44 protein-coding genes are annotated in these 41564 nt (G+C 46.5%); 39 read left to right on the top strand and 5 right to left on the bottom strand.

The annotated features are described in order from the left end of the window. The first annotated feature begins 14 nt into the window (after positions 1 to 14). The gene (obgE, locus tag K8R76_08360) at positions 15 to 1004 is read left to right on the top strand and encodes a GTPase ObgE (protein MCD4848188.1); all 990 of its coding nucleotides are present in this window, start codon (positions 15 to 17) and stop codon (positions 1002 to 1004) included. Continuing rightward, positions 1001 to 2032, top strand: coding sequence for a DNA-processing protein DprA (gene dprA / locus K8R76_08355; GenBank protein MCD4848187.1), 1032 nt, complete (start codon positions 1001 to 1003; stop codon positions 2030 to 2032). Before obgE ends, dprA begins: the two co-directional genes overlap by 4 nt. Before the next feature lie 25 nt (positions 2033 to 2057). On the opposite strand, the gene K8R76_08350 is transcribed toward dprA, so the two are convergent. Together K8R76_08350 and K8R76_08345 are read right to left on the bottom strand one after the other, a co-directional pair. After that, positions 2058 to 3389, bottom strand: a complete 1332-nt coding sequence (locus K8R76_08350) for an AAA family ATPase (protein ID MCD4848186.1) — start codon at positions 3387 to 3389, stop codon at positions 2058 to 2060. Between the two features lie 111 nt (positions 3390 to 3500). After that, positions 3501 to 3938 carry a shikimate kinase gene (locus tag K8R76_08345; GenBank protein MCD4848185.1) on the bottom strand — a complete coding sequence of 146 codons (438 nt, stop codon included), beginning with the start codon at positions 3936 to 3938 and terminating at the stop codon, positions 3501 to 3503. A gap of 239 nt (positions 3939 to 4177) precedes the next feature. Between K8R76_08345 and K8R76_08340 the strand changes: the two genes are divergently transcribed. From K8R76_08340 to K8R76_08255, 18 genes are all read left to right on the top strand, one after another. Further along, positions 4178 to 4708, top strand: coding sequence for an HU family DNA-binding protein (locus K8R76_08340; protein MCD4848184.1), 531 nt, complete (start codon positions 4178 to 4180; stop codon positions 4706 to 4708). Then, entirely contained in the window at positions 4708 to 6882 is a 2175-nt protein-coding gene (locus K8R76_08335; protein MCD4848183.1) for a DNA translocase FtsK, read from the top strand. Before K8R76_08340 ends, K8R76_08335 begins: the two co-directional genes overlap by 1 nt. Continuing rightward, the gene (locus tag K8R76_08330) at positions 6866 to 7507 is read left to right on the top strand and encodes a hypothetical protein (protein MCD4848182.1); all 642 of its coding nucleotides are present in this window, start codon (positions 6866 to 6868) and stop codon (positions 7505 to 7507) included. The genes K8R76_08335 and K8R76_08330 overlap by 17 nt, the downstream gene beginning before the upstream one ends. A 42-nt stretch (positions 7508 to 7549) precedes the next feature. Beyond that, positions 7550 to 8140: an outer-membrane lipoprotein carrier protein LolA gene (locus K8R76_08325; protein MCD4848181.1), complete on the top strand. Its 591-nt coding sequence runs from the start codon at positions 7550 to 7552 to the stop codon at positions 8138 to 8140. Positions 8141 to 8142: 2 nt separating this feature from the next. Next, positions 8143 to 8970, top strand: a complete 828-nt coding sequence (locus K8R76_08320) for a hypothetical protein (GenBank protein MCD4848180.1) — start codon at positions 8143 to 8145, stop codon at positions 8968 to 8970. After that, positions 8916 to 9380 (top strand): hypothetical protein, encoded by a 465-nt coding sequence (locus K8R76_08315; GenBank protein MCD4848179.1) that lies wholly within the window; start codon positions 8916 to 8918, stop codon positions 9378 to 9380. Before K8R76_08320 ends, K8R76_08315 begins: the two co-directional genes overlap by 55 nt. A gap of 116 nt (positions 9381 to 9496) precedes the next feature. Continuing rightward, the gene (locus tag K8R76_08310) at positions 9497 to 10090 is read left to right on the top strand and encodes a hypothetical protein (protein ID MCD4848178.1); all 594 of its coding nucleotides are present in this window, start codon (positions 9497 to 9499) and stop codon (positions 10088 to 10090) included. A 203-nt stretch (positions 10091 to 10293) separates the two neighbouring features. Continuing rightward, positions 10294 to 11334: a hypothetical protein gene (locus K8R76_08305; GenBank protein MCD4848177.1), complete on the top strand. Its 1041-nt coding sequence runs from the start codon at positions 10294 to 10296 to the stop codon at positions 11332 to 11334. Between the two features lie 13 nt (positions 11335 to 11347). Continuing rightward, the gene (bamD, locus tag K8R76_08300) at positions 11348 to 12088 is read left to right on the top strand and encodes an outer membrane protein assembly factor BamD (protein MCD4848176.1); all 741 of its coding nucleotides are present in this window, start codon (positions 11348 to 11350) and stop codon (positions 12086 to 12088) included. Position 12089: 1 nt separating this feature from the next. Next, a complete protein-coding gene (gene nadD / locus K8R76_08295; GenBank protein ID MCD4848175.1) occupies positions 12090 to 12671 on the top strand; it encodes a nicotinate-nucleotide adenylyltransferase in 582 nt (193 codons plus the stop codon). Beyond that, the gene (locus K8R76_08290; GenBank protein ID MCD4848174.1) at positions 12649 to 13779 is read left to right on the top strand and encodes a PilT/PilU family type 4a pilus ATPase; all 1131 of its coding nucleotides are present in this window, start codon (positions 12649 to 12651) and stop codon (positions 13777 to 13779) included. The genes nadD and K8R76_08290 overlap by 23 nt, the downstream gene beginning before the upstream one ends. After that, entirely contained in the window at positions 13776 to 14120 is a 345-nt protein-coding gene (locus K8R76_08285) for a hypothetical protein (GenBank protein ID MCD4848173.1), read from the top strand. The genes K8R76_08290 and K8R76_08285 overlap by 4 nt, the downstream gene beginning before the upstream one ends. Before the next feature lie 24 nt (positions 14121 to 14144). Continuing rightward, positions 14145 to 14891 carry a slipin family protein gene (locus tag K8R76_08280; protein ID MCD4848172.1) on the top strand — a complete coding sequence of 249 codons (747 nt, stop codon included), beginning with the start codon at positions 14145 to 14147 and terminating at the stop codon, positions 14889 to 14891. A 3-nt stretch (positions 14892 to 14894) separates the two neighbouring features. Beyond that, positions 14895 to 15761 (top strand): 4-hydroxy-tetrahydrodipicolinate synthase, encoded by an 867-nt coding sequence (gene dapA / locus K8R76_08275; GenBank protein MCD4848171.1) that lies wholly within the window; start codon positions 14895 to 14897, stop codon positions 15759 to 15761. Next, positions 15761 to 16492, top strand: coding sequence for a 4-hydroxy-tetrahydrodipicolinate reductase (gene dapB / locus K8R76_08270; GenBank protein ID MCD4848170.1), 732 nt, complete (start codon positions 15761 to 15763; stop codon positions 16490 to 16492). The genes dapA and dapB overlap by 1 nt, the downstream gene beginning before the upstream one ends. Next, positions 16489 to 17304 (top strand): AmmeMemoRadiSam system protein B, encoded by an 816-nt coding sequence (gene amrB, locus K8R76_08265; protein MCD4848169.1) that lies wholly within the window; start codon positions 16489 to 16491, stop codon positions 17302 to 17304. The genes dapB and amrB overlap by 4 nt, the downstream gene beginning before the upstream one ends. Further along, the gene (gene amrA, locus K8R76_08260) at positions 17301 to 17858 is read left to right on the top strand and encodes an AmmeMemoRadiSam system protein A (GenBank protein MCD4848168.1); all 558 of its coding nucleotides are present in this window, start codon (positions 17301 to 17303) and stop codon (positions 17856 to 17858) included. Before amrB ends, amrA begins: the two co-directional genes overlap by 4 nt. Then, the gene (locus tag K8R76_08255; GenBank protein MCD4848167.1) at positions 17855 to 18406 is read left to right on the top strand and encodes a hypothetical protein; all 552 of its coding nucleotides are present in this window, start codon (positions 17855 to 17857) and stop codon (positions 18404 to 18406) included. The genes amrA and K8R76_08255 overlap by 4 nt, the downstream gene beginning before the upstream one ends. Before the next feature lie 83 nt (positions 18407 to 18489). Here the strand turns inward: K8R76_08255 and K8R76_08250 are convergent, their stop codons facing one another. Then, on the bottom strand, positions 18490 to 19809 hold the full coding sequence (locus K8R76_08250) for a diguanylate cyclase (protein MCD4848166.1): 1320 nt from the start codon (positions 19807 to 19809) through the stop codon (positions 18490 to 18492). Positions 19810 to 19895: 86 nt separating this feature from the next. Then, complete coding sequence (tyrS, locus tag K8R76_08245) at positions 19896 to 21125, bottom strand: tyrosine--tRNA ligase (GenBank protein ID MCD4848165.1); 1230 nt, start codon at positions 21123 to 21125, stop codon at positions 19896 to 19898. A gap of 95 nt (positions 21126 to 21220) precedes the next feature. Here tyrS and upp point away from each other — a divergent pair, with 95 nt between their 5' ends. The 14 genes from upp (at position 21221) to K8R76_08175 (ending at position 35613) form a co-directional block, all read left to right on the top strand. Then, positions 21221 to 21838 carry a uracil phosphoribosyltransferase gene (gene upp, locus K8R76_08240; GenBank protein MCD4848164.1) on the top strand — a complete coding sequence of 206 codons (618 nt, stop codon included), beginning with the start codon at positions 21221 to 21223 and terminating at the stop codon, positions 21836 to 21838. Positions 21839 to 21865: 27 nt separating this feature from the next. Next, entirely contained in the window at positions 21866 to 23056 is a 1191-nt protein-coding gene (locus tag K8R76_08235) for an AAA family ATPase (protein MCD4848163.1), read from the top strand. A gap of 21 nt (positions 23057 to 23077) precedes the next feature. After that, a complete protein-coding gene (locus K8R76_08230) occupies positions 23078 to 24487 on the top strand; it encodes a M23 family metallopeptidase (protein MCD4848162.1) in 1410 nt (469 codons plus the stop codon). Beyond that, positions 24487 to 27915: a transcription-repair coupling factor gene (gene mfd, locus K8R76_08225; GenBank protein ID MCD4848161.1), complete on the top strand. Its 3429-nt coding sequence runs from the start codon at positions 24487 to 24489 to the stop codon at positions 27913 to 27915. Before K8R76_08230 ends, mfd begins: the two co-directional genes overlap by 1 nt. 226 nt (positions 27916 to 28141) lie before the next feature. After that, positions 28142 to 28960 carry a peptidylprolyl isomerase gene (locus tag K8R76_08220; GenBank protein ID MCD4848160.1) on the top strand — a complete coding sequence of 273 codons (819 nt, stop codon included), beginning with the start codon at positions 28142 to 28144 and terminating at the stop codon, positions 28958 to 28960. Positions 28961 to 29003: 43 nt separating this feature from the next. Then, the gene (locus tag K8R76_08215) at positions 29004 to 29849 is read left to right on the top strand and encodes a peptidylprolyl isomerase (GenBank protein ID MCD4848159.1); all 846 of its coding nucleotides are present in this window, start codon (positions 29004 to 29006) and stop codon (positions 29847 to 29849) included. Next, complete coding sequence (locus K8R76_08210) at positions 29846 to 31105, top strand: peptidylprolyl isomerase (GenBank protein ID MCD4848158.1); 1260 nt, start codon at positions 29846 to 29848, stop codon at positions 31103 to 31105. Before K8R76_08215 ends, K8R76_08210 begins: the two co-directional genes overlap by 4 nt. After that, positions 31095 to 31355: an RNA-binding S4 domain-containing protein gene (locus K8R76_08205; protein ID MCD4848157.1), complete on the top strand. Its 261-nt coding sequence runs from the start codon at positions 31095 to 31097 to the stop codon at positions 31353 to 31355. The genes K8R76_08210 and K8R76_08205 overlap by 11 nt, the downstream gene beginning before the upstream one ends. Before the next feature lie 2 nt (positions 31356 to 31357). Next, positions 31358 to 32038, top strand: a complete 681-nt coding sequence (locus K8R76_08200) for an ATP-binding cassette domain-containing protein (GenBank protein MCD4848156.1) — start codon at positions 31358 to 31360, stop codon at positions 32036 to 32038. Continuing rightward, complete coding sequence (locus K8R76_08195) at positions 32035 to 32910, top strand: permease-like cell division protein FtsX (GenBank protein MCD4848155.1); 876 nt, start codon at positions 32035 to 32037, stop codon at positions 32908 to 32910. Before K8R76_08200 ends, K8R76_08195 begins: the two co-directional genes overlap by 4 nt. A gap of 189 nt (positions 32911 to 33099) precedes the next feature. Next, the gene (gene yajC, locus K8R76_08190) at positions 33100 to 33372 is read left to right on the top strand and encodes a preprotein translocase subunit YajC (GenBank protein ID MCD4848154.1); all 273 of its coding nucleotides are present in this window, start codon (positions 33100 to 33102) and stop codon (positions 33370 to 33372) included. Between the two features lie 99 nt (positions 33373 to 33471). Then, the gene (def, locus tag K8R76_08185; GenBank protein MCD4848153.1) at positions 33472 to 34002 is read left to right on the top strand and encodes a peptide deformylase; all 531 of its coding nucleotides are present in this window, start codon (positions 33472 to 33474) and stop codon (positions 34000 to 34002) included. Further along, positions 34002 to 34925: a methionyl-tRNA formyltransferase gene (gene fmt / locus K8R76_08180; GenBank protein MCD4848152.1), complete on the top strand. Its 924-nt coding sequence runs from the start codon at positions 34002 to 34004 to the stop codon at positions 34923 to 34925. The genes def and fmt overlap by 1 nt, the downstream gene beginning before the upstream one ends. Continuing rightward, positions 34909 to 35613, top strand: a complete 705-nt coding sequence (locus K8R76_08175; GenBank protein MCD4848151.1) for a DUF116 domain-containing protein — start codon at positions 34909 to 34911, stop codon at positions 35611 to 35613. The genes fmt and K8R76_08175 overlap by 17 nt, the downstream gene beginning before the upstream one ends. 9 nt (positions 35614 to 35622) lie before the next feature. On the opposite strand, the gene pepF is transcribed toward K8R76_08175, so the two are convergent. After that, complete coding sequence (gene pepF / locus K8R76_08170) at positions 35623 to 37434, bottom strand: oligoendopeptidase F (GenBank protein MCD4848150.1); 1812 nt, start codon at positions 37432 to 37434, stop codon at positions 35623 to 35625. Positions 37435 to 37639: 205 nt separating this feature from the next. Between pepF and K8R76_08165 the strand changes: the two genes are divergently transcribed. The 5 genes from K8R76_08165 to K8R76_08145 form a co-directional block, all read left to right on the top strand. Beyond that, positions 37640 to 38041: a hypothetical protein gene (locus K8R76_08165; GenBank protein MCD4848149.1), complete on the top strand. Its 402-nt coding sequence runs from the start codon at positions 37640 to 37642 to the stop codon at positions 38039 to 38041. 39 nt (positions 38042 to 38080) lie between these two features. Then, positions 38081 to 38407 carry a hypothetical protein gene (locus tag K8R76_08160; GenBank protein MCD4848148.1) on the top strand — a complete coding sequence of 109 codons (327 nt, stop codon included), beginning with the start codon at positions 38081 to 38083 and terminating at the stop codon, positions 38405 to 38407. 90 nt (positions 38408 to 38497) lie between these two features. Continuing rightward, entirely contained in the window at positions 38498 to 39889 is a 1392-nt protein-coding gene (locus K8R76_08155; GenBank protein ID MCD4848147.1) for an aminotransferase class V-fold PLP-dependent enzyme, read from the top strand. 10 nt (positions 39890 to 39899) lie between these two features. Next, entirely contained in the window at positions 39900 to 41117 is a 1218-nt protein-coding gene (locus tag K8R76_08150; GenBank protein ID MCD4848146.1) for a TlpA family protein disulfide reductase, read from the top strand. A gap of 57 nt (positions 41118 to 41174) precedes the next feature. Continuing rightward, positions 41175 to 41564 (top strand): GNAT family N-acetyltransferase (locus K8R76_08145; protein MCD4848145.1); only part of this gene is annotated, 390 nt, incomplete at its 3' end.

Below are 41564 nucleotides of genomic sequence, written 5' to 3'. Positions count from 1 at the left end.
TGCGTAAGCGATTTATTGATCTTGTAACTATTGAGGTTTATGGCGGTAAGGGTGGGGACGGTATTGTATCCTTTCGACGGGAAGCGTACGTGCCCAGAGGCGGGCCCAACGGTGGTGACGGCGGTGCGGGCGGAAGCGTTGAGCTTGTTGTTGATCCAAAGCTTACAACTCTGGTTGATTTCAGGAACGGCGCGATATTCAGGGCTGAGAAGGGCAGATCGGGCGGTTCGAATAACAAGACCGGACGGAGGGGGAAGGACACGCTCCTGAAAATCCCTCCGGGTACTGCTGTTTTTGACGCGGAAACAGGAGAGCTGCTTTGCGATCTGACGGAGAATGGCCAGATACAGGTTATTGCGTTCGGTGGAGACCCAGGAAGAGGTAACTCCTCGTTTGCAACTTCCAGGGTGCAGGCTCCAAGAAAAGCTACAAAAGGTCAACCCGGTCAGTTTCGAAGAATCAGGCTTGAGCTGAGCCTGATTGCCGATGCCGGACTTGTTGGCGTTCCCAATGCCGGGAAATCCACAATTCTGTCCACGATAAGTGCCGCAAGACCGAAGATCGCAGGATACCCCTTTACGACAATTCATCCGGCTCTGGGCATGATAAAGATGGCTCGGGGATTCAGTTTTGTTCTTGCTGATCTTCCGGGGCTTATTGAGGGCGCAAGCGAAGGAATGGGGCTTGGACTTCAGTTTCTCAGGCATGTGGAGAGAAACAGAATACTTATTTACGTAGTCGGTGCTGGACTTGAACTGTCTCCTGCAGATCAGTACAGAACTGTCAGAGATGAAATTCTTGCCTACAAACCTGATCTGGAAGAACTTGATGAGATTGTAGTACTGTCAAAGGCTGACCTGATCACTGATGATGAGGTAGCTGTCATACTTGAGACTCTTCCGGGAAATACTCTTGTTATAAGCGCGGTTACCGGAAGGGGAATGGATGAGTTCCTTATCAGGGTATCAGGATCGATTCGATGCCTGAGGGAAGCAGAACAATGAAGCAGGCCGTTTGGCTTTCATGCTGGAGTAAAGTACACAGAGATGATTTGAGAAAGCTTCTTCAAAAGATGGTGCCGGATAAGGCGCTTGAGATACTCGACAGAGAGATTCCTTCGGGCAGGCCTGATGAGGAAGAAATGAATCGTATGGCAGCCCTGTCAACATCAAAGTCTATTCAGGCTGTGATCTTCGGTGAAGAAGGATATCCATCAATACTTAAAAGCATTCCCGACCCTCCTGTAGTCCTGTTTTACAGGGGTGATCTTCAGAAATATCTGAGTATTCCCTCGGTGGCTGTTATAGGTTCGAGGAGGTGTACAACCTATGGAAGAAGAGTTGCCAGAAGGCTTGCACGGGATTTTGTGTACAACGGAGTGGGGGTTGTCAGCGGTCTGGCTCGCGGCATCGACGCAGAGGCGCACAGAGGAGCGCTGGATGCTGGTGGAAAGACCATGGCTGTTCTTGGAAGCGGGCTTGATGTCTGCTATCCACCGGAACATGAAAGGCTTGCTATGAAAATCATCGGGAGCGGTGTTCTTGTCAGTGAGTATCCCCCTGGCACGCAACCCGCAAGATTCAGATTTCCGGAAAGGAACAGACTCATCAGCGGGTTTTCACAGGGAGTTGTAGTCGTTGAAGCAGGCAGAAGAAGCGGGACGATGATTACGGTTAATACAGCTCTTGACCAGGGGCGGGAGGTGTTTGCCGTTCCTGGTGAAATAACGAGAGCCCTGTCCATGGGTACGAATATGCTTCTTCGCGATGGAGCGGGAGTGGTGATTACCGCCAGGGATGTTCTGGAACCTCTGGGAATAGCAAAAAATGCGGCTGAACGTGAACATACATTTAAATCTGACAGCGGGATAACTCGTAAAATTCTGGAGCTTCTATCGGAGGAAGCTCTTCATTTCGATAAATTACTGAGGCTCACAGAAACTGAAACTCCGTTGCTGCAGTCAGAACTTCTGAAGCTGGAAATAGCCGGAGTAATCAGGCAGCATCCCGGCAAGATATTCTCCCTGGTTTAAAGATACAGTTATATATGCTATGCGGTCAGTTGATTAGATCAGATAGCTTAAAAGCAGCGTAGAGGGGGAGGAGCAGTACCTTTTTACTTGCAGAGAAGTTCCAGGCTCCAAGTTTTACAGATATTTCAGGATCATACTTTTCCCTGAAAACGGAAAGAGATCTTGATCTGGTGTTTCTGCCTGACTTGACCTCGACCGGTATTGGACCAGAGGTTCCATCAAGCAGGAATTCGATTTCTGAATTTCTCTCCGTCCAGCAGTGCAGCCTTTTAAAACCGTTGGCAACCAGCTCCTGCGCAACAGCGTTCTCAGCAACCCATCCTTTGTAAAAACCGGGGTTGAACACACGGCTCTCATTCAGGGGAATTCCAGCCATGTACCTGAGAATAGCTGTATCATGAACAAAAAGCTTGAAGAGCGACTGTTTTTCCCATACAGATACGGGGGACTCTCCCCGGTTAACCACAGGTACCCTGTTCACCATTCTTGCCTTTTCAAGCCATGCAATTGGACCTGCAATATCTCTGTAGCTTTTTCTGCCTGGAATAACGCCTTTGAATCTGAACCTTTTTGCATTTCCGTCGAATTCCCGCCCAAGTTGCGAAGGCAGACTTTTCCAGACCTGTTCTATGTGGAGAGAGTTTGCCTTCCCCGAATGTTTGGCAATATCTGAAATCCAGCCTTCGACCAGATGTTCCTGTACAGCACGAACAGCATTGTATGCAGTCCATTCTCCCCTTGGAATGTTATCAGTATAAACCTTCACAGTTTCCGGCATTCCACCTACAGCAAGGTACTTACCGTATAACTGCCATATCCTGTTGTGTACAAGATCAGAGAATGGCTTCAGAGGGTGGGCTTCCTGCAGCAGATCATTGGCTCGATCCTCTCCGATGGCAGAGAGAAATTCCCTGAAATCAAGCGGATCAACATTTACCATATCAATTTTACCCACAGGAAAAGATTCCTGTGAAAGGTGTACTCCGATAAGTGAACCCGCCGCGGCAATGAAAACTCCCGGCATTAATTCGCAGAAGTACTTGAGCGCTGTGAGTGCCTTTGGACAAGCTTGAATTTCGTCAAGAATGAGCAACTCACTGTTTATATCAATAGTTTTCCCTGATACAAATTCCAGCTCTGACAGCAGGGATTTCGGATTCAGATCGCCTGATGAGAATACTGCATGAGCTGCTCTGTTCATTTTCAGATCAAAATAGTGTGAGGCTGGAAAGAATGGGGCGAAGAGCTTCTTAAGAAGGTAGGTCTTTCCGGATTGTCTGACGCCTCTGAGAAGGAGAGGTTTCCTGTTAGAATTCTCTCTCCACTGTAATAACGCTTGTTCTGTCTTCCGTCTCATGGCTGTAATATGTGCGTGGCATCAACTATTGTCAAGCATAAAGATGCCGATGTTACAACTTATTGCAACCAAAAAGTAGAAGGATAATCAACTTATTACATCTTAAACTTATTACTGACTGTCACTGTTTAATACTGCGATTCTGGTTGCTACTTCCACAGGTGTCAGGTGTGTGGTATCAATCCGGTTCGGAAGCGAATCATAGTGCTGCTTTCTTACTGAAAGAAGTTTGAGCAGCGAGGCTTCATTAAAAGCGAGTGGTCGCTTTCCATTCTGTTGTTCTCTTCTCTTTTGAAGAGTTTCAGCAGATGCGGTAAGAGTGAAAATAATTCCCCGTTCTTTGATTGAAAGGAGATTTGACTCCTGAAGAAGGCAGCCGCCTCCGAGAGCGAGAATCATTCTATCATTCTTTTTGAGTAAACGCTTCAGGCAGTCTGATTCCAGCTCTCTGAATCTTTCTTCACCTGCTGTTCTGAAAATCTCGGAAATACGCATTCCTGCGAAGGATTCAATAGCGGTATCCAGATCGAAAAACGGTAATTCAAGCATTGATGCCAGGATACTTCCAGTTGAAGACTTGCCCGAAAAGGGAGGACCTGCGATAAAGACTGAAACAGATTGAATGTCAAATTTGTTCATGGATTTATGATAACACATTTAAACCGGTTGCGGGAGAGAAACATTTGTCTTTTGAATGGCATTCGATATGCGGTACCAGCTTGACGGATAACATTAAAGAGTGTATTGAGTTCAACGTCTGTTAACAAGGTGAGATAGCTGGGAGTATCATGACTAAAGAAGAGCTTGCATGTGAAGTGGCTGAAAGAACAGGTATAAGTCGAAAAGATACGCGGACTGTACTTACAGCGCTGTTGGAGACTATCACTGAGCGCCTGTGTACCGGGGAGACAATTTACCTTCGAGGGTTCGGCTGTTTCGAATCAAAGGAAGGCAGAAAAAGGAGGGCACGCGATCCCCAGGGTGATGGCATAATTGAGATTCCCCCTCGAATAAGACCTGTATTCAGACCATATAATGATCTGAAGCAGTCCATACAGGCAAAGCTTGGTAAAAAGATTAAGATTGATTTTCTCTGCCTTACCGCAAAGAACGCGATGAAGGTTTCCGTTGTAGGGAAATTCAATAACTGGAATGAAAACAGAAATCCGATGCAGAGACTTCCTGACGGCAGCTGGGTATCAGAGATGGATATAGTCTCAGGACAGACTTTTAAATACAAGTACTGGATAGACGGAAAACTTGAGAGTGACCCGGCATTTCCCATTGACTCAAATGGCAGCACCATGAGGCAGATATAATGGCGACAAGAAGACGGCAATCAGCAAGAAGAAGAACTTCAAAGCGAAAAGAAAATCGTCTGCGTAATATCTTTGTTGTTCTTTTTTTCTCCCTTGGTGTTTCTCTCGCGATTATACTTGCGATACCCGCAACTTCCATTACTGATAAGATTCGCGGGTTTCTCCTTGGAAATCTGGGTTATCTTTCTATCCTGCTTCCACTGTTTCTTTTTCAGTCCGGAGCCTGGCTGCTTGATCTGAGGATGAAAAAAGCTGGATTCAGAATTCTATCAGGAATAGCTGTCATCGGATATTTCTTCACGGCTGTTTTAGACCTGGTGATAAGTCGCCTGTCCGGTGGTTTTCATGATATTCCAGGAGGCAGTATTGCCGGCGGGCTCGGTGATATCCTTATCCCGCTCATCGGAGCTCCGATAACATTTCTGATTCTATTCACAGCATTTGTAGCATCTCTTGTAGCTTTCACAGGCTGGGATATCGGCAGAGATTTCCAGTCTATCGCAGACGGTCTGTTAAGATTACTCGACGGCATGAGGCAGAAGAAAAAAAAGGTGAGGAGTACTCGATCAACTGATGAATCCGAATCTTCTACATCAAACGTATGGTCAAGAGAGCAAAGTGAAGAAGAGGTTACGGAACTTCCATTCATGAAGGAAGATATCCCTGTAGATCCTTCCCGTTATCAAAAACCCGTACCTGTTTCCAGAAAACCAGGAACCAAAATGAGGATAGATAAGCATGATTTGTCCAGTTTTGTCATTCCTCCCATTTCCTGTCTTGACATGCCTGATGAGCGTTTGAGGAAGAGAACCTCACCTCAGATGATAAAGGAACAGGGCGATCTCCTTGTTGAAAAGCTGGACGATTTCGGGATTGAATGCCGTATTGAGAACAGTTATCCAGGTCCTGTAATTACACGATTTGAAGTTACTCCCGGCCCCGGAATCAAGGTGAACAGATTCGTATCTCTTTCTGATGATCTTGCACTTGCCCTGAAAGCCAGAAGGATACGCATCCTTGCCCCTATTCCAGGCAGGGGAGCAGTCGGGATTGAAGTTCCAAACCCGACTCCAGAAACAGTATATCTCAGAGAAATAATGGACAAAGTATCACACGAGAAGCTTCCTATCGCACTTGGCAAAGGAATAGAGGGAAAGCCTTACGTTGGTGATATAACCAACATGCCTCATCTTCTAATAGCGGGAGCTACAGGTTCGGGAAAGAGTGTCTGTATGCACTCGATAATCACGACCCTTCTTCTAACCAGGACTCCGTCGGAAGTCAGATTTGCGATGATAGACCCGAAGATGCTCGAGCTTTCGATTTACGAAGGCATTCCGCACCTGTGGGCACCCGTAATTCTGGAAACAGACAAGGCAACATTGCTGCTGGACGCACTTGTATCAGAGATGGAAACCCGATACAAAAGACTCTCCAGAATTGGAGTGCGATCCATTACTGAGTTTAATGCAAAAATTTCACCTGAGTCTGAAGATGAACGTATTCCATTTATTGTTGTATTCATTGATGAGCTGGCCGATCTCATGTTTACCGTATCAAGGGAAGTGGAACCGGCCATTGCAAGGCTTGCTCATATGGCCAGAGCTGTAGGTATTCATATGGTTCTTGCAACACAGCGACCTTCAGTTGATGTTATCACAGGTGTGATAAAGGCGAACTTCCCGTCGCGGATCGCGTTTAACGTTCAATCAAAAACTGATTCACGTACGATTCTGGATATGAATGGTGCGGAAAAGCTTCTTGGCAACGGTGATATGCTGTTTCTTCCAACAGCAACACCTGAACCGATTAGAATCCATGGTTCGTTTATCACAACTGAAGAAATCAGAACAATCGTAGAACATTTAAGAGATCAGCCTGAAATTCCATTTGAATTCGAGCTGCCTGATGATATTGGCGGGAACCTTATGGATCCATGTGCGATAAAGATTGATGACCCACTTTTTGAAAAAGCAAAACAGGTTGTTGTTCACACTCAGCAGGGTTCAGTATCCATTATTCAGAGAAGGCTGAGAGTTGGATATTCTCGTGCAGCCAGCCTGATCGATATGCTGGAGCAGTCGGGTGTTGTGGGTCCGTTTCAGGGCAGCAAAGCAAGAGACGTCCTTATAACTCCGGACGAGCTGGAGGGAACCGGTGAAAGCGATGAATAGAGTATTATTTGTTTTACTTGCCATTCTTCTTGTGATTGCCACCTCCTGTGGTCAGGGAAATGAGAGCGTTGATCGGTCCGGTCTGGTCCTTGGTGACGATGATGCGTCAATCTTCGCAAGAGCATCCCAGCAGTATTTCAGAGGAAGCCTTTCCAGTTCCAGAGAGAACTTCAACAGCCTCATTTACCGTTTTCCCGATTCACCTCTTAATCATGATGCACAGCTTGCAGTACGAAGAATTGATTTTGAACTGTCCGGGAATCCGGATCTTTCTATGCCTGTGAATCAGAATCATAATGAATTGACACCATTTCCAAATGTTGCTCTTGTCAGCTCTCCCGCTGTATCAGCGAGTGTTGTTCAGCTGGAAGCGCTTTTGATTTCTGCAGGTGCTTCACCTGTTATCGTTGAGGATTACGGTGCACCGGATGTAACACTTGTTCTTTACCCGGAGGGTTATCTTCTTCAGGCAAATATTGTATCTGATTCATTGTCCTCCTGGCTTTCATCGCACTCTTCAGTACCGATTCAGCCAGGTGGGGATATTGTCAAGACTGTTGCGCCTCATCATCAGGGAGTTGTAATCGTTATCGGAACGGATGCAATTGTTGATGCTTCATTTTAATTGAATCTCTGTTGCTCCGGTTTTCGAAAGGATTGACCAGGTATGCTGTATATTGCGCTATTATCTTCGATTATCGCTGTCTCACCGCTGGATCCATTGCTTGAGAAGATGCAGAATTCCGTTTTCATGACCGGTTTCTTTTCTCAGACGGATATCTGGGCATTAACTCTTGAGGAGGAAATATCTTCCGGAACGATGTACATCGCTCATCCGGATCTGTTTCTTCTGAAGTACACCGATCCACAGGGCGCTGGAACAGGATACGATGGATCAAGTTTCTATACGATTGAACCTGATATAAGGCAGATGATAATTTATCCGGGACGGGAACCGGGGAGTTTTCTTCACATGATAGAAAAATGTGCTGATTCATCTGCTGCTGTAACAATTGAATATAACAATGACAGCCTGCTTGTGTTTCTGGAGGGAGATTTCGGCGAGGGTTTAATCAGGATGGAAGTTGGATTTACATCATCGGACAGTCTGCCGTTCCTGTTCGGAACAACCGATGTAAACGGCAACAGCACATTATATAACATGTGGAATATTGAGATTGAAAGCGGTTTTCCCGAGGGTATTTTTGATATGGATGTTCCTGATGGTTATACAGTTATCAATCCGGGGGAGATATAGAGTTGCCCTCTGTTTTTCTGCTTACTCTCGGATGTCCGAAGAATGAAGCTGACTCCGACTCATTTGCCGGTTGCTTCTCTGCTGGAGGCTGGGAGATAGCTGATAACTCTGAAAAAGCGGATCTTCTCCTTCTTAACACATGCGCATTCATTCAGCCTGCTGTTGAAGAATCGCTTGAAGCGATAGCTGAGGCTGTGGAGTGGAAAAACTGTAAGCCAGGCAGAAAACTCATCCTTGCGGGTTGTCTGCCCGGCAGGTACAGTAACGATAGCTCCGGCGGACTGGAAGATTTCGATTTGATTACGGGTCCCGGTGATACAGCTGAGCTCAGGAAGTATCTCTCCGTTTCCGCTTCCTCCGGGCCGGTTCCGGTTGAAAGTATTTATCACAGATATCTGAAAATTTCCGAGGGGTGCTCAAATAATTGTGCGTATTGCACAATTCCCCTTATCAGAGGGCGCCGGGAGGACAGGAGTTTTGAGGACATACTGCTGGATGCCGGATACCTTACGGAACAGGGCGCTCTGGGGATACCGGAAGCTGGAAAAGCAGCAGAGGCTCCGTCTCACAGCTTGTCACCCATCTGGCCTCAACGTATCCGGATATATGGTTCAGACTCTATTACATTCACCCGGCGCATTTCCCGGATGAATTTCCGGTTATGGTCGAGAAGTACACCAATATCATGCCATATATTGATATGCCCATTCAGCATGTTTCCAATACTGTTCTGGAACGGATGGGCCGTCCTTATACGGAAAAATATCTCAGAAATATGTTTGAGAGCTTCGATAAATCGAATACAGAGCTTTCCGTTAGAACGACTGTAATTGTAGGGTATCCGGGGGAGACCGATGCTGATTTTGACAGGCTCATTGGTTTTCTGTCTGACTACGATTGTCTCAGAACGATCTCGGCATTTCCATACTGGCCTGAGGAGGGAACAATGGAATATTCCAGAACAACTGCCGCTGATCTGCCTGGGCCGAATACTGTACAGTCAAGGTTGATGGGGATAGGTGATGTATCGGATCAGCTTTATACTAGCTGGGCAGAAAGAATTGAGGGGAGAGTAATAGACGTTCTTGCTGATACAGCGGAACTTGGACACGGACGGCTGGATGCGCCTGTCGTGGATGGAGCTTGCAGCTTTGACAGGATTGTCGAACCAGGACAGATAATCAGCTGCCGCGTAAGTGAATGTTTTGGATCGGAGATGCTTGTTGAAGTGCTTCGGTAAAACCGGGAGTGGCGCTGAGATTGCTCCGGTTTTATCTTTACTCCTAGTTTTATTACCTGAAGTCAGCGAAGCCGGCTTCTGGTATGGTTTTCAACTGAGAATATGAAGGAACTGAAATGAATACAATTCTGCTGACAATTGTACTTGCTCTTACTCCGTCAAATATGGAACTGGCTGAAGAGGCGCTTGTAATATCAAGTGAAGCTCTTTCGGACATCCTGGAATCTTACAATGTACAAAATATTATAATCGAAATTCTTGGTGAGCATGAAGGAGGATGGTTCCTGGAGCAGACACTTGCTTCAGTGCTCTGTGAGAATGATATCTCGATCATCAGCTCAGTTTCCGATTCATCATTCCGTTCTTTCGATCGGCTGATGGTTCGACCAATGGAGATCGTTGTTGAATATGGAGATGTCAGCAGACCCTGGTTGATTGGAAGCAAACGCGTTGAGAGGATTGCCAGATGCGAACTTTCAGCGACTCTGGTCGATTCAAACGGTAAGATTGTTACAACCGCCAGAACGAATGGTACAGCAGACGATGTTGTTTCATGGTCTGATGTTTCTACCCTCAGCGGATCTTCGGAATGGGAATGGCTGTCCAGGGAACTGCCTGAAGATTCAGGTTCTTCCATTCTTGAACCTCTGATTGTATCCGGTGTGGTCGCCAGCCTTGTATATCTGTTCTATTCCAGCAGAGCAGACTAGGAGCATATCCGACAATGAAGCATCGGCATAAAACCCACACAGCTGGCTATAATACCCGGATATTATCGTCAAATACTTCCAGTATTCTCCTCAAATCTCCGAGCATTCTATCTCATCTGCGAGGCTCTTCTGCTCAATGCACATTATCGGACAAGCTCCTAGAAAAGCAAATTGATTTCATTTGAAATTACAGAGAAATCCTGATGATAATATCAGGACGATACACGATCCGCTTTAACTTGCGATTTACTCCCATGATACGTTTCAAGACAGCTCTTATCACAACTGCTGTTTTGCTTTCAGCGTCATTTGCATGCGATAATAATTCAGGTAGTGACAGTCTGAATGAAGCAAGACTTCTAAGACAATCAGGACGTTATGTACAATCTGTAATGCTTTTTGAAGAACTGGTGGCACAGGGAGACAACCAGCCCGGATTACTGCTGGAGTTTGCAGAAACAGCTGTTCTTGCAGCTCAGGCGGAAAGAAGCTCCCTTTACAGACAGAAAGCCAGAGAAGCCGTTCTTATTCTCTCTGAGCATCCCGGTGATATCGATCCGAGAGAGATCGGAGAACTATGGAGAAGACTGGCCTGGGAGATGGCACGAAATGCGGATTCTCTTCAGGCCTTTCAGTGTTTTGAATATGCGCTGGATTACAATATCCAGGAAATATTCGAAGAGGAATGGCTGTTTCGCGGCGTTTATGCAGGTGATCACCTGGAAATGCTGTCTGATATTCCGGACAGCGTTATAGGTTTCTCCTCCGGTGACAGTCTTTTATCAATCGCAGCTGAAATTTACCTTGTCGAACTTGAAAGAATATCACGCTCCAGAACAGATCTCAGAGAAGATATACTGAAGGCCAGGGCGGCTTTGCTGCCTTATACATCCAGGATCAGTGAAGAGCTCGATGTGTTGACGGAACTTGACAGGCTCGGAGGGATACAACCGGAAGAAAGACAGAGAAGAATACATCTTCTCCTGGATTCGGCGGAAGAGGATATTAGATTGGATAGAAGTATTCTTGCCCGTGAGAAATTGCTTGAGGTCTGGAATTCCAATTTCTCCGGAGAAAGGATTCAGGCGGCATATATGCTGGGTCTGATGGAAGAGGAAAACAGCAGTATAGAAAGCGCGCTCCAATGGTACAGAAGAGCATGCAGTGTCTCACCGGGATCATCTTCACTGGCAGCAAGCCTTGCTGCCGCAAGAAGAGATTCGTTAACCTATGGAATTGAATGAACGGGATATTCGAATGATAAAATATTATGCCTTTGCATTACTTATTCTGATTGCTGTAACATCCTGCGGAAAATCCTACAATACCAGAGGTTTGGATCATGAACAGCTGGAGCAGCTTGCTGATGCCGCATTCCTTGATGAGGATTTCAATAATGCTGCCGGAATGTATACGGAACTGATGTTCGGATACCCCGGAGCGGCAAATACCGATCTATATCTTTACAGACTCGGTATGTCCGAGGCTGCCTTGAGGTTCTGGGCAGATGCCCTGTTCTATTTCAACCGCGTCCAGTCGGAGTACTCCCGGAGTTCACTGGCTGATGACTGTTCATTTCAATCAGCTCGTATCTGGTGGTTACAGAGGCATAACTACAAGAAGGATCTGACTCCCATCATGAACTCCAGAACTCAGTTGATCTCTTTCTTCGAGAAGTATCCCGGATCCACTCTGATCGAGGAAGCTACGGCACTCAGCGACAGTATCAACAATGTCCTTTCGATGAGAGCTCTTTTTGTGGGTCAATTCTATGCCAGAAGAAATAAGTACGATGCGTCTCTTCTATACCTTCGCGAAGCTCTGAATGATTATGGTGATACTGAATGCAAAGCCGAGATTCTAATGGCTATTGGAGGCGTCTACATTAAAAGGGGAAACGAATATTCAGCAAGGAGATTTTTTCAGAGGGCGCTTGACGAGTGCGAATTGAATGAAGATCAGTTAATCGAACTGCAGAACATTCTGGAAGAACTATAAGATGACCGGGCTTCTGGGGGGGACGTTCGATCCTCCTCATTTTGGCCATCTGGTTCTTGCTCTTGAGGCATATCACAGATTTCATTTGGAAAATGTTCTTCTCGTTCCCTCCAGATTTCCTCCGCATAAGCCAGGATTTAGAGTAACTCCATTCCATCACCGTTTCGAAATGACGAAGATTGCCCTGAAGGATTCTCCTGAGCTGTCCGCTGCTGATCTTGAACCTCATGATAAGCCGTCCTGGACTGTAAATCTGCTGGAGAACCTTGCGGATGAAGGGCTGGATATCTGTTTTATCATGGGTATGGACAGCCTTGAGGAAATGCATACCTGGAAAGATCCCGAACGTATTTCTGAAAGAGCGAAACTGGTTGTGGGAACAAGACCGGGATATGAAATATCATCTGTTGACCCCAAAATCAGATCGATGATCGAGACCTTTCCTGTTCCCGGATTGTTCATATCTTCAAGCGATCTCAGAGATAGATTTGCCAGAGGATTGAATACACGCTATCTTGTACCTGACAGCGTACAGAAATACATTGGGGAGAATGAACTTTATGCCGGACGAAAAGGCGGTTGACAGGCTTCTGAACGCGGTACTCGAGAAGGATGTCAGCGATATTCATTTCAAAGTCGGAAGCATCCCGATTATAAGAAAAGCTGGAATGATCATTCATGTGGCTGAATTCAAGCCCATGAAGACGGAGCATGTTCAAAAAATTGTTGATGAACTTGTATCTGAATATCAGGCTGAACGTCTTGCCCGTGGCGAAGAGGTTGATCTGGGTTATTCGCTCCCGGGGAAAGCCAGGTTCAGGGTGAATATCTATAATCAGCGCGGAACACCAGCTGTCGTTATGCGAAGGATACCTTATGAGATTCCGGATATTGATGAGCTCGGTCTTCCTGAAGTAGTCAAGAAGATTGCTATGGAACCCCGTGGTCTGGTTCTTGTTACAGGTGTAACAGGCAGCGGGAAATCAACGTCAATAGCAGCCATGATTAATTATATCAATCAGAATCGTTCGGTTCATATCGTAACCATAGAGGATCCTATAGAATTTCTGCACAGAGACATAAACTCCACAATATGCCAGCGTGAAGTCGGAATAGATACACAGAGCTGGAGTTCCGGACTTCGCGCTGTTTTCAGGCAGGATCCGGATGTAATTCTGATTGGCGAGATGAGAGACCCTGAAACAATAGCGACCGCTTTAACAGGTGCGGAAACCGGGCACCTTGTTCTGAGTACACTGCACACAACCGATACGATGGAAACGATATCCCGTATTATCGATGTATTTCCCTCCTCTCAGCAGCATCTTGTAAGGCTTCAGCTTGGTCAGCTTATCAGCGGAATCATATCTCAGCGGCTTCTACCCGGTAAGCAGAATGATGAAGATGAAGAAGGTGAAAACACGTCGAGAGTACTTGCGGCGGAAGTGCTTGTCAGATCTTCCACTGTTACTGAATGTATAATCCATCCTGACAAGACATATCTTCTGACTGAAACGATAGAGAAAAGCTTTTCACAATATGGTATGCAGACATTTGATATGGCCCTCTACCAGCTTATTGTGAATGATAAAATAGACAAGGAAACTGCTCTTGCCTCGGCATCCAATCCGACAAAACTGGATCTGAGGCTCAAGGGCATTGAAACCGCTTCGGATTGGAAGATGGAATGATGATGAATACAGATCTGTTTGGTATTTCTATTGATATTATCCCTCTTGTGATTACTGCCGGTGCCATTCTACTCGTTCTGGCTCTGATACAGCTTTATCTCGGTCTCAGGGCACAGAGCAGACCGAAGGTGACAGGGGAGATTTCCATGATAGGCGAAACCGGAATTATCAGGAAAACATCGGGATTCAGGCAGCGATCAATTGTAGAAATCAGGGGTGAACTCTGGTGGTGTTTACAGCCGAATGGTGATGATAGGATTGAAAAGGGAGCGACTGTAGAGATCGTCGGGATTGAAGAGGATTCAATGATCCTTGAAGTGAAGCGTATTAAAAGTCAATAAGAACAAATTGAGGAAGGAGTTCTAATGGAATTCTTAATTGTCATTGCTGTTATACTTTTCTTTTTTCTTCTTTCAGCGCTGAAAGTACTCAAGGAATATCAAAGGGGTGTGGTATTCAGACTTGGAAAGGTCATAGGGCTTAAAGGACCCGGTTTGATAATAGTCTGGCCGCTTATAGATACTATCCGTCGTGTTGATCTGAGGGTTATCGCGATGGATGTTCCTCCACAGGATGTTATTACGCAGGATAATGTATCTGTGAGAGTGAACGCAGTGGTCTACTTCAGGGTTATCGACCCGAAGAAAGCTATTCTCGAAGTTGAAAACTACATTTATGCCACAAGTCAGCTGGCTCAGACTACTCTCAGAAGTGTTCTTGGTGAGGCAACTCTTGATGAGCTTCTTTCGCAGAGGGATGAGATCAACGGCAAGCTGCAGAATATACTTGACAGGATGACCGACCCATGGGGAATCAAGGTCAGTACGGTCGAAGTCAAGCATGTTGATCTCCCCGAGGAGATGCAGAGGGTTATGGCCAAGCAGGCTGAAGCTGAAAGAGACAGAAGAGCCAAGATCATAAGGGCAGAAGCCGAGTTCCAGGCTTCACAGAAGCTTGCCGATGCTGCGGATATCATCAGTGCTCATCCTGTAGCTCTTCAGCTCCGATATCTGCAGACTCTGTCAGAGATCGCCGTTGAGAACAACTCGACTACCATATTCCCGCTGCCTATAGAGCTTCTCAAGCCCTTTCTGAAGCAACTCGGTGACTAGCCGATGTTCAGCGGAGCGATTACAGCACTGGTAACACCGTTCAGAAAAGGCGCAATTGATACGGTTTCCTTGAGCGATCTGGTTAACTGGCAGATCGACCAGGGGATAGACGGATTGCTTGCGTGCGGATGTACCGGTGAAGCTGCAACTCTCAGTACTGAGGAACATCATCTGGTGGTCCGGACAGTCCTGGAGGCTGCTGAAGGCCGCGTTCCGGTGATTGCAGGAACAGGTACGAATGATACTGAATCTTCGGTCAGACTCTCGCGCGAGACCGCAGATCTGGGAGTGGATGCTGTTCTGCTAATCACTCCATATTACAACAAGCCGACTCCCGAGGGGCAGATAGAACACTATACTCTGGTTGCGGATGCGGTTGACTGTCCTGTAATACTCTACAACGTGCCTGGAAGAACAGGCACGAATATGCTGCCAGAGGCAATAGCTCTACTGTCGGAACATCCGAGAATTGTTGCGATCAAAGATGCAGCCGGTTCTGCTGAGAGGGTAACCGCGATTCTGAATCTATGCGATATAACCGTGCTGAGTGGTGATGATCCCATAGCAATGGCTCAGGTTGCTCTTGGAGCCGCAGGAGTTATTTCCGTAGTATCCAATATTGCGCCTGCGGCCATGTCTGAACTTATCTCTACTGCGGCTTCAGGGAATCTGCAGGAAGCAAGAAAAATTCAATCCAGACTGTACCCCGTGATAAAGGCGATGTTCCTTCAGACAAATCCAATGCCCGTGAAGAAATCACTTGCTTTGATGGGCAGGATTCAGAACGAGCTCCGGTTGCCGCTGGTCTCCATGAAAGAAGAATATGTTCCGGAACTGAGAAGAATACTGGAACAGGCTGATCTGATCTGATGAAAATCTGTGTATTCGGCAGTGAAGGGAGAATGGGGCGACTTGTCAGAGAAGAGGCAGGCTCCTCCATAATAGCGTGCTATGACATAACCACTCCGGGAAACTCTGTTGATGGAAAGCTTCCTCCTGAAGTCGATACGGTCATAGATTTTACCCTTCCATCCGCCTGGGAAGACCTTGATAAACTGCTTCAAGGCAACACTGCGGGGCTCGTGTCAGGAACTACCGGGCTGGGAAATGCCGAGATGGAACTGCTTCGAAAGTGGTCTTCGGTTAGACCCGTTTTCTTTTCATCCAATATGAGTATGGGGATATTTGTTCTTGGCAGACTTCTGCAGACCGCAGCCTCCATGCTTGCCGATGATTTCGACCTTGAGATTGTTGAATTTCACCACAGCGGGAAGATCGACAGTCCCAGCGGAACAGCTCTTACTTTGCTGAATATCTGGGAGAAGAACGGCGGCGGAAAGAAGATCACCTATGGCAGATCCGGACCTGCAGGGCCAAGAAGCCCGGATGAAACAGGCATTCATTCCGTCAGAGGTGGTGATATAGTCGGAGATCACCAGCTCTATCTGCTTGGAGACGGAGAGAAACTTCTTCTGTCTCATTCAGCTACTGGACGGAGAACGTTCGCCATCGGAGCGCTGAAAGCGGCAGATTTTATTTTTGGAAAACCTCCAGGACTTTACTCAATGGAGGACATGATGAGCAAAAGAGATGAAAAATGATACGGAATCCGGTGGTAGCAGGTATGTTCTACCCGTCAGACGGAGAACATCTGAGTTCGATGATCGCCGATTTCATGTCGTTCTCAGGCAGAAAACCTGACAGCTTAATAACCGGTCTTGTGAGCCCTCATGCAGGATATGTTTACTCCGGTGCAGTGGCTGGAGCCGCATTTGCTTCTGCTCCGGCTGGCGTGAGTACAGTTATTATACTGGCGCCATCGCACGGATATCCGGTTCATGGTGCGTCGGTTTACGAAGGAGAGGGATACTTAACACCGCTTGGTGTCGCAATGATTGACAGTGAAATAACTGCCGATCTGCTGGACTCCGGCCTTTCCTTCCAGGCTCCTGCTCACAGAGGAGAGCATTCAGCAGAAGTTCAGATTCCTTTCATCCAGACAAAGTGGCCTGACGCATCCATCGTTGTTATTCTTCAGGGCTCTGTGTTCAATGGCCATTCGCGAACTCTTGCCGAGAATCTCCACGATGTTCTGAAGAACAGAGAGGATATTCTGATAGTGGCTTCAAGTGACCTTTCACATTACCATCCTTATGACGAAGCGAAGCGAATGGATAGAAAGGTGATCGACGCATTTGTCAGTGGAGATCCGATTAATCTGAATGGTGTTCTTTCAAGCGGAATCGAGGCATGCGGAGGCGGCCCCATGCTTACGCTAATGAATTACTCCATAATTGCCGGTTCTGTTAAATTCGGTGAAATCATGTGGGATACATCCGCGACAGCCAGCGGAGATAGAAACTCCGTTGTAGGATATTTTGCCGGTTACACCGCAAAGGAGGTTCAGGAATAACTGATTCTGCCTGCAGAAAGAGAATACTGGATCTTGCAAGAAGGTCTGTTGAAGCTGCAGCAGCCGGAAAACAGCTTCCGGACATACCATCGGGAGATGTCTTTGAAAGGGAAGGCGGCGCTTTTGTTACTCTCAGGAAGGATGGCTTACTCAGGGGTTGTATAGGCCATTTTACAGGAACGGGTTCTCTGGGACAGACCGTGATTGAAATGGCGGCTTCAGCTGCCGTTAGCGATCCGAGGTTTCCGAAGGTCAGTCCCGAGGACGTGGATGGAATTGATCTGGAGATTTCCCTTTTAAGCCCGATGATCCTGACCAGAGCGGAAAATGTAGTTCCAGGAATTCACGGTATCTATATCAAATCAGGATTCCGAGCCGGAACTCTGCTTCCACAGGTTGCCATCGAGCAGAGATGGGACAGAGAAACCTTCCTTTCACATACATGTCTCAAGGCGGGACTGTCACCGGACTGTTTTCGTCAGGAAGATGTTCAGATATACACATACACAGCCGAAGTATTCGGCGAATCGGAGGAAGGGGCTGATTCTGAATGAAGCTCGCAATTTTGACCGGTGCGTTTCTCCTGCTTGCATGTAATATGCCGGGAGTAGGAGAGCTTGAAGAGAGAGTTGATGTTCTGGAGACTTCTGTGAGCTATGATGATTCCGAGCTTACAAACAGTTTTACTCAGGTGTTGGACGACATTGAAGACCTTGATGAAAGGGTTACTTTCCTTGAAACCGGTGAAATTTCCGGGACTACGGAACGTTCAGTAGAGGAAAGTGATGAACCAGGTGACATCGAACCTTCCGAGGAAAAGATTATAACCATTTCCGATGTCGAGGGTCTCGAGGACTCAATGAATCTGCTTACAGACAGCATGACAGTTATTGATGAGTCACTGAATGAAGTTGTCCTTTCACTGGACAGCCTTATTCTGGAAAACGATTCACTGAAGACAGAACTCAGCAATCTCAGTTCTGAAGTCGCTGATCTCAGATATACCATTAATCATATTGGAACTTCAAGATCGTCCTCTTCGACAGGGAGCGGAACAAGATCAGGCACCAGCGGCACCTCTGGCACCAGCGGGTCTCGCTGACCTTACTTAACTGATAAGAAGTATTTAGTGATGGGGGTGGTTCATTGAACTGTCCCCATATTGCTTTTGTGGATGTGTGAGATTTACCTGCTGTTTCTGTGGAGAAGCTTGTCGGAGTACATAAGTGAATCAGCCCTGCTGAGAAGTTCCTCAAGAGATGTATTCTCATCAAGTATTGTAGAAGCATAGCCGCAGCTGAGCGAGAGCTTGAATGGAAGATTTCCCTTATCGTTTAATTCATTAATGCTGGAGTGGATTCTGGTTTTGAATGATTTCTGATCAATGAAGGGAGCGCCAAGGAAAAGAGCAACGAGTTCGTCTCCACCCATCCTTGCTGTAATATCCGATTCTCGAAAAGTATTTCTGAGTATGTATGCCGTCTCGATTATGGCTCTATCACCGGCTTGATGACCCAACTTATCGTTGATCAGTTTCAGATTATCCAGATCAACAAAGAGAAGCCCTATTTCTGGATTTGATCGAATCGAAGATTCAAGCAGCTGTCGCCCTACAGTCATGAAACCCCGTCTGTTGTACAGACCGGTTAGTTCATCGTGAAGTGACATATCTCTGAGCTGTTCTTCCAGTTTCTTCTGTTTTGTAATATCGACAAATGAGAGAACGTACCAGAGCTTATCCTGTTCATCAGATACCGCAGTGGATGTAACATGAGCGTAAAAAACGGAACCATCGTTCCTTATGCAGTCGATGTCATCTTCCCATTCGCTGTTCTCCGAAATAGCCTGTTTCATGGTTTGGAGACAGCTTTTGTCGGGTATGAGTGTCGAGATGTCCAGATCCGCGATATCACTTGTATCAAGTTTCCAGTATATCGCTGCCTTACGGTTGGCGTAGTCAATTTTCCAGTCTGTATCGAAAATAATCATCGCGCTGAGGGCGCCATCCAGTGCGCTGTTTCTCTTTTTCATTTCTCTTTGGAACCGCCTCCTTTCGGCGGTGTCCCGGAATGATAACAGAATAGCGTTATGGCCGTTTCCGCTGACCAGATTCGATGTCATGTCCATCTTTCTGATCGAGCCGTCTCTGCACTTCATCTTCTGATCGAGAAAGACACCGTCCATGATTTTCGGAACAGCGGTTCGAGTTGTGTCAGGCTCAACACCGGATGCATCGGGGAGGATATCCATCAACATTTTTCCAACAAGCTCGGCTGGATTGTACCCCAGCAGTATTTCAGCAGCATCGCTTGCTCGAGTGATGCGGACGGTTTCAGGATTGACAATCAGGAGAATATCGACTGAGTTCCGGAAAACAAGGTTAAGACTGTTGAGTTCATCCTGAAGAGATGAGTTAATAAGTTTCTGTTCCGCAAGTTCAGCGGTGATTTCAAGCAGTTTTTCACGCATATGCTGATTTTTGTTCAAATCTTCAATATCTCGCAATGCTGGTCCTTCAATCAGTAATAGCTCAGACTGATATCCACTTACATGTTTGTTCAATATTGTAAGTGCCGCAAGTGACGACCCCGTTAGCTGAAGTTGACCCTGTAGTACCTTTTCTTGCCTGCTCTCAGCAGAATGCTTTTATTTGTGCTTTGCGGATCAAGGTTCTCAAGAGGATCTTCAATACGATTATTATCTATGTACAGACCGCCCTGTTTCGCCATTCTTCTCACTTCGCTTCTGCTCGGACAGAGACCTGTTTCAACGAAAAGATCAAGACAGCTGATCCCATTATTCAGCCTTGTCTTCGGAATTTCAAGCGTTGGTACATCTTCCTGATCTCCCTGTCCTGCGAAGAGTGCGCGCGAGGCTTTCTCCGCTTTGAGAGCTTCTTCTCTCCCATGCGCGAGGACTGTTGCTTCGAACGCAAGTTTTTCCTTTACTTGCCGGATATCTGCTCCGGTCAGAAGGGCCAGCTCATCGATTTCATCTCCGGGCAGGAAAGTGTAAAGCCTGAGAAAATAGACTGCGTCCTTGTCATCTACGTTTATCCAGAACTGGTAGTATTCGTACGGGCTTGTCAGTTCCGGATCGAGCCAGATGGCTCCGCCGGCCTGGGTCTTGCTCATTTTTTCACCTGAAGCGGTAGTTACCAGAGGACATGTGAAACCCCATACCTCATTTTGCTCAACGCGCCTGACAAGATCAATTCCGGAAACGATATTACCCCACTGATCGGAACCGCCCACCTGAAGCACGCATGCGAAATTTCGGTACAGATGCAGATAATCATAAGCCTGAAGGAGGCTGTAGCCGAATTCAAGGAAGGAAATACCGCTCTCCAGTCTAAGCTTGACCGATTCCGCGGAAAGCATCCGGTTCACGCTGAAGTGACGCCCGATATCTCTTAAAAAGTCAATATGATTCAGTTTACTGAGCCATTCATAATTATCAAGCAGAACCGCTCCATGTTCACTGTCATTGAATTCAAGGAAATGCTCCAGCTGTTTTCCGATCGATTCAGCCCAGTTCGATACTGTTTCCTTTGATTCAAAGGTTCTCTCCAGGCTTCTTTCGGACGGATCTCCAACAAGTGCGGTAGCTCCACCGACAAGCAGTATGGGTCTGTGTCCTCCCATTTGAAGATGACGTGCAATCATGATCGGTACAAGGTGTCCCAGGTGAAGGCTCCCTGCCGTAGGGTCAAAACCGATATAGAAACTCAGTGAAGGTCCGTCTAAAAGCTCGGACAGTTTCTCCTCGGCGGTCATCTGGTAAACAAGACCTCTTTGACTGAGTTTTCGCAATAGTCCCACCGGACGCTCCTTTCAAAAGAACAACTGGCATAACAGTTCTCTGGTGCTTATGTTTTCCTCTGTTCGTGACACAGAACATAATACCGGAGAAGATAATGGAAACTATTGAATTTGAGCATCCTGTCGCAAGGGACATCCTGACGAATATTCGGAATCGTAATACCCAGCCTGATGAGTTCAGGAGATTGGCATACAGACTGGGGCTCATGCTTGCCGTTGAAGCGACCAGGAATAGAGGGACTTCACCCATCTCGGTTGAGACTCCGATGGAAGAGACACTGGGCGAGAAATGCAACAATCATCCTGTCATCATCCCTGTACTTCGAGCCGGTCTTGGTCTTCTTCTTCCGTTCCAGGAACTTCTGCCTGATTCACCTGTGGCGTTCATAGCAATGAGACGGGATGAAAAAACCGGAACAGCAGAATGGCTCTATGATTCAATTCAGAATCTGCGAGGCAGAGATGTTCTGATACTTGATCCCATGCTTGCGACAGGGGGAACAGCCGCAGGCGTGATTGATTACCTTATTGAAAAAGGCGTTGAAGAGATTACACTGGTTAGTGTAGTTGCGGCTCCGGAGGGGATACACAGACTCCAGGGATACGAGAATCTTACTATTATCACAGTATCGGTGGACAGGGAACTCGATGAGAACTGGTTCATACTGCCTGGCCTGGGTGACTTTGGTGACAGACTTTATCAGGGTAATTAATAATAACCATAATGATCAGGAAGTGAAATGAAACGGCAGGGTATTTATATAGCTGGCAGTGACATGAATGCGGGAAAGACCACATTCTCTCTTGGACTGATCTCCTGGCTTTGTGAGCATCTTGATCGGGGAGCATCCTTCATGAAGCCGCTTGGTCAGAAAACAACTTTGCTGGATGGGGCTTCCGTCGGTGAGGATTCCTTTCTTGTAAATACTTCACTGGGGCTGAATAGTGAGTTGAAGTACGCAGCTCCCTTTGCAATGTCTTCCGGTGCTTCCGAGAAATTTCTCGAGGAAGGACATCCGGTCAATATCAGCGGGAAGATACAGAAGGCTTTCAGACATCTGGAAGCGGATTCCGATATTGTTGTTGTCGAGGGTACAGGGCATCCCGGCGTTGGTTCCGTATTCGGTCTGTGCAATGCAAGCGTGGCCAGTCTGCTTGACATACCGGTTCTGCTTGTTCTTGATGCAGGTATCGGAAAAACAATTGACAGATTTGCTTTATGCAACAGTCTCTTTCATGACAGGAATATTCCCCTTCTCGGAGTTGTTGTTAATCGTGTTCGGAAAAGCAAAATGGAAAAGGTGAAAAGGTTTCTGGATCCATGGTTTTCCGAAAGAGGAATACCGGTATTCGGGTATATCCCGTACGTTTCCTCCATCGCGAGACCGTCACTGAGCATGCTTGGCAGAGAACTCGATCTTGAAGCGGTTATTTCCTGGAAGCCCGATCCCCATATGCCTGTAGAGGGATTTATCACAGCGTTTGGAAACATCAGAGAAATTCTCTCCGATGTTATCGAAAGTCCTGGCAGCGCTCTGCTTATCAGCGCAACCAGGCTTGAAGTTATTGATGCTCTGATAACAAGAAGATTGTCAGGTGCACTTGAAAAAGGACCTGGCGCGATAGTGATCTGCGGTTCGTTCGCAGGACATGATTCATATCTGGTTGAAGCATGCAGAAAACTTGATATACCTCTGTACAGAACAGCAAAAAGCGCTGGAGATTCCGCTTCAGTATTAAACAGGCGAGTATTCAAAGTTGAACCGGGAGAATCGGTTAAAATTTCCGAGATCGTGGAGATTGTTCGGGAGAATGTTGATCTCGCAGGAATTCTGGAGGCCCTTCGTTCACCTATGACTGTTCCTGGATTACCGAAACAGACTGCTATGTCCAGAGCGCGATCATGGTTTTCAAGACTATTCAGGGGATAATGATGACTGGGGAATCCTGATATGCGCTCCAGACTGATTCTGGTGCTGTTATTCATCCTGGGAGCAGTTGCAACTTTTATTTTTGGTAAACCGCATAATGATAGAACAGGTGACGAGTGGTTCTTTCACGAGAGCTATTCCGAGCTGACTCACGTTATCGATTCACTTAACGCGATACTGGCTGATACGCTTTCTATCAGAATTGCCTGCGTGGAAGAGGACGGAACTCTTGGCGGACTCCTTTTCGCAACCGGGATTGAAGGAAGCAGATACTTGAATTGCTGTTCTATATTCCTTGACAGCCTTGGATGGACATCCGTACATGTGGGAGATACGCTGGAAGCCGTGTATTCAAGAGGTTTACTATGGGAAGTGAAAGCAAGACCGAGGAGAAGTCGCGGCTATTACAGCATCATCTTTGAGGGTACTCCGGAGCCTTCGAGATGGCAATGGGTTCCCGAGGAACGCTGGACACGTCTTCGGGCGGTAACGCTTGATGTAAGAAGCTCCGTATGGGAGAGTATCGAGGGTGGAGGAGTACCGTATGATCTTACACCGTCAGGGCATATCATCACAGCACGAGATTCAATTAGAAAGATTGCTTTTATTAAAGAATTCGAGAATGAGCTTGCGAACAGACTGTTTGTGTACGATATAGATTTTTATCATGATGTTCAGCCAGGTGATAAGGTGTGGGTTCTTCTTGAAGAGACACGATATCCGGGCTCATCAGAGACGTCGTTTAACAGAATAATAGCAGCTAAGTACGATTTCAGCCTTGGCGGTATGACAGAAGCTTTGCCGTTCTTTCACCAGCCTGATTCATTAGCTCCAGGAGGTACTTCGGTTATTCTGGATCATTATCACCGTGATGGTGCCTCACTCAGAACGATGTTTCTGAAAATGCCTGTACCATTCGGCAGGATCAGTTCTGAGTATTCAAGCGCTCGGATGCATCCTGTTCTTGGATATACGAGAGCGCACAGGGGAATAGACTACGCAGCCCCGATGGGAACGGAGATATACGCCGTGGGAGATGGTGTGATCACTGTCCGTGGAGTTCTCGGCGGTTACGGTAACATGGTTCGTGTTCGTCATGCAAACGGGTACGAAACAGGATACGGACATATGAGCCGATTCGCGTCAGGTATGTCAATTGGATCCTATGTGAGGCAGGGTGACGTAATCGGCTACATTGGCAGCACAGGTCTTTCAACCGGTCCTCATATACATTTCGAGATGAAGAAAAACGGAGCATTCGTAAACCCCGCTACGGAGATTCTCCCACCGGCAGATCCTCTTGAGGGAGAAAACCTCGACACATTCATCAAGCAGCTGCCCATACTTGAGAATGCGTGGTCTCTCATGGCTGGAAATGGAATACCGTTACCTCAGCAGGAAGGTTCATCCAGCATCAACGCATCACCTTAATGAAAGATACAGATAAGAATCCGAACGAATGGCTCTTGGATGAGTTCTTCTGGGATTCGGTATTTTCTGAGATGCTTACGTCGCTGGCATCGAAGGACCTGACCATAGTCGGGGGACTGATCGCATCAGCGCAGTCTTTCGCTGCGGCAGCTGCTCACCGGCTGGCCGGTCCAACACTCCTGATAACTCCTTCAGTGGCTGACTCAATGAGTATGAGAGACGATCTGAAGTCAATACTGGGAAATGTGTTGTATTTCCCGGCGTATGAAACCCTTCCTTTTGAAGGAGAACCTGCACATCCAGGTGTGATATCTGACCGGGTGGAATGCATGGATGGATTACTCTCCGGGAATTCATCAACAGTTGTAGTTGCTCCAGCATCAGCTCTGGTTAAGCGAATTCCCCCTCCTGAGTACTTTTCCTGTTTCAGGCTTTACAGAGGTATGCGTCTATCAATCGAAAATATCGAGAACTGGCTCCTGTCCGCAGGCTATTTAAGAGAAGAGAGTGTATGGGAACAGGCAAGATGGGCTAGACGGGGCGGTATAATTGATGTCGGAACATATGGAATGGATAATCCGATCAGACTGGAGTTCTTCGGAGACGAACTGGAATCCATCCGCACTTTTGACCAGAGATCTCAGCGAAGCATAAGGAACCTCCAGGAATGCAGATTACTCCCCGCAAGGGAAGCATTCCTGTCACCGGAACACTGGAATCTGGCTATCGAAACAGTTCCTGACGAACATCCGTTGAGTGAGAAACTCTGGACTTCAAACGGATTTCCCGGAATTGAGCATTACCTTCCGGTATTCCTTGATCATCTATCCGGTATTCTGGATTACATACCTGATGGCGGAACTCTGGTTCTCTCAGATCCTGAATCCATCGTTGTTCATATGCGGGATTCTCTTGCTTTTCACAGGGATAATTTCATATCAGCGAAGCTTCCTTTTGAGTTTGAGAAACAGTTTTTCAGATGTGATGAAATCCTGGAGAATCTTGAGACCTTCAGTAGAATTCTCAGGCTTGAACCATTTCCCCGGTCTGAAGTTGATGTATACTATAAAACTCTCCCGCAGGAAAACTTCATAGGCCATAAGAATGAAATGATCCGTCAGTTCATGAAGTGGACTGCGGATGGATGCAGAATTGCAGTGCTTTGCGATTCTGAAGCGGAACAGGAAACCTTTGCCGAATTGCTTCCTGTTGACACTCCGGTTGACCTGAGTGTTCTATCGATATCCGAAGGCTTTCATATGCCGGAAGCGGGACTGGTAATCCTCGCTGAGAGGAGATTGCTTTCGGGAAGGCGAAGACCCGAAAGGATAAGAAAATTCAGGGGCGGAGAAGGTCTTACTGATTCAGGGGATATTTCTCCGGGAGAGCTGGTTGTACACAGACGGTACGGTATCGGCAGATTCACGGGTCTTGAACAGGTGGAGACATCCGGCGTGATTCTGGACTGTCTTGCAATCGAATATCGTGATGGAGACCGGCTTCTTGTTCCTATTAACGAAATAGGTTCAGTTCAGAAATTCATGGCCCCTGACAGGATTAATCCCCGGCTCGATAAGATCGGAGGAACGTCATGGACCAGAAGAGTCTCCGGCGCGAGGAAAAAAGCAAAGGAGATTGCAGGAAGACTGGCGATGCTGTATGCCCGCAGGAAAGCGATAAAAAGGGAGCCTTTCGCCCCGCCCGGACATCATGTTCAAGCTCTTGAGAGAAGTTTTCCATATGAGGAAACCCCTGACCAGAGGAAAACAATCGGGAAGATAATGGGTGATTTCGCGATCGATTGCCCGATGGACAGGCTTGTATGCGGTGATGTCGGCTACGGGAAAACTGAAGTTGCAATAAGAGCTGTATTTCGAACCGTTGATTCAGGATTCCAGGCAGCTATACTGGTCCCTACGACAGTTCTTGCCGAGCAGCACTATTTCACATTCAGAGACAGGCTGGCTGAATTTCCCGTGAGAGTTGAAATGCTCAGCAGATTTCGAACGAAGCAGGAGCAGAAACAAATTCTTGCTGATATCGCTGTGGGGGACATCGATATCATCATAGGAACGCATCGAATTCTTCAGAAGGATATACGTTTTCACAAGCTTGGATTACTGGTAACTGATGAAGAACATCGCTTTGGAGTGAAACAGAAGGAATATTTCAGAGAGTTGAAGGCCGGAGTCGATACTCTCTCCATGACTGCGACACCAATTCCGAGAACGCTCCACATGGCTCTGTCAGGTTTTCGAAAAATATCCATTATTGCCACACCTCCAAGAGACAGGTATCCGGTTCACACGGAGCTGGTTGGGTTCAACGCAAGGATAATTGCAAAAGCTGTCCTCCGTGAACTGGAGAGAGACGGCCAGGTGTTCTTCGTCCATAACAGGATTCAATCGATTGAGAGAGTAAGGGAAAAACTGGAATCCATTCTTCCGGAAGTTTCGATTATTATCGGGCATGGACAGATGAATCCGAGGGAACTTGAGGATGTTATGCATTCTTTCATGGAAGGCAGATACGACATCCTTCTCTGCACATCGATTATTGAATCAGGACTCGATCTTCCGCGGGTGAATACGATTTTTATTGATAATGCGCAGATGTTCGGTCTGGCTGAGCTTTACCAGCTGCGGGGAAGAGTTGGAAGAAGTCATCACCAGGCATACTGTTACCTGATTGTGCCGGAGAATCAAAAATTGAAACCGGAGGCCAGGAATCGCCTGGATGCTATCCGCCGTTATACAGAACTGGGGTCCGGCTGGAATATCGCGATGCGTGATCTTGAGATTCGAGGAGCCGGCGAGCTGCTTGGAGCATCTCAGCATGGTCAGATGATTTCGATTGGATACGCGCTCTTCGAGCGTCTGATAGAACAGGAGGTTAAACGGCTGAAAGGTCTGAATCTCGATTCAGATGTTACCATAAGAGTGGAGATACCTGATGATTCGTTCATACCTCCCGAATACATACCGGGTGTATCAGAGAGGGTGAAGATTTACAGAAGCGTCTGGAGAGTGGATTCTGAAGATAAGATAGATGAGTGGATCGAATATCTCACAGACAGATTTGGAAAACCGGAGCAGCCTGTGCTTAATTGTGCTGAAAGGGCACGTCTGAATTACCTCGCCGGGGGAGCAGGAGCGGAAGAAGTTGTTATCAGCGGTTCAAAAGCTTTTATTGTTTTCTCACCGGGAACAGAGGTTTCAAGATCCGCTCCTGACGGTTTCCGAACATCAGTTCGGGACCGCAAAGCTTCTTGCTTTGCTGGTTTCCGATTATCATCGAAAGTGGAGAAGACAGGACGTATTATAGTATCCATCGATTTTAAGGGGGTTTCTCACGACGAACAGATAAAAAGAACTGCTCATTTTTTAAGACTGTCTCGGAAAGAGGAAATTTCAGACAGTGTTGAATAATGAATCGTATCCCTTATATTCGCTTGATCATCATAGTATGCGGTTCGACAGGCAGGCAGGTTGGACAGCATATTGGACTGATCCCTCTGGAACTGAGGTTCTGTTGAGGAATAGAGAATGGCAGTGCAATATTGAAAATACAGATAGTATGATTTTGGTTTATCCCTGATGGATGAATTTCTGAAGAACCCAGTCGATTATTGAGAAACAATGAATGGAGTAGAATATGCGTTTTATCATGATCTTCACAATACTTCTTTTGCTTGCAGCAGTATCTTCAGCTGATGTTCTTGCAACCGTTAACGGCACATCTCTGTCGTGGGATGATATAGTGCAGATGATAGGCGGCGAGCAGAACGCGCAGTTCCTGGGAATAACATCTTTAGCTTCAGCTGATGAAGTCCTGCAATCCTGGGTAAGGGAAGAAATAATGGTGCTGGCTGCTGAAAGCAGCGATTTGGAATCCATTCCGGAAGTTGCCTTTGCTATCGAACAGGCCAGAAGGCAGATACTTCTTGAAGTTTATATGAGTGATATCGTATCCGGTCTGCAGCCATCACAGCTTGAAATAGAAAACTATGTTGATGAATGGCTTGATACTTACAAGAAAAGCATCCATGCCAGGCATATCATCGTACAGGATATCGATCTCGCGAATTCCCTGCTTGCCAGGATCAGAGCAGGTTCTGATTTTGCATCACTTGCGCAGGAATATTCAATTGGACCAAGCGGGGTTGACGGGGGAGATCTCGGCTGGATCACCAGAGCCCAGTCCGGATATATGTCCTTTGACGAAGCCGCATTCAGACTTCCCGAGGGTGGTATCAGCGATATAGTGGAGACCGGAGTTGGTTATCACATTATAAAAGCTGTGGAAACACAGCCTCTTTCACCGGAGCCCACCGTGAGTGAAATTACGGAGGTTGTCACGATGGAGCTTACTCAGAGCATGCAGGAGGAAGCTGTCATGGAACAGGTTGAGGGTCTGGAAACTCAGTATACAGTGGTAACGTATCCGGAAAGGCTGCTTCAGCATCTCGAATAGCAGAAAATACCTTGTCTGGTCGATATGGGCGCTGATCCCGATTGTGGTTGGGGCTACAATCGCGCTGGTGCTTGTAACCGAAAGAAGAACTGCTTCATATTCCATCATTGAGCCATCAATAATATCCTATCAGGAAGATAAAGAGGTAGTTGCAAGGGTAGACAGCTCCGTTCTTCTGTTGGAAGATATTGACCTTATCGGGATTGGTAATTCTTCAGTATGCGAATGGATAGAAGATGAACTGCTGTCAGAACTCGCCGAGGAGAACGGGCTTGAGAATGTCAGGCTGAGCAGGTTAATCCAGAGCAGAGCAAGGCAGCTTTATTTGAAAGATGAACTCCTTGCTTCTGTATATTCGCGGATTCCATTTCCAGACAGTACTGAAGTATTTGAATACATGAGAACTGACAGTCTGCTGTTTATGGTCGAAAGACAATATCACCAGATACTGGTTGCTGACAGGCGGCTTGCTGACTCAATCTACACCAGGCTTTCCCGGGGGGAGAATTTCCAGATAACTGCGGAGAGGCTTTCAATCGGTCAGAAAGCCGGTATTGGTGGAGATCTCGGATTTCTTACAGCCGGAGAACTCACAGCATACAACCTTCCTCGCGACCAGCTGACAACCAATGGTCTTAGCGACATCTTCGAGTCTCAGTATGGATGGCATATCTTTCTTGTTGGTGAGGAGAGACCGCTTACTGATACATTGAGAGTCATCTGGAGCCTTGCCGATCATCTATACAATCATAGACTCAGTACGGCCCGTGACAGTCTCCTGATTGAAGCGATGGAGAATAGAGTAGTATATATCGATTCGACACTGATCACTCGTGAATTGAGAGAAATAACTGTTCCGGGGGATTCAGTTGGAAGAGAGGTAGAATGACGGCACTGGTACTTGCGTTCCTTATTGCCGGTATGATTCCGGTAGAGAAGGTGGTTGCCGTTGTAGGTGACGAACCAATACTGCATTCCGAGGTTGTGGAATATATGTCTGAGTCAGGCATTCCGATGATGGAAAATTTGCGTGTGGACTTCCAGACAAGCGAATATCTTGATGCTCTTGAGCAGTTAGTTGATGAGCAGCTGCTGGTTCATGCTGCGATTGATGCCGGTTATTATCCAACGGATACTGAGATTCAGATTCTTGTAGATGAAGAAATGATTAATCTGTCCGATCAGTTTCCTGCCGGATCGGATATTGCCAGGGAGTATCGGGATTATCTTTCAGTAATACTTGGTAACCGCATGGCTGCCCAGACATTTTTGGGTTCCAGTGTTCAGGTGGCGCTTCGGGATATGCCGATCAATCCTGAAACGTATCTGATTTCCAATGCTGAACTGGTAGAGAACATAGTAATGCCGAAACATGTCGGCTGGATATATTTGCCAGTGCTTCCTTCAGGAGCTGATCTTGATCAGGCAGTTGATGAGATCATGCAGCTCAGAGATCAGATAATGAATGGCGAATCTTTTGAAGAACTTGCGGAACAGTGGTCAGATGACGGTTCTGCCGTTAATGGGGGAGCGCTGGGTGTATTCGGTCCGGGAGAGATGACTCCGGCTTTCGAAGATGCCGCTTTTTCCCTTGAACTCGGTGAGATCAGTCTTCCTGTTGTTACCCCTTTCGGTGTTCATATCATCCGCATTGACAATATTCATGAAAACGGTACGATTGAAGCAAGCCATATTCTTTTAATAGTATCTGTCGATCAGATGGACATTGATACTACAATGGTTGTAGCAAATGCTCTTTATGACAGTATTCTGTCGAACAGCGGGGTAACCTTTGAGCAGGCAGCAAGGTTGTACAGTCTTGACAGAACCAGTTCTGAAGCTGGCGGAGATCTTGGAACAGTACCCTTGAAACTATGGCTTCCCGTACTCGCGGAAACTGCACTTCTGCTTGAGGATGGATCGGTATCTGAACCGGTATTCCTGTCTGAAGCGGGAGCTGTTGTGTTGCTGAAGATCTATGACGATAGTGGAGAAATTGACTGGAGCACATATACGGATGAGGAACTGACAGGAATTGTACAGCAGGTAATTTACCATGATACATACAAAACTATTATTGATTCACTTAGAAAAGAAATTCCGGTTATTTACTATCTGAATACGGATGATGACAGTGCGAACTGATATTTTTCTCAAGCTTGCAGGTATCTTCAAAACGCGAACAGTTGCCGGTAAAGCATGCAAGGCTGGTTGTGTATTAATTGGCGGTAGTGTGGTGAAATCGTCACATGAGATAAGCAGGGGAGACATACTTGAAGTTGTGAAACCGGATGGTTCCATTCTTTCAATTGAAATTCTGGATATTCCATCAGGCAAGCAGGTTTCCAGGAAGGAAAGATCCCGCTACTTCAAAACAGTCGGACCGGAGCACTGATGCTGATTTCCTTTCAGAATGTAAGCAAATACTATAATGACTGGCCAGCCCTTGAAAACATTGAGCTGACAGTAGAACCCGGTGAATTTCTGGTTCTGTCCGGACCTAGCGGTGCTGGAAAAACAACGCTGTTTCGGCTTATCTGGATGGGTGATTATCCTACTTCGGGTGTGGTTGAAGTCAGCGGGTATAGATCTGACAGAATTCGAAAAGGGGATCTTTCATCTCTTAGACGTAAGCTTGGCATTGTATTTCAGGATTTCCGACTTCTTTCAGAGAGAACAGTATTCGACAATGTAGCGTTACCCCTTCAGGTTGTCGGAGCTTCTCCCAGGGCTGTCAGAAAGCGGGTCTTCTCGCTTCTTGCGGAGATGGAGCTTAATCATAGACGTCTATCTTATCCACATGAGTTATCCGGCGGGGAGCAGCAGAGGGTCGCTATAGCGAGAGCAATGGTTGCGCATCCGGTAATTCTCCTGGCTGATGAACCTACAGGTAATCTGGACCCTGATGTTTCAAAGCATGTAATTGAACTTCTGCTGGAGATCAACAGAACCGGAACCGCGGTCATTCTGGCGACACATGATCCGAGACAGATTCCAGCCGGTACAGCGAAGTATCTCTATCTGGACAGAGGACATCTTGCGAATCCCGTATCCTGGGATGGGTATAACCAGTTATGATGCATCTTATAAAAACCTCACTTCATGAAGGTCTGCTCAATATCAGGGAAAAACTTGGTTCATTTCTTGTTACAATACTGATGGTCAGCCTCTCATTCATGGTCTTTGATATTTTTCTTGTGGTTTCCTGGAATATTGGAACCGTTTTACGTGACGAACAGGAAAGTGTCGGAATAGAGCTATTTCTGATGGATGATGTCACTGAAGTAGAAGCGGTGAATCTGGCTGACCTGATATCTTTGATGGAAGGAGTGAGATCGGTCTATTACGTCTCCTCACTTGAAGCTGAGGCTGTATTCAGAGCAGATCTTCCTGAACAGGCGGATCTTCTGTTACTTCTCGGACCTCAATTTCACCTGCCATCGTCAATTCAGATTTCATTACATCCTGATTATAGAACTTCGGAAAAAGTGAGTGGACTTGCCCGTACTGTTTCAGGGATGGATGGGGTGAAAGATGCAGTCTATGGTCAGGAATATCTTCCCGGCTTGAGCAGGGCTGTGGATATGATGGGAAAACTTGTTGTACTTGCAGGGCTGGTCCTTGCGATAAGCCTGTCGCTGGTTGTAGCTAATACGGTAAGGCTGGCAGTAGCAAAAAGAGCGCTTACAGTTGAAATAATGAGTATAGTAGGAGCACCAGGATGGTTTGTAAGGATGCCTTTTCTTGGGGAGGGGCTCATAACTGGTATAGCCGGTTCAGCTGGAAGTCTTCTTCTTACAGGAATTATTTCCAGTATATTATCATCCAGTATACCACATGACTTTTTGCCCGGAAAATGGATCTTACTGGTTCTTCTCCTCGGTGCAGCCTCTGGTGCAGCGGGAAGCTGGATGGGTATGAGATCAGGTATTCCGAAACCACGTTCGTGACAGGGGGATAAATTGAAAAAATTGTTGATAGTTCTTGTAATTCTATCGGGTCTTACTTTTGCGCAGAGCGAATCAAGGCTTGACCCGGCACCGGCAGGACAGGGAATCCAGGAAGCTGCAACCACCGAGGCGGTAACCACATCAGAAGAAGCTCCTGCACCTGCAACATGCCTTGGTGGCGGCGGTATCATGAGTTTTTTACCAATGATAGCGATTATCGGGATATTTTACTTTCTCATGATCCGTCCACAGCAGAAACAGGCGAAAACGCTTCGCCAGATGCGTGAGGCTCTCGCAATGAACGAAAGAGTTATTACCGCAGGAGGGATTCACGGGATAATAACAAATATCAAGGGTGATATCATCACGGTGAAAATTGCTGATGGTGTCAAGATTGATGTTGACAGGAACTCTCTTCAGGTCGAAGGGCCCGAAGGCGGGTCCTGTGCAGTTACTAAATAGATTCAGATCTATTGAAGTTCAGTGACATGCGTATCCCGCATGTCACTGATACTAATCAATTGGATTGATATGTCCGCACAAAGAAAGCACTTTTGAATCATGTCATTCAGATCATTGGAATATTACGGCTCTGAGGTTCTCCGTAAGCAATCCAGGGAACTTGTCTTTTCAACAGAGCAGGATTTTATTGAGACTCTGATAAATGATATGAGTAGAATCCTGTATACGGAGAATGGTCTGGGTTTAGCAGCACCTCAATCCGGAGAGAACGTCAAGCTGTTCATACTCAACCCTGAAGAGCTTGATCTGAGCGGACATAGTGTCTTCATCAATCCGAGACTCGAGATTTCCGGTCCTTTCTTGAAGGATGAGGAAGGTTGCCTGAGTATCCCGGGGATATTTGAACTCGTGAGACGACCCTCTCATGTGAGTCTCACCGCCCTGGATCAGGCCGGGAGATCATTTTCACTTGAACTTGATGATTACGCCGCTCGTGCCGCCCAGCACGAATATGATCATCTCGAGGGTATACTCTTTATTGATAGACTCAGTCCCATCAAAAAACGGCTAATCAGGAGGCGGCTTTCTGAGATAAAAGAGGAATACAGGAGCGGAAAAAGGATTCTCTGATGAGAGTCATTTTTCTTGGAACTTCATCGTTTGCGCTGCCCCCGCTGAAATCGCTTATGGAATCCGTTCATGAATTGGTACTTGTTATAACCAGGCCACCAAGAGAAGCTGGAAGAGGAAGAAAACCAAGAAATCCTCCAGTAGCGGATTATGCTGCAGCGAATGAACTTGAGCTGCTTCAACCAGAGAAGTTGAACAAAGATATTATCAGCTATCTGCATTCTCTGAAGCCTGATATAATGGTTTCAGCAGCGTATGGCGCCTGGCTTCCGAAGAAACTTCTTGAAACAGCACCATTTGGAGTGGTCAACATTCACCCTTCACTGCTGCCGGCATACAGAGGAGCTGCCCCTGTCGCAAGAGCGATAATTGATGGAGCGGAAGATTCCGGAGTCTCATTCATGTTGACCGACAGCGGATGGGATACAGGACCATTGCTTGAGAGTTTCAAAGAGAGAATCATGCCGGATGATACAACAGGTATGCTTGAGGAAAGGCTTTCACATATTGCTGCCGCTCATTTGCAGACTGTTCTTGAGCGATATGCTGAAGGTTTGATTATTCCCGAACCTCAAAAAGGTGAAACAGTTTACGCAGAAAAAATAACATCAGAGGAAACATGGCTGGACTGGAACATGTCTGCTGAATTCCTTGAACGACAGGTAAGGGCTTTTCAGCCTTTTCCAGGAGCCAGAACCGAATACTGCGGAAATATGCTCAAGATAATCAAAGTATCACCAGTTTCGATGGAATCGGTACCAGGGGTAATTACAATCGAGAATAATACACTTTCTATCGGTTGTGGCGAAGGAAGTCTTAAAATACTGACTTTACAGCCGGCATCGAAACGAATCATGGCAGCGGCGGATTTCCTCAGGGGAACCTCAATGAGAACAGGTGATAAACTTGGATGCAAGAAGTAAGATAAATACTCTGTTTCAGGGTGGTTTGCTTCTTTTCTCAATCGCTCCGTCCGCGATTGTGTTTCTGGTTTCGCTTGTCGCCGGAACGGGTCTCCTCTGGTCTCTTGTCTCAGCCATGATTATCCTGCTCGCTGTTCAGGTCACCGGTCTGTTATATGGAAGAGGAGTAATCAGACATCCTTTCATACTGAGGATTTCATTCTGGACACTGAAGATGATGCAGCCTGTTCTTTCAATGGATATTCATACTCCTGAGAAAATGGTAATTACTATGAATAACCGAAAAGCCATCTCTGACTGCTCAAGGAAATTCCGGGGAGAAGAAACTCTTATTCTCGTTCCTCACTGCCTTCAGAATCATGAGTGTTCTCACAGGCTTACATTCAATCCTGAATCCTGCGAGAGATGCGGCAGGTGTCCAATTGGAGATCTGCTTGAGATCAGGAGCAGATTCAATACCCATTTTGCCATTGCTTCAGGGGGTACTTCCGCAAGAAGGATTGTAGAGAGGATAGAACCTTCACTCATTGTCGCTGTTGCCTGTCCTGTAGATCTATCTCTCGGGATCCTTGATGTTCACCCGGTTACAACAGTAGGGGTTCTCAACGAATGGCGTCACGGGCCATGCTTCGATACATGGGTCAACTCTGCGGAACTGGAAGCTGCTCTGGAGATGTTTCTTCAGTAATAGATCGTTCTACGTAAGCAAACCCTCGAGTTCTGTCAGAATGCTGTCCATCTTCAGAAGTGCTGAATTCACCGGTACAGGTGTGGAGAGATCAACACCTGTGCCTTTGAGGAGCTCCAGAGGTGCTTTAGATGAGCCGCCTTTAAGGAAATCAATGAAGTTTTCCACCGCTCCTTTCTCACCCGCGATTATCCTTGATGAGATGTCTACAGAGGAAGCCAGACCGGTTGCGTATTTGTATACGTAGAAATTGTAATAGAAGTGTGGAATTCTGGACCATTCATGCGCAATCACGGAATCGGTATCATCGAAGGCGAAACTGTTTCCGTGGTAGAGTTTTACAAGCTTGAGGTATGATTCGTTCAATAAGTCCGGTGTGAGGGATCCTCCGGCTTCAACATGTTCATGTATGTATTTCTCAAATTCAGCGAACATTGTCTGTCTTACCAGAGTTGATTTGAATTTGCTCAGAAGATGATCAAAAAGATAAGCTTTTTCATCTCTGTCTTCCGTTCTTTTCAACAGGAGATCTACGAGAAGCATCTCGTTTGTTGTGGAAGCAACTTCAGCCAGAAGTATTTTGTATGAAGACATATGATACGGCTGAGCGTTCTTTGAAAGAAGGCTGTGCATGGAATGCCCTGCTTCATGAGCAAGTGTGAAGACACTGCGAAGCGTTCCATTGAAATTGTGCAGGATATATGGATAGGAATCATAACAGCCACCCGAATACGCTCCCGATCTCTTCCCTCTGTTCTCGTATTTGTCAGCCCATCTATCCTCGAAACCCCTTTTCAGCGTGTTTACATAATAACTGCCAAGTGGAGCCACAGCTTCAAGAGTGAGGTCTACAGCTTCATCCCAGGTGTATTCTCCTTTGGATTCAGGTACGATCGGAACCTGCACATCGTACAGATGCATCGAATCGAATCCAAGCACTTTCTTGCGCAGATCAAGATAGCGGTAGAGCGTTGGGAAATTATTGTGAACAGAGTCGATAAGGGAATCGTATACTTCTGTACTTACCTTGTCATTGAAAAGGGAGGAAACCAGTGCTGAACTGTGCTTCTGTACTTTGGCGTAAAAGATATTTGTACGCACCTGGCCTTCAAGCAGAGCAGCCTGTGTTGCTACGTTACCAGAGATCTCGTTGTAAAATCCTTCGAAAGCATCCTTTCTTACTCTTCTGTCTTTATTCTGAAGGAATGCACTGAAGTTGCCGTTTGTCAGTTTAACAGGATGCCCTTTTTCATTAACGATTTCAGGAAGTCTTGCCGGTATATCTACATTGTTCATTTTACCGAATACAGTGCTGAATCCTCTTGTTATCTCGCCTGACATTGCCAGGAGTTTCTCTTCCTTATCAGAAAGAGTGTGCGGACGATATCTGAGGATGTTTTCCAGCCAGATTCTGTATGGTGCCAGTTCAGGAGTTACAAGCCAGGATTCAATGGCTTCCTGAGATATTGAAAGCAGTTCGGGAGTGAAAAATGAATGAGCGGTTCTAACCAAAACTGCTCTGCTTGAGATTTTTGCCGCAAGACCGCTGTAGTGAGAGTTGCTCAGATCCTCATCCCTCTTCATTTCAGTGTACGTTGATAGTTTGGAAATCAGCCTGTTCTGCGAGAGTATCTCTTCAACTGCCGATTTAAGAATTCCCGGCGATTCGTTCAGTCTTCCAGTCCACTGTCTGAAGCTGTCAGCAAATGCGTCTGTCAGGCTGAAGTCCTTTTCCCATTCTTCATCTGATGCATAAATGGCTTCTACAGCCCATCTATCTTCAAGCGGAACTTCATTTCTGTTTCTGAGCTCTTTTGACATTATCTATCATTCCTTCCAGAATTCATTCTCTATATCTCTGGATCCTGTACCATTCCTGATTCTACCTTTCAAAGGCACATATGGAGAAGCTGCTTCAATAGAAACACTAATATACTTGAAGGCTCCGTCTTATCAAGATTTCCAGCTGTGTATTGCTGTTCGAACATCATGGAAGCATATATTAACTTACAAACGGAGGTTGTTAATGAAGATGCTTTTCTGTCTTGTTCTCATTCTGGCGCTTTTTTCAAACGCCTGTACTGATAACTCAGGTGAATCAGATGAAAGCGCTCTTGAAAATGAGCGGATAATCACTACGATTACGTCTCCAGGGGATGAAATCAGCGGTCTGGCATGGGGTGCCGGTTTACTTTGGGCGGTTGATGCTTCATCTAATATGGTTTTCAGTATCAATGCATCAACAGGTGATACAGTTGACTCATTTCCGATAAGTCATGCAAGGAATTTCAGAGCCACAGGTCTGGCTTTCAGCGAGGAACATGCTGTTCTCATTGTGGGATTCTGGGACTATGGCACAAATGGTTACGTTTATCAGTACACTCCGGATGGACTTAATAAGGGTTCGACAAGAATGTGTGGTGGTTGAGGGAATCCTGTCTCGTCGGTGACGGGACTTGCAGCTCATATGGACTATCTTTACCTTTCATCACGAGCACAGGATAGAACATACAGATACTCACTGCCGGGCATGCACGGGCGGAACGCTTCAACCAGATTCGGGAATGACAGCAGAACAAGAGATATAGCCCGGGATTCGGAAGGGCTGATATGGGTAGCAACCGACGATTCGGAACTCCCTCTTCGCTGCTACAATTCCTCGGGAAGGATGGTCTCCAGTATAAGCGGAACTATAATATCTTCAGCTACCGGAATTACTTTTGATACTGAAGGGAACCTCTGGGTCAGTAATAACGAGGAGGGTATCATCTGCTGTGTTGATCCTTCATTGTAGCCGTTGCGGCTGGTGATATATGCGGGTTGATTTATAATTCCTGAATCAGTGAATTTCATTTCAATAATGTGAACAGCGGGGTGAAGAGAAATGCGTGATTGTATATACGGCCTTGATGTGAAAGTTCCGCTTCTGGACGGAAGCATGGTTCGTTACGTGAATCTTGATAATGCAGCCAGTACACCCCCGCTTGTGAAGGTTGTGGACGCTATCGCGAAGCTTGCACCATTATACTCCAGTGTTCATCGGGGAACCGGATTCAAATCAAGGCTTTGCACTGACGCATACGATCGCGCCCATGAGATAATCGCGGAATTCGTTGGAGTGGATACTGAATTGAATACAGTTATTTTTGTGAAGAATGCCACAGAAGCCATCAACAAGCTTTCACACAGGATAAACATACCGGAGGATTCAATAGTAATATCAACATGCATGGAACATCACTCGAATGATCTGCCCTGGCGTGATCACTTCAGGACACTTCATGTCAGAGTAACTGATGACGGGCGCCTTGACGAAGAACATTTTGATATGCTGTTAAAGGAGAACGCCGGAAAAACCGCTCTTGTGACAGTAACGGGTGCGTCAAACGTAACAGGCTATATACAACCTATTTACCAATATGCCAGAAAAGCGCATGAAGCTGGAGCGAGAATAATGGTAGATGCCGCACAGCTTGCTCCGCACAGGCGGATAAATATGAAACCTGATAATGATCCGGAACATCTGGATTTTCTGGTAATTGCAGGTCACAAAATGTATGCCCCCTACGGAACAGGGGCTCTTATAGGCCCCAGTCAGGAGTTTCTTAACAGTGGTCCGGACTACAGCGGTGGTGGAACAGTTGATGTTGTTACAGGTGATTTTGTCAAATGGGCGGGAATGCCGGAAAGAGATGAGGCAGGCAGCCCGAATATAATGGGAGCGATTGCTATGGCTGTCGCCGCGAAAACCCTGATGGATAAAGGCCTGGATACAATCGCAGAGCATGAGAGAGTGCTTACCGCATACGCTCTTGAAAAGCTTGGCGATATGCCGGGTGTGCATGTGTACGGAGAAACCGACCCCGCAAAAGCACATGAAAAAGTGGGCGTGATACCATTCAATCTGGAGGACACCGATCATGCTCTCGTTGCCGCAATAGCCGGCTATGAAGCTGGAGTAGGCGTAAGGAACGGCTGTTTCTGTGCTCATCCATATGTGGTGAAGCTGAGAAATCTTCCTGAGGATGATCTTGCCTATAGAAGAAAGCACTGTCTTGCCGGTGACAAAAGGCTTATGCCCGGAATGGTCAGAATGAGTTTCGGATGCTACAGTAACACGGAGGATGTTGATCGTCTCATTGAAGCGCTTAACATGATTCAGAACGGCGATTATTCCGGTGATTACTATCAGATTCCGAGAACAGGCGAATTTGTACCGAAGAATTTTGCTGATGATTACACGCCCTTCTGGGATTTCTACGGGAATGAAATGTAAAGGAGAAAGAATGTCACTATGGAAAATGATTGCAACGCTCGTTTTGATTATGTCTTTGCTGATGATCGTCAGTTCGTGCGGCGAGGCTGAAACCGAACAGCCGGCAGAGGCTCAGGATGTTGATGCAGCAGTTTCGCAGCCGAATGCGAATCAGGAGGATTTCATACTTGCTGACAGCGCGTCAGAAGCGCTTGAATCCTGTTCTTACACTTTCAAAGTGTACGGTACAGGCGCATTTGCTGAAGCCCCCATGCTGGTTGGCAATATTTCAGGAAAATCTTATGGAGAAGAAGAAATGCTCCTGTTTGCTGAAATCGGCCAGGACACTACGCCTGACATTGAAGATGACATAGAACTTTCTCTTACGCTCGCATCCGGAACCGATTCAGTGTATTTCTATGATGAGTTGGACGGTGTCTTCCGGAAGGGTTCTCTGGAAGAGGGCGGGGAAGATCTGCTTCGACATGCAAGTTATGCCATAATGTACGAGTACTTTCTCAGCGATCCATTCGCCGATGAAATTGCGGCACAATCAATCGTATTCGAAGGTACAGATTCTGTTGGATCTGAAGCCTGTAATACGTATCTTGTTACATATGCTGGCGGACAGCAGGCAAAATGGTCTCTGGGCATTGCTGACAATTTACCCAGACGTGTTGAGCGGATGACAACCGGTCAGGATGGAAACCCGGCTTCAATTGTTCTCGAAGTTTATAACCTTGTAACTTCTCTTGATCTTCCTGATTCCATGTTTGTTCTTGTTCCGCCTGCAGAACTTGAAGTAGAGAATTACAGCGCTTTCCTGCTGACCGGAGCACCAGCCCCTGAATGGAACCTCTATGACAGCGATGGCAATATGGTTTCGCTTGAAGAGTTAAGAGGGAATGTTGTAGTTATTGATTTCTGGGCAACCTGGTGCAGACCATGCATAGTTGTAATGCCGGAGATTCAGTCCCTTCATGAGAAATATGCGGATCAGCCTGTAAAGATTTATGGAATTAATGTGTGGGAATCCGGTGATCCTGCTGCTTTCATGCAGGAGAACGCATTTACATACGGTCTTCTTCTCGAAGGTGATGCTGTCGCTGAGGAATACAAAGTATCTGGAATTCCGACGCTCTATGTTATCGATCAGGAAGGGTATATCGCTTTCGCTCAAGTGGGATCCAGCTCTGACCTCGGCTTAAAACTAACCGAAGTTATAGACGGCCTGCTGGCGGTTGAATAAGAAAAAGGGGCTTCTGCTCCTTCTTCTAAATGAAATCACATTGTTAATGGTGCAATAATGGATATACGAACTGCAGCATTCGATGATATCGAAGCGATTGTCGATATTTATAATCAGGCCATTGCCGCGGGTCAGAAGACAGCGGACCTTACGCCTGTTTCTATCAAGGATCGCAAGAAATGGTTTGAAGACCATACCCCTGACAGATATCCTATCCTGGTAGCGGAAAACGGTAATCAGATCGTCGGATACCTGACCATCAGTCCATATCGTCCAGGACGTATGGCACTTCGTTATACGGCTGAGGTGAGCTACTACGTCCACTTCGAACATCATAGACAGGGGATAGCTTCGAAGCTTCTGCAGCACGCCATTGGCATGTGCCCATTACTCCGGATAAAGACTTTATTCGCAATACTTCTTGACAGTAATCAGGGCAGCATCAAG

Origin of the sequence: Candidatus Aegiribacteria sp. (assembly GCA_021108435.1) — a bacterium.
Classification (GTDB): domain Bacteria; phylum Fermentibacterota; class Fermentibacteria; order Fermentibacterales; family JCC-6; genus Aegiribacteria.
The sequence above is the reverse complement of the archived record's forward strand: the minus strand, read 5'-3'. Positions and strand labels throughout refer to the sequence as shown.

Excerpts from the sequence above, each read along its gene's own strand:
- dprA (MCD4848187.1), top strand. The coding sequence starts at position 1,001 with ATGAAGCAGGCCGTTTGGCTTTCATGCTGGAGTAAAGTACACAGAGAT.
- K8R76_08350 (MCD4848186.1), bottom strand. The coding sequence starts at position 3,389 with ATGAGACGGAAGACAGAACAAGCGTTATTACAGTGGAGAGAGAATTCT.
- K8R76_08345 (MCD4848185.1), bottom strand. The coding sequence starts at position 3,938 with ATGCTTGAATTACCGTTTTTCGATCTGGATACCGCTATTGAATCCTTC.
- K8R76_08340 (MCD4848184.1), top strand. The coding sequence starts at position 4,178 with ATGACTAAAGAAGAGCTTGCATGTGAAGTGGCTGAAAGAACAGGTATA.
- K8R76_08335 (MCD4848183.1), top strand. The coding sequence starts at position 4,708 with ATGGCGACAAGAAGACGGCAATCAGCAAGAAGAAGAACTTCAAAGCGA.
- K8R76_08325 (MCD4848181.1), top strand. The coding sequence starts at position 7,550 with ATGCTGTATATTGCGCTATTATCTTCGATTATCGCTGTCTCACCGCTG.
- K8R76_08315 (MCD4848179.1), top strand. The coding sequence starts at position 8,916 with ATGTTTGAGAGCTTCGATAAATCGAATACAGAGCTTTCCGTTAGAACG.
- K8R76_08310 (MCD4848178.1), top strand. The coding sequence starts at position 9,497 with ATGAATACAATTCTGCTGACAATTGTACTTGCTCTTACTCCGTCAAAT.
- K8R76_08305 (MCD4848177.1), top strand. The coding sequence starts at position 10,294 with ATGATAATATCAGGACGATACACGATCCGCTTTAACTTGCGATTTACT.
- bamD (MCD4848176.1), top strand. The coding sequence starts at position 11,348 with ATGATAAAATATTATGCCTTTGCATTACTTATTCTGATTGCTGTAACA.
- nadD (MCD4848175.1), top strand. The coding sequence starts at position 12,090 with ATGACCGGGCTTCTGGGGGGGACGTTCGATCCTCCTCATTTTGGCCAT.
- K8R76_08290 (MCD4848174.1), top strand. The coding sequence starts at position 12,649 with ATGCCGGACGAAAAGGCGGTTGACAGGCTTCTGAACGCGGTACTCGAG.
- K8R76_08285 (MCD4848173.1), top strand. The coding sequence starts at position 13,776 with ATGATGATGAATACAGATCTGTTTGGTATTTCTATTGATATTATCCCT.
- K8R76_08280 (MCD4848172.1), top strand. The coding sequence starts at position 14,145 with ATGGAATTCTTAATTGTCATTGCTGTTATACTTTTCTTTTTTCTTCTT.
- dapA (MCD4848171.1), top strand. The coding sequence starts at position 14,895 with ATGTTCAGCGGAGCGATTACAGCACTGGTAACACCGTTCAGAAAAGGC.
- dapB (MCD4848170.1), top strand. The coding sequence starts at position 15,761 with ATGAAAATCTGTGTATTCGGCAGTGAAGGGAGAATGGGGCGACTTGTC.
- amrB (MCD4848169.1), top strand. The coding sequence starts at position 16,489 with ATGATACGGAATCCGGTGGTAGCAGGTATGTTCTACCCGTCAGACGGA.
- K8R76_08255 (MCD4848167.1), top strand. The coding sequence starts at position 17,855 with ATGAAGCTCGCAATTTTGACCGGTGCGTTTCTCCTGCTTGCATGTAAT.
- upp (MCD4848164.1), top strand. The coding sequence starts at position 21,221 with ATGGAAACTATTGAATTTGAGCATCCTGTCGCAAGGGACATCCTGACG.
- K8R76_08235 (MCD4848163.1), top strand. The coding sequence starts at position 21,866 with ATGAAACGGCAGGGTATTTATATAGCTGGCAGTGACATGAATGCGGGA.
- K8R76_08230 (MCD4848162.1), top strand. The coding sequence starts at position 23,078 with ATGCGCTCCAGACTGATTCTGGTGCTGTTATTCATCCTGGGAGCAGTT.
- mfd (MCD4848161.1), top strand. The coding sequence starts at position 24,487 with ATGAAAGATACAGATAAGAATCCGAACGAATGGCTCTTGGATGAGTTC.
- K8R76_08220 (MCD4848160.1), top strand. The coding sequence starts at position 28,142 with ATGCGTTTTATCATGATCTTCACAATACTTCTTTTGCTTGCAGCAGTA.
- K8R76_08210 (MCD4848158.1), top strand. The coding sequence starts at position 29,846 with ATGACGGCACTGGTACTTGCGTTCCTTATTGCCGGTATGATTCCGGTA.
- K8R76_08195 (MCD4848155.1), top strand. The coding sequence starts at position 32,035 with ATGATGCATCTTATAAAAACCTCACTTCATGAAGGTCTGCTCAATATC.
- yajC (MCD4848154.1), top strand. The coding sequence starts at position 33,100 with ATGAGTTTTTTACCAATGATAGCGATTATCGGGATATTTTACTTTCTC.
- def (MCD4848153.1), top strand. The coding sequence starts at position 33,472 with ATGTCATTCAGATCATTGGAATATTACGGCTCTGAGGTTCTCCGTAAG.
- fmt (MCD4848152.1), top strand. The coding sequence starts at position 34,002 with ATGAGAGTCATTTTTCTTGGAACTTCATCGTTTGCGCTGCCCCCGCTG.
- pepF (MCD4848150.1), bottom strand. The coding sequence starts at position 37,434 with ATGTCAAAAGAGCTCAGAAACAGAAATGAAGTTCCGCTTGAAGATAGA.
- K8R76_08165 (MCD4848149.1), top strand. The coding sequence starts at position 37,640 with ATGAAGATGCTTTTCTGTCTTGTTCTCATTCTGGCGCTTTTTTCAAAC.
- K8R76_08160 (MCD4848148.1), top strand. The coding sequence starts at position 38,081 with ATGGACTATCTTTACCTTTCATCACGAGCACAGGATAGAACATACAGA.
- K8R76_08155 (MCD4848147.1), top strand. The coding sequence starts at position 38,498 with ATGCGTGATTGTATATACGGCCTTGATGTGAAAGTTCCGCTTCTGGAC.
- K8R76_08150 (MCD4848146.1), top strand. The coding sequence starts at position 39,900 with ATGTCACTATGGAAAATGATTGCAACGCTCGTTTTGATTATGTCTTTG.